Origin of the sequence: Rothia sp. HMSC066H02 (genome assembly GCF_001814995.1) — a bacterium.
GTDB classification, from domain to species: Bacteria; Actinomycetota; Actinomycetes; order Actinomycetales; family Micrococcaceae; genus Rothia; species Rothia mucilaginosa.
The window spans coordinates 8,361-66,031 of the sequence record NZ_KV818673.1 but is presented as its reverse complement, the minus strand read 5'-3'; the positions used below and the strand labels follow the sequence as shown (position 1 = coordinate 66,031).

Annotated in this window: 48 protein-coding genes and 3 tRNA genes (1 of these 51 only partly in view); 17 read left to right on the top strand and 34 right to left on the bottom strand. The window is 59.4% G+C overall.

Going from position 1 to position 57,671, the window contains the following annotated elements; genetic code table 11:
• From gcvT to modA, 14 genes are all read right to left on the bottom strand, one after another.
• Positions 1-1,044: the 5' portion of a glycine cleavage system aminomethyltransferase GcvT gene (gene gcvT, locus HMPREF2999_RS03000; protein ID WP_005508390.1), read on the bottom strand. It extends 75 nt beyond the left edge of the window; only the first 1,044 of its 1,119 coding nucleotides appear in the window; the start codon lies at positions 1,042-1,044; the stop codon falls past the left edge of the window.
• 172 nt (positions 1,045-1,216) lie between these two features.
• The gene (gcvP, locus tag HMPREF2999_RS02995) at positions 1,217-4,057 is read right to left on the bottom strand and encodes an aminomethyl-transferring glycine dehydrogenase (protein ID WP_070675895.1); all 2,841 of its coding nucleotides are present in this window, start codon (positions 4,055-4,057) and stop codon (positions 1,217-1,219) included.
• A gap of 306 nt (positions 4,058-4,363) precedes the next feature.
• The gene (locus HMPREF2999_RS02990) at positions 4,364-5,587 is read right to left on the bottom strand and encodes an MFS transporter (RefSeq protein ID WP_070675896.1); all 1,224 of its coding nucleotides are present in this window, start codon (positions 5,585-5,587) and stop codon (positions 4,364-4,366) included.
• A gap of 30 nt (positions 5,588-5,617) precedes the next feature.
• The gene (gene narI / locus HMPREF2999_RS02985; RefSeq protein ID WP_049341119.1) at positions 5,618-6,451 is read right to left on the bottom strand and encodes a respiratory nitrate reductase subunit gamma; all 834 of its coding nucleotides are present in this window, start codon (positions 6,449-6,451) and stop codon (positions 5,618-5,620) included.
• Between the two features lie 26 nt (positions 6,452-6,477).
• Complete coding sequence (narJ, locus tag HMPREF2999_RS02980; protein WP_070615157.1) at positions 6,478-7,218, bottom strand: nitrate reductase molybdenum cofactor assembly chaperone; 741 nt, start codon at positions 7,216-7,218, stop codon at positions 6,478-6,480.
• Between the two features lie 3 nt (positions 7,219-7,221).
• The gene (gene narH / locus HMPREF2999_RS02975) at positions 7,222-8,835 is read right to left on the bottom strand and encodes a nitrate reductase subunit beta (protein ID WP_005504921.1); all 1,614 of its coding nucleotides are present in this window, start codon (positions 8,833-8,835) and stop codon (positions 7,222-7,224) included.
• On the bottom strand, positions 8,835-12,554 hold the full coding sequence (locus HMPREF2999_RS02970) for a nitrate reductase subunit alpha (protein ID WP_070675898.1): 3,720 nt from the start codon (positions 12,552-12,554) through the stop codon (positions 8,835-8,837). The genes narH and HMPREF2999_RS02970 overlap by 1 nt, the downstream gene beginning before the upstream one ends.
• Positions 12,555-12,632: 78 nt before the next feature.
• Positions 12,633-13,826, bottom strand: coding sequence for a ThiF family adenylyltransferase (locus HMPREF2999_RS02965; RefSeq protein ID WP_070675900.1), 1,194 nt, complete (start codon positions 13,824-13,826; stop codon positions 12,633-12,635).
• Between the two features lie 127 nt (positions 13,827-13,953).
• The gene (locus tag HMPREF2999_RS02960) at positions 13,954-14,460 is read right to left on the bottom strand and encodes a molybdenum cofactor biosynthesis protein MoaE (protein WP_070675902.1); all 507 of its coding nucleotides are present in this window, start codon (positions 14,458-14,460) and stop codon (positions 13,954-13,956) included.
• On the bottom strand, positions 14,450-14,968 hold the full coding sequence (locus tag HMPREF2999_RS02955; RefSeq protein ID WP_070675904.1) for a MogA/MoaB family molybdenum cofactor biosynthesis protein: 519 nt from the start codon (positions 14,966-14,968) through the stop codon (positions 14,450-14,452). The genes HMPREF2999_RS02960 and HMPREF2999_RS02955 overlap by 11 nt, the downstream gene beginning before the upstream one ends.
• Before the next feature lie 56 nt (positions 14,969-15,024).
• Complete coding sequence (gene moaC / locus HMPREF2999_RS02950) at positions 15,025-15,525, bottom strand: cyclic pyranopterin monophosphate synthase MoaC (protein ID WP_070675906.1); 501 nt, start codon at positions 15,523-15,525, stop codon at positions 15,025-15,027.
• Positions 15,526-15,632: 107 nt separating this feature from the next.
• Positions 15,633-17,012 (bottom strand): molybdopterin molybdotransferase MoeA, encoded by a 1,380-nt coding sequence (locus HMPREF2999_RS02945; protein WP_070675908.1) that lies wholly within the window; start codon positions 17,010-17,012, stop codon positions 15,633-15,635.
• Positions 17,013-17,135: 123 nt separating this feature from the next.
• A complete protein-coding gene (locus tag HMPREF2999_RS02940; RefSeq protein WP_246823061.1) occupies positions 17,136-17,936 on the bottom strand; it encodes an ABC transporter permease in 801 nt (266 codons plus the stop codon).
• 115 nt (positions 17,937-18,051) lie between these two features.
• Complete coding sequence (modA, locus tag HMPREF2999_RS02935) at positions 18,052-18,858, bottom strand: molybdate ABC transporter substrate-binding protein (protein ID WP_070675912.1); 807 nt, start codon at positions 18,856-18,858, stop codon at positions 18,052-18,054.
• Positions 18,859-19,090: 232 nt separating this feature from the next.
• On the opposite strand from modA, the gene moaA reads away from it, so the two are divergent.
• From moaA to HMPREF2999_RS02910, 5 genes are all read left to right on the top strand, one after another.
• Entirely contained in the window at positions 19,091-20,302 is a 1,212-nt protein-coding gene (gene moaA, locus HMPREF2999_RS02930; RefSeq protein WP_070675915.1) for a GTP 3',8-cyclase MoaA, read from the top strand.
• A gap of 127 nt (positions 20,303-20,429) precedes the next feature.
• Positions 20,430-20,696 (top strand): MoaD/ThiS family protein, encoded by a 267-nt coding sequence (locus HMPREF2999_RS02925; protein ID WP_070675917.1) that lies wholly within the window; start codon positions 20,430-20,432, stop codon positions 20,694-20,696.
• An 11-nt stretch (positions 20,697-20,707) separates the two neighbouring features.
• Positions 20,708-21,388, top strand: coding sequence for a molybdenum cofactor guanylyltransferase (locus tag HMPREF2999_RS02920; RefSeq protein WP_371325957.1), 681 nt, complete (start codon positions 20,708-20,710; stop codon positions 21,386-21,388).
• Between the two features lie 138 nt (positions 21,389-21,526).
• Positions 21,527-22,840, top strand: coding sequence for a molybdopterin molybdotransferase MoeA (locus HMPREF2999_RS02915; RefSeq protein WP_070675921.1), 1,314 nt, complete (start codon positions 21,527-21,529; stop codon positions 22,838-22,840).
• A gap of 155 nt (positions 22,841-22,995) precedes the next feature.
• Positions 22,996-24,072, top strand: coding sequence for a LacI family DNA-binding transcriptional regulator (locus tag HMPREF2999_RS02910; RefSeq protein ID WP_070675923.1), 1,077 nt, complete (start codon positions 22,996-22,998; stop codon positions 24,070-24,072).
• A 107-nt stretch (positions 24,073-24,179) separates the two neighbouring features.
• On the opposite strand, the gene HMPREF2999_RS02905 is transcribed toward HMPREF2999_RS02910, so the two are convergent.
• The 12 genes from HMPREF2999_RS02905 to HMPREF2999_RS02850 all read right to left on the bottom strand — a co-directional run bounded on the left by HMPREF2999_RS02905 (position 24,180) and on the right by HMPREF2999_RS02850 (position 36,036).
• Complete coding sequence (locus HMPREF2999_RS02905) at positions 24,180-24,833, bottom strand: GNAT family N-acetyltransferase (protein WP_070675925.1); 654 nt, start codon at positions 24,831-24,833, stop codon at positions 24,180-24,182.
• Positions 24,834-25,106: 273 nt separating this feature from the next.
• Entirely contained in the window at positions 25,107-27,113 is a 2,007-nt protein-coding gene (locus HMPREF2999_RS02900; RefSeq protein WP_070675927.1) for a PTS sucrose transporter subunit IIABC, read from the bottom strand.
• 253 nt (positions 27,114-27,366) lie between these two features.
• Entirely contained in the window at positions 27,367-28,908 is a 1,542-nt protein-coding gene (locus HMPREF2999_RS02895; protein WP_070675929.1) for a glycoside hydrolase family 32 protein, read from the bottom strand.
• Between the two features lie 324 nt (positions 28,909-29,232).
• Positions 29,233-29,607, bottom strand: coding sequence for a 50S ribosomal protein L7/L12 (gene rplL / locus HMPREF2999_RS02890; RefSeq protein ID WP_005504884.1), 375 nt, complete (start codon positions 29,605-29,607; stop codon positions 29,233-29,235).
• A 156-nt stretch (positions 29,608-29,763) separates the two neighbouring features.
• Complete coding sequence (gene rplJ, locus HMPREF2999_RS02885; protein WP_049338065.1) at positions 29,764-30,294, bottom strand: 50S ribosomal protein L10; 531 nt, start codon at positions 30,292-30,294, stop codon at positions 29,764-29,766.
• 399 nt (positions 30,295-30,693) lie between these two features.
• The gene (locus HMPREF2999_RS02880; RefSeq protein ID WP_070675931.1) at positions 30,694-31,848 is read right to left on the bottom strand and encodes an ABC transporter ATP-binding protein; all 1,155 of its coding nucleotides are present in this window, start codon (positions 31,846-31,848) and stop codon (positions 30,694-30,696) included.
• A 101-nt stretch (positions 31,849-31,949) separates the two neighbouring features.
• Positions 31,950-32,924: a TDT family transporter gene (locus HMPREF2999_RS02875; RefSeq protein WP_070675934.1), complete on the bottom strand. Its 975-nt coding sequence runs from the start codon at positions 32,922-32,924 to the stop codon at positions 31,950-31,952.
• A gap of 304 nt (positions 32,925-33,228) precedes the next feature.
• Positions 33,229-33,924: a 50S ribosomal protein L1 gene (gene rplA / locus HMPREF2999_RS02870; RefSeq protein WP_005504876.1), complete on the bottom strand. Its 696-nt coding sequence runs from the start codon at positions 33,922-33,924 to the stop codon at positions 33,229-33,231.
• 137 nt (positions 33,925-34,061) lie between these two features.
• Positions 34,062-34,490 (bottom strand): 50S ribosomal protein L11, encoded by a 429-nt coding sequence (rplK, locus tag HMPREF2999_RS02865; RefSeq protein ID WP_005504870.1) that lies wholly within the window; start codon positions 34,488-34,490, stop codon positions 34,062-34,064.
• Positions 34,491-34,756: 266 nt separating this feature from the next.
• Positions 34,757-35,503, bottom strand: a complete 747-nt coding sequence (gene nusG, locus HMPREF2999_RS02860; protein WP_049338063.1) for a transcription termination/antitermination protein NusG — start codon at positions 35,501-35,503, stop codon at positions 34,757-34,759.
• A gap of 104 nt (positions 35,504-35,607) precedes the next feature.
• On the bottom strand, positions 35,608-35,886 hold the full coding sequence (secE, locus tag HMPREF2999_RS02855; RefSeq protein ID WP_005504868.1) for a preprotein translocase subunit SecE: 279 nt from the start codon (positions 35,884-35,886) through the stop codon (positions 35,608-35,610).
• A 77-nt stretch (positions 35,887-35,963) separates the two neighbouring features.
• Positions 35,964-36,036: transfer RNA gene (locus HMPREF2999_RS02850), tRNA-Trp, on the bottom strand.
• Between the two features lie 352 nt (positions 36,037-36,388).
• Between HMPREF2999_RS02850 and HMPREF2999_RS02845 the strand changes: the two genes are divergently transcribed.
• Both HMPREF2999_RS02845 and HMPREF2999_RS02840 read left to right on the top strand, forming a co-directional pair.
• Positions 36,389-37,591, top strand: coding sequence for a pyridoxal phosphate-dependent aminotransferase (locus HMPREF2999_RS02845; protein WP_070675935.1), 1,203 nt, complete (start codon positions 36,389-36,391; stop codon positions 37,589-37,591).
• Between the two features lie 486 nt (positions 37,592-38,077).
• A complete protein-coding gene (locus HMPREF2999_RS02840; protein ID WP_070675937.1) occupies positions 38,078-39,109 on the top strand; it encodes a 6-phosphofructokinase in 1,032 nt (343 codons plus the stop codon).
• A gap of 120 nt (positions 39,110-39,229) precedes the next feature.
• On the opposite strand, the gene HMPREF2999_RS02835 is transcribed toward HMPREF2999_RS02840, so the two are convergent.
• Together HMPREF2999_RS02835 and HMPREF2999_RS02830 are read right to left on the bottom strand one after the other, a co-directional pair.
• Positions 39,230-40,465 carry a CAF17-like 4Fe-4S cluster assembly/insertion protein YgfZ gene (locus HMPREF2999_RS02835; protein ID WP_070675939.1) on the bottom strand — a complete coding sequence of 412 codons (1,236 nt, stop codon included), beginning with the start codon at positions 40,463-40,465 and terminating at the stop codon, positions 39,230-39,232.
• A gap of 65 nt (positions 40,466-40,530) precedes the next feature.
• On the bottom strand, positions 40,531-41,220 hold the full coding sequence (locus HMPREF2999_RS02830; RefSeq protein ID WP_070675941.1) for a heme-binding beta-barrel domain-containing protein: 690 nt from the start codon (positions 41,218-41,220) through the stop codon (positions 40,531-40,533).
• Between the two features lie 639 nt (positions 41,221-41,859).
• Between HMPREF2999_RS02830 and HMPREF2999_RS02825 the strand changes: the two genes are divergently transcribed.
• From HMPREF2999_RS02825 to asd, 7 genes are all read left to right on the top strand, one after another.
• Positions 41,860-42,537, top strand: coding sequence for a winged helix-turn-helix transcriptional regulator (locus HMPREF2999_RS02825; protein WP_083315079.1), 678 nt, complete (start codon positions 41,860-41,862; stop codon positions 42,535-42,537).
• A gap of 179 nt (positions 42,538-42,716) precedes the next feature.
• The gene (gene mshD / locus HMPREF2999_RS02820; protein WP_070675943.1) at positions 42,717-43,781 is read left to right on the top strand and encodes a mycothiol synthase; all 1,065 of its coding nucleotides are present in this window, start codon (positions 42,717-42,719) and stop codon (positions 43,779-43,781) included.
• Between the two features lie 66 nt (positions 43,782-43,847).
• The gene (locus HMPREF2999_RS02815) at positions 43,848-46,121 is read left to right on the top strand and encodes an RNA degradosome polyphosphate kinase (protein WP_083315080.1); all 2,274 of its coding nucleotides are present in this window, start codon (positions 43,848-43,850) and stop codon (positions 46,119-46,121) included.
• A gap of 250 nt (positions 46,122-46,371) precedes the next feature.
• On the top strand, positions 46,372-47,379 hold the full coding sequence (locus HMPREF2999_RS02810; protein ID WP_070675945.1) for an NUDIX hydrolase: 1,008 nt from the start codon (positions 46,372-46,374) through the stop codon (positions 47,377-47,379).
• Positions 47,380-47,532: 153 nt separating this feature from the next.
• Entirely contained in the window at positions 47,533-48,414 is an 882-nt protein-coding gene (locus tag HMPREF2999_RS02805; protein ID WP_070675947.1) for a thymidylate synthase, read from the top strand.
• A 22-nt stretch (positions 48,415-48,436) separates the two neighbouring features.
• Positions 48,437-49,087: a dihydrofolate reductase gene (locus HMPREF2999_RS02800; protein WP_070675948.1), complete on the top strand. Its 651-nt coding sequence runs from the start codon at positions 48,437-48,439 to the stop codon at positions 49,085-49,087.
• 209 nt (positions 49,088-49,296) lie between these two features.
• Positions 49,297-50,436 carry an aspartate-semialdehyde dehydrogenase gene (gene asd, locus HMPREF2999_RS02795; RefSeq protein ID WP_070675950.1) on the top strand — a complete coding sequence of 380 codons (1,140 nt, stop codon included), beginning with the start codon at positions 49,297-49,299 and terminating at the stop codon, positions 50,434-50,436.
• 106 nt (positions 50,437-50,542) lie between these two features.
• Here asd and HMPREF2999_RS02790 read toward each other — a convergent pair whose 3' ends face one another.
• Positions 50,543-50,929: a PGPGW domain-containing protein gene (locus tag HMPREF2999_RS02790; RefSeq protein ID WP_070675952.1), complete on the bottom strand. Its 387-nt coding sequence runs from the start codon at positions 50,927-50,929 to the stop codon at positions 50,543-50,545.
• A gap of 215 nt (positions 50,930-51,144) precedes the next feature.
• Here HMPREF2999_RS02790 and HMPREF2999_RS02785 point away from each other — a divergent pair, with 215 nt between their 5' ends.
• Both HMPREF2999_RS02785 and HMPREF2999_RS02780 read left to right on the top strand, forming a co-directional pair.
• Positions 51,145-52,569, top strand: a complete 1,425-nt coding sequence (locus HMPREF2999_RS02785) for an MFS transporter (RefSeq protein WP_070675954.1) — start codon at positions 51,145-51,147, stop codon at positions 52,567-52,569.
• 132 nt (positions 52,570-52,701) lie between these two features.
• On the top strand, positions 52,702-53,673 hold the full coding sequence (locus HMPREF2999_RS02780) for a histidine kinase (RefSeq protein ID WP_070675956.1): 972 nt from the start codon (positions 52,702-52,704) through the stop codon (positions 53,671-53,673).
• 117 nt (positions 53,674-53,790) lie between these two features.
• Here the strand turns inward: HMPREF2999_RS02780 and HMPREF2999_RS02775 are convergent, their stop codons facing one another.
• The 3 genes from HMPREF2999_RS02775 to HMPREF2999_RS02765 all read right to left on the bottom strand — a co-directional run bounded on the left by HMPREF2999_RS02775 (position 53,791) and on the right by HMPREF2999_RS02765 (position 56,044).
• Entirely contained in the window at positions 53,791-54,897 is a 1,107-nt protein-coding gene (locus tag HMPREF2999_RS02775; RefSeq protein WP_070643068.1) for a UDP-N-acetylmuramate dehydrogenase, read from the bottom strand.
• Between the two features lie 233 nt (positions 54,898-55,130).
• Positions 55,131-55,592, bottom strand: coding sequence for a MaoC family dehydratase (locus HMPREF2999_RS02770; RefSeq protein WP_005508334.1), 462 nt, complete (start codon positions 55,590-55,592; stop codon positions 55,131-55,133).
• The gene (locus HMPREF2999_RS02765) at positions 55,592-56,044 is read right to left on the bottom strand and encodes a MaoC family dehydratase N-terminal domain-containing protein (RefSeq protein ID WP_005504824.1); all 453 of its coding nucleotides are present in this window, start codon (positions 56,042-56,044) and stop codon (positions 55,592-55,594) included. Before HMPREF2999_RS02765 ends, HMPREF2999_RS02770 begins: the two co-directional genes overlap by 1 nt.
• 224 nt (positions 56,045-56,268) lie before the next feature.
• On the opposite strand from HMPREF2999_RS02765, the gene HMPREF2999_RS02760 reads away from it, so the two are divergent.
• Positions 56,269-57,270 carry an LLM class flavin-dependent oxidoreductase gene (locus tag HMPREF2999_RS02760; protein WP_070675958.1) on the top strand — a complete coding sequence of 334 codons (1,002 nt, stop codon included), beginning with the start codon at positions 56,269-56,271 and terminating at the stop codon, positions 57,268-57,270.
• A 183-nt stretch (positions 57,271-57,453) separates the two neighbouring features.
• Here the strand turns inward: HMPREF2999_RS02760 and HMPREF2999_RS02755 are convergent.
• Both HMPREF2999_RS02755 and HMPREF2999_RS02750 read right to left on the bottom strand, forming a co-directional pair.
• Positions 57,454-57,525 (bottom strand) — tRNA-Thr (locus tag HMPREF2999_RS02755).
• Position 57,526: 1 nt separating this feature from the next.
• Positions 57,527-57,600, bottom strand: a tRNA-Met gene (locus tag HMPREF2999_RS02750).
• Between the last annotated feature and the right edge of the window lie 71 nt (positions 57,601-57,671).

Genomic DNA, 57,671 nt, shown 5'->3' with positions numbered 1-57,671 from the left:
AGTAGAACCAACCTCAGAGAATTCACGGTTCACCAGCGCCATAGCAATCGGGAAGCCCAGAGTCGGGGAAGGAATACCGGAGGTAACCTCACCAATCTCATTGCCCTCAGCATCCACCAGCTTAGAACCGGCACGAGCAGGACGCTTCGCCTGAGCCTTCAAACCAACCAGGATGCGCTTCGACTCGCTCTTAGCCAGCTCAGTCAGAGCCTCACGACCAACGAAGTCAGCTGCCTTCTTCTCCAGAGCAATCTCAACCAGACGGCCCAGACCGGACTCAAACGGAGTAATCTCAAGACCCAGCTCATGACCGTACAGCGGCATACCAGCCTCAAGACGCAGGGAGTCACGAGAAGCCAGACCGGCAGGAATCATACCGAAAGGCTCACCAGCAGCAGCCAGCTTATCCCACAGCTCAACAGCGTTCTCATTCGGAACGAACAGCTCGAAGCCGTCCTCACCGGTGTAACCGGTACGAGCCAGCAGAACATCAACACCGGCAACAGTCAGCGGCACCGAAGCGTAGTACTTCAGCTCGCGGACAGCCTCCTCATCAGAAACACCAGCAGCCAGCAGAATCTCCTCAGCACGAGGACCCTGAACAGCCACCAGGGAAGTCTGCTCCGACTCGTTCACGAACTCAACGTTGAAATCGCCCAGGCGCTCGCTCATCGCAGCGAAGTCAGTGTCAATGTTCGAAGCGTTCGGAACGACCATGAACTCCTCATCGCCCAGACGGTAAGTAATCAGGTCGTCAATCACGCCGCCCTTGTCGTTGACCAGGATCGAGTACTTTGCCTTACCGACCTTCAGGATGGACATGTTCGACACCAGAGCGTAATCCAGGAACGCGCCCGCATCCGGACCGGTCACACGGAACTCACCCATGTGGGACAGGTCGAAAATACCGGCACGAGTACGGACCGCCTCATGCTCAGCAACATCATTAGCGTACTTCAGGGGCATATCCCAGCCACCAAAGTCGGTGAAAGAAGCGCCAAGCTTCTCGTGGACAGAGTACAGAGAGGTCTTCTTGGGGGACATTAGATTCTCCTCACGCACAGCCTTGTGCTGTTATCGTTCAATCGTCGTAGATTTAGTTCACCCCCACAGACACGAGATATGCTGCGGAGGCGATCCCCACCCGCCCCCAGGAACCTGAGGACGGGTGAGGCAGGTAGACCGCTACAGCCTACCCAGGAGCGTTACAGGCTCCTTATGCTTCCAGGTCGAAAGCCTCCATCGGGGGGCATTCGCACACGAAGTTACGGTCACCGCCAGCACCATCAATACGACCCACCGAAGTGAAGTACTTGTTAGCGCGCAGGCTCGGGACAGGGAAAGCTGCCTGAGTACGGCTGTAGGGGCGATCCCACTCATCAGCGCTCACCACATCAACGGTGTGCGGTGCGTTGCGCAGAACCGAATCCTCCACAACGACCTTGCCCTCAGCCACCTCGATAATCTCGTCGTAGATGGTTTCCATTGCCTCAATGAAGCGGTCCAGCTCTTCCTTCGACTCAGACTCAGTCGGCTCAACCATCAGGGTGCCCGGAACCGGGAACGCCAGAGTCGGAGCGTGGAAACCGAAGTCCATCAGGCGCTTGCAGACGTCCTCAGCAGTCACGTGAGACTGATCGGTCAGCTGACGCAGGTCCAGGATGCACTCGTGAGCGACCAGACCGCCGGGGCCGGTGTACAGCACCGGGTACTTGTCGTTAAGCTTCTTCGCAATGTAGTTAGCGTTCAGAACCGCGTACTGCGAAGAGTCCTTCAGACCCTGAGCACCAGTCATCGCAATGTACATCCAGCTAATCGGCAGAACACCGGCAGAACCGAAGAACGCCTGCGAAATCGGCAGTGCGGCATCGTTGGGGAGCTTACCCTCAGCATCAGCGCGGTATGCGTCACCGGGCAGGAACTTCGCCAGGTGCTCACGAACAGCCAGCGGGCCAACACCGGGGCCGCCACCACCGTGAGGAATGGAGAAGGTCTTGTGCAGGTTCAGGTGCGAAACGTCGCCGCCGAACTTACCGGGCTGAGCGAAGCCCATCTGAGCGTTCAGGTTCGCGCCATCCAGGTACACCTGGCCGCCAGCCTCGTGAACCAGCTGGCAAACCTCAGCAACCTGCTCCTCAAACACACCGTGAGTGGAAGGGTAGGTAATCATGATGCCGGCAACCTTGGGGCCGTACTTCTCAATCTTTGCCTTCAGGTCGTCAACATCAATCGAACCGTCAGCCGCAGTTGCCACACCGGCAACCTTCAGACCAGCCAGAGCAGCAGATGCCGCGTTGGTGCCGTGAGCAGACAACGGAATCAGGACGGTATCGCGCTCGTGGTCACCGTTAGCCTCATGGAAGGAACGGATAGCGCGCAGACCAGCGTACTCACCGGTCGCACCCGAGTTCGGCTGCAGCGAGATAGCATCGTAACCGGTAATAGCAACCAGCCACTCGCTCAAATCCTTAATCAGCTCGTGCCAGCCCTCAGCCTGATCCTCCGGGACCAGCGGGTGGATGTTCGCGAACTCAGGCCAGGAGATGGGCTCCATCTCAGCGGCCGCGTTCAGCTTCATAGTGCACGAACCCAGCGGAATCATGGTGCGGTCAAGTGCCAGATCCTTGTCAGCGAGGTGACGCAGGTAGCGCATCATCTCGGTTTCGGAACGGTACTTGTGGAAAATCGGGTGCTGCATGTAGTCATCGGTACGCAGCAGCTCAGCGGGCAGATCGTACTGTGCATCTGCCTCACCCAGGGTGCCGCCCAGAGCCTCAACCAGGCCCTTGAGCAGCTCCTCACCGTGAGACTCACCCACGGAAATACCGACGCGGTTCTCGTCGAAGCGGCGGATGTTCACGCCAGCTTCCAGAGCCTTCGCAACCAGCTCGTCGGCACGGCCAGCAGCCTCCACCACGACGGTGTCGAAGAAAGTATCGTGAGCGATACCGTAGCCCGCAGCCTTCAGCGCGGTAGCAACACGAGCGGCATTAGTGTGCAGGCGGTTCGCGATAGCGCGCAGACCCTCAGGACCGTGGTACATCGCGTAAGCACCAGCAACAATCGCCAGCAGAGCCTGAGCAGTACAAATATTGGAAGTAGCCTTCTCACGGCGAATGTGCTGCTCACGAGTCTGCAGAGCCAGACGGTACGCAGGCTTACCAGCCGAATCCTTAGAAACACCCACCAGACGGCCAGGCATGGTACGCTCCATGCCCTTGTGAACAGCCATGTACGCAGCGTGGGGGCCACCGAAGAAGAAGGGCAGACCGAAACGCTGAGTGTTACCCACAGCGATATCAGCGCCCAGCTCACCTGGAGACTTCAGCAGGGTCAGAGCCAGCAGGTCAGCGACCACAGTGACCAGGGCGTTACGCTCCTTAGCGGCCTTAATCAGCGGCTCAATATCGCGAATATCGCCTTCATTGCCGGGGTACGCCAGGACGATACCGTACAGGTCGCCCTCGGGCAGGCCCTCAGAGAAATCAGTAATGACGAAGGGAATGCCGAGCATCTCTGCACGGCCGCGAGTCACCGAAATAACCTGAGGCAGGCAACGGGAGTCAATCGCGAAGAAGCCGTTCTTCACCTTGCGGTTCGCACGGTGCATCATGACAGCTGCTTCAGCCACTGCGGACGCCTCATCCAGCAGGGAGGAGTTTGCAATCTCCAGGCCGGTCAGCTCCATCACGGTGTTCTGGAAGTTCAGCAGAGCCTCCAGACGGCCCTGAGAAATCTCAGCCTGGTACGGGGTGTAAGAAGTGTAGAAACCGGGGTTTTCCAGAATGTTACGGCGCAGAACCGCGGGAGTTACTGCATCGTAGTATCCGGCACCAATCATCTGGGCGAGAACCTTATTCTTCGCAGCATAGCCGGCAATCTTTGCCTGAGCCTCATGCTCCGACAGCGGAGCAGGCAACTGCAATTCGCCGTCAAGGCGAATCTGCGAGGGGACAACAGCGTCCATCAGCGCATCCAGGGAAGAATATCCCAGGGTTTCGAGCATCTGCTCTGCGTCTGCGGAACGGGGGCCGAGATGACGATCAATAAAGGACATAGGGATTCTCCTATTGGTCGGCGCAAACCGTAGAGGGGTCACGTCGCGCTATTGCGACGAGTCGAACGCTTTAAGTGTCCCACATCTCCGCACATTTTTCTCACCATTATCACGATTCGACATGCTCGGAGACGATAACTCTTCTCCTAACCCTCATATTGACGACTCGAAGGATTCTCTCGCCCCTGATACCGAACAGAGCAAGGCCCCGGTTCATTCTCCGTTACCGGAAGAACGAACCGGGGCCCCTATGAAAACAAGCTCAGATATACCTCTTACGAGGAATATCTAAATATCTTCAATGGATTACTTCTTAGCGTGATCCGGCTTGCCACCGTGCGGCACGAGGAATACCGACAGGAAGGCGAGGAACGCGGTCACGGCCAGCAGCATCAGACCGATGAAGTAGTTGTTGTGCTCCTGGTTGTAGGTTGCACCCATCACCAGCGGCGGGAAGAAGCCACCCAGCGCGCCAGTAGCAGCAATCACACCGGACACCGCACCAACGTTCTTCGGGTCAGCAACGCGACCCAACCAGCCGAAGACCGAGCCGTGGCCCAGACCCAGCAGAGCACCCATCAGGATGAAGACAGCACCGTACACGTGCTCAGCATTAGGCTGGAATGCGGTAATAACTGCCAGAATCACCACACCGCCCAGGGAGATGAGGGAGATAATCTTCGGACCGAACTTATCAGCCAGAACACCACCGAAGGGACGAGCCACCACAGCGGCAGCGGTAAAGCCAGCCGCACGCAGACCAGCGTCATTAGCGTCGAAGTGGTAGATGTTGCTCAGGTAAGTGGGCAGGTAGTTCGAGAATGCCACGAAGGCACCGAACACAACTGCGTAGAGGAAGCAGAGCTGCCAAGTGGTCTTCACCTTGAATGCGCGAATAATCTTCGGCATCAGCGGGGTGACCTCACGGCCAATGGTTGCCGGGGAATCCTTCAGGAACACGAAAGAAATCACGGCGGTTACTGCACAAATCACAGCAATCAGGATGTGAGTCGGGAAGTAACCGATACCCTGCACCAGGCGGGGGGTAGCGAATGCGGAAACCGCGGTACCCACCATGCCTGCACCGAACACGCCGGTTGCGAAGCCCTTCTTCGATACGTCATACCATGCCGAGCTGAAGGGAATACCTATAGCGAACACGGTACCCGCAATACCCAGGAAGAAGGAGACAATCAGCAGCATGGGCAGAGAGTTCATCTGACCAGCCACGCCCACCAGCAGAACCAGCGGTGCGCTGACAGCCAGAACAATGGTGAACATAATACGACCACCGTAACGGTCGGTCAGACCGCCGACGGGAATACGGCCGATAGCGCCGATGAAAATCGGCATAGCAACCAGAAGGCTGGTCATACCAGCGTCCAGGTGCATCTGCTTTGCGTACATCTTGGCCAGCGGGCCAACAACGGTCCACGCCCAGAAACCAATGGTCGAGGCGAAGGTTGCAAGCAGAACGTTACGGAGCTGACCATTCTTCAGGTCGTAGCTCGGTGCAGCAGGGGTGCTCATATTTCCTCTTTTGCAATATGGATATGTGTATTAGCGGTCGGCGCGCTCACGCGGGAGAGTACCAACCGGATCCCAACCTCGACGTGCACCAACACGCTGGCCGCCACGAGAGCGGTACACGGTGTAGGGGCGGAAGAGGTAGTGCAGGGGCACAGTCAGTGCATGCACCAGGCGGGTAAACGGCCAAATGATGAACAGAACCATAGCCACCACGATGTGAATCTTGAAAGCCACAGGAATATTCACCATCAGAGCCACCTCAGGGTGGAAGTAGAACAGCGAACGGAACCACACAGAAATGGTCTCACGGTAGTTGAAGTGAACCTCGTGACCATTCACCGGAGGCAAACCGCCCGAGGGGTTCACAGCCGAAATCAGAGTAGCCGCAGTACCGGCGAGAATCACCAGGACCAAAACGACATACATGAAAACGTCATTACGAGTGGTAGCCGAACGCACACGAGAGTTCGAAGCGCGGCGACCAATCAGAACGAACATACCAACAATGGTTGCGACCGCAGCGACAGAACCGCCAACCAGCGCCACAATGTGGTAAGTGTCATCCGAAACGACCAGGTCGGTGAATGCCTTAGGCACCAGCAGACCACCAACGTGGCCAAGGAACACAGCCGCAAGACCGTAATGGAACAGGGGCGAAGCGATGCGCAACAGCTTCGATTCATAGACCTGGGACGAGCGGGTAGTCCATCCGAACTGGTCAGTACGGTAACGCCAAATGGTGCCACCAATCAGAATGACCAGTGCAACATAGGGCAGAACGCCCCACAGCAGGATGTCAACAATACCCGGATCGGCTACAGCCTGTGCAGCATGTCCTGCGTTCTCAGAAGCAAGTACGTACACGTGTTGTCTCCTCACAAGGGATAAAACTAGTTAGAACGAGCCGAAGCCTGCTGGAGCAGCTGATGATCAGCGTAGCCATTCAGGCCAACAGTCTCGACGGGAGGGCCGTAGCCAGCCATCTTCTGGACCTCCTCCTGAGTCTGCGGAGAGACGCCAGGAAGGGTATCGCAGATGCTCTGCAACAACCCGTAGTGGGGCAGATTTCCGTCCTTCATGGACAGACGAAGAAGCTCAAGGGACGGACGGTACGCCTGCAAAGCGGAACGGCCCTTACGGCGATCCACCAACGCACAGAACTCCAGCACCAGCGGCAGGTAGTCCGGAAGCTCACCATTCAAAACGGTCAACATACCGGAGTCGCGGTACATCTGCTTAAAACGCAGAAGAGTCTCACCACGGCGGCGGGTATCGCCATCGGTCCAGTAGGACAGATGCAGAGAATGACGACGCGAAAGGTCGTACTCCTGCACGTACTCGGACTGCACATCCTCAAGGTCCTTAGAAGTCAGCCACTGCTGAACCGCATCAACGGCAGCAATGAAAGCCTCATCCTGGGTGGAAGCGGTAATCTCCACCAGTTCAGGCAGAACCTTCAGAGTTTCCTCATCGGGGTAGCCCAGGAGCATACCGCTCACCTGGTAGATCACCGAGTCTTTATCCTCGCCGGGACCGTAATCGATATCGAACGGGTTCTCCGGCTGAGCCGGTTCCGAGACAGCAGCCTCGGAACCGGCCTTGCCCATGAGCTTGGAAAAGAATCCAGCCACTTATTACTTCTTTCCGGTGGTATTCGGGAAGAGGCCGTCAGGACGGGAAGAACCGTCCCAGCTGAACAAGCTGACCTTGTTGTTAGCCTCGTAGACACCGGTGGACACGGGGGTCGGGCGACCCTCCATGTCGTTGAACGCATCGCCGTACATGCCGGGTCCGCCATCCACGCTCAGGGAGCAGCCCATTTCCTCAAGGTTGTGGGCGTCTTCCATGTGAGCCTTCGGAATGACGTAACGCTCGTTGTACTTAGCGATAGCCATCAGGCGGTACATCTCGTACACCTGCTGACCAGTCATGCCAACTGCCTGAGCAATCTCCTCGTTGCCTTCGCCACCGAGGTTGATGTCACGCATGTACGAACGCATCGCAGCCAGGCGGCGCAGAACGTTAGTAACAACCTCAGTGTCACCAGCGGTGAACAGCTCAGCCAGGTACTCAACCGGAATACGGAGAGACTCAATAGCGCCGAACAGGTTGTTGCTGTTCTCTGCATCGTGGCCCTGCTCCTTGAGCAGGTCAACAATCGGAGACAGCGGCGGCACGTACCAAACCATCGGCATGGTGCGGTACTCGGGGTGCAGGGGCAGGGCCACCTTCCACTCCTTCGCCAGCTTGTACACGGGCGACTTCTGAGCTGCAGTAATCCACGCATCGGGGATGTCGTTCTTACGAGCCTGCTCAATCACAGCCGGATCCGAAGGATCAAGCATCAGCGACAGCTGAGCCTCGTAGAGGTCCTTCTCATCCTCAACCGAAGCAGCCTCAGTCACGCGGTCTGCATCGTAGAGGAAGATACCGATGTAGCGCATACGACCAACACAGGTCTCAGCACACACGGTCGGAATACCAGCCTCAATACGGGGGTAGCAGAAGGTACACTTCTCAGCCTTACCCGTCTTGTGGTTGAAGTACACCTTCTTGTAGGGGCAGCCGGTGATGCACTGACGCCAACCGCGGCAACGGTCCTGGTCAACCAGAACGATACCGTCCTCAGCGCGCTTGTAGATAGCGCCGGAGGGGCAAGAAGCCATGCAGGAGGGGTTCAAGCAGTGCTCACAAATACGAGGCAGGTAGAACATGAAGGTCTGCTCGAACTCGAACTTAATCTTGTCCTCAGCCTTCTTGCGAACCTTCTCAACCAGCGGGTCCAGGTGACCGTACTCGGTCGCACCAGCCAGGTTGTCGTCCCAGTTCATACCCCACTCGACCTTGGTGTCCTCACCGGTGATGAGGGAGACCGGCTTAGCAGCCGGGAAGTCATCACCCAGAGGAGCACTGGTCAGGTTCTGGTAATCGTAGGTCCAGGGCTCGTAGTAGTCGTTCAGCTCGGGCTGAATCGGGGAAGCGAAGATCGTGAAGAGCTTCTGGAAGCGGTTACCGCTCTTGAGCTCCAGACGACCGCGCTTGTTCAGCACCCAGCCGCCCTTCCACTTCTCCTGATCCTCGTAACGGCGGGGGTAACCCTGGCCGGGACGAGTCTCAACGTTGTTGAACCAGACGTACTCGGTACCGGCTCGGTTCGTCCATGCCTGCTTACAGGTCACGGAGCAGGTGTGGCAGCCGATGCACTTATCGAGCGCCATCACCATAGCAACTTGTGCCATAACGCGCATTAGAAAGTTACCTCCTGGGACTTACGGCGACGGATGTACGAGACGATGTCTCGCTGGTTACCGGTCGGTCCAAGATAGTTGAAGGCGAACGCCTGGTGAGCGTAGCCACCAATCATGTGGGTGGGCTTCAGAAGAATACGGGTCACCGAGTTGTGAATACCACCGCGCTTACCGGTGACTTCAGACTTCGGGCTAACCATACGCTCCTGAGCGTGGTAGACGTAGCAAACGCCCTCGGGCATACGGTGCGAAACAACCGCACGGCCGACGAAGACACCATTGGTGTTCACACACTCAATCCACTCGCCATCCTTGACGCCAATCTTCTCGGCGTCCTGCGGGCTCATCCATGCAGTCGGACCGCCACGGAACATGCTCAGCATGTAGTGGTTGTCGAAGTACTGCGAGTGAATTGCCCACTTGTTGTGCGGGGTCAGGTAGCGAACAGCAACCGAAACACCATCGGTAGTACCGAGCTCAGGCTCGTTGTACAGGCCGGTCATATCCAGCGGCGGACGGTAAATCGGCAGAGCCTCGCCCATTTCGTGCATCCAGTCGTGGTCGAGGAAGAAGTGCATACGGCCGGTCAGGGTGTGGAACGGCTTCTTCTTCTCGATGTTGACGGTGAACGGAGCGTAACGGCGACCACCGGTCTCCGAACCGGACCACTCGGGGGAGGTCATCACGGGCTGCGGTGCGGCCTGGGTCATAGGGAAGGTGATACGACGTTCCTCGTTACCTTCTGCCAGGTCCATCAGGTGCAGACCGGTCTGCTTCTCAAGCTCCTTGAAGCCCTTGACAGCGACCTCACCGTTGGAGGTACCGGAAATCATGAGGATTGCTTCAGAAATCTTCACGTCGGTATCCAGTGCCGGACGGCCTGCGCCCTTACCGGAGTCCATCACGCCGAATTCCTTAGCCATCTTCGCGACTTCGTCCTTCAGGTCGTAAGTGATGAACTTGGTGGTTGCACCGAGCTTATCGAACAGCGGGCCAACGGTGGTGTACATGTCGTACAGTGCGCCGTAGTCGCGCTCGACGGTGACGAAGTTCGGCATGTTCTTGCCGGGTACGCCCACCATACCGGGGGTGTTCTTCCAGTCGGGTGCGTGACCGCCGGGCTGAGCAATCTGGCCGGGGGTGTCGTGCAACAGCGGGACCGAAACAATGTCCTTACGGACGCCGAGGTGCTTCTTAGCCAGGCGGCTGAACTCAAACGCCAGTGCCTTGAAGGTCTCGTGGTCGGTCTTTGCCTCCCACGGCGGGTCAATTGCCGGGGAGAACGCATGCAGGAACGGGTGCATATCGGTCGAGGAGATATCGTGCTTCTCGTACCAGGTAGCAGTCGGCAGAACGATGTCAGACAGCAGGGTCGTGGAGGTCATACGGAAGTCCGAGGTGACCAGCAGATCCAGCTTGCCCTGAGGCGCGTCCTTAACCCACTTCACTTCGTTCGGCAGCTTCTCCGAGTCGGAGCCCTGGACGTTGTCCATGCTACCGACCAGGTGCTTCAGGAAGTAGCTCTCACCCTTAGCGGAGGAACCGAACAGGTTCGAACGCCACAGGGTCAGGGTACGAGGCCAGTTGACGGGGTTGTCAACGTCCTCAACGGAGAACTCCAGGTCACCGGAGTTCAGGCGCTGTGCAATGTAGTCCGCGTTCGAGGAAGCCTCGCCGCGTGCCACTGCCTGCTCTGCCTTGTCTGCCAGGTCCAGCGAGTTCTCGGGGAACTGCGGGTAGAACGGCATCCAGCCCATACGGGTAGAACGTGCCACAACGTCAGCAGTGTGAACGTCGCGCAGCTCGCCCTTAGCCAGCGGGGACTGCAGGTAGTCGGTGGAGTATGCATCCTGACGGAACTGGTCAGTGTGCATGTACCAGAAGCCGGTACCGATCATGTGACGCGGCGGGCGGCTCCAGTCCAGAGCGTTCGCAATGTTGGTCAGACCGGTCAGCGGACGCGCCTTCTCCTGGCCCACGTAGTGAGCCCAACCGCCACCGTTACGACCCTGGCAACCGGTCAGGTTCAGCAGGGCGAGGATAGCGCGGTAGGTGGTGTCAGCGTGGTACCACTGGCAGATACCTGCACCGAAGATGACCATGGAGCGGCCACCGGAATCCAGGGCGCTCTTAGCAAACTCGCGGGCAACGCGGATAACAGCCTCGGCGGGGACAGAGGTAATCTGCTCCTGCCATGCCGGGGTGTTCTGAACGTTCCAGTCCTCGTAGTCCTTAGCCCAGGTACCGGGCAGGCCCTCACGGCCCACACCGTACTGTGCCAGCATGATATCGAAGACGGTGGTGACTTCGTGGCCTTCAACGTAGGCTACGGGCACACCGCGGGTAATGACGTCGCCGTGGCCCTTCGGGTTGTCGAAGGTCGGCATCTTGATCTCTGCAGCTGCAGTCTGACCCTGGGGCAGGTCGCGAATCGACAGAATCGGCTTACGACCCTGCAAATCCAGGTTCCACTTGCCCTGGTCTTCCTGAGCGTAACGGTGACCCATGGTGCCGTTGGGCACGAAGACCTCGCCGGTCTCGCGGTCCATCAGGACGGGCTTGAAGTCAGCGTTCGGCTGCTCAGCCTCGCCAGCGAGCTTAGCAGCGGTCAGGAACTTGGAGGGGACCTTAACGCCGTCTTCACGGGTTTCCAGGGTGACCAGGAAGGGAAGGTCGGTGTAGGTCAGGGAGAAGTCCTCGAAGAACTCGACACGCTGGTCGACATAGTTCTCCTTGAGGATGACGTGGCCCATCGCCATAGCCAGTGCCGCGTCGGTACCTGCCTGTGCGGGCAGCCACTCGTCAGCGAACTTGGTGTTGTCGGCGTAGTCGGGGCTCACGGTGACAACCTTGGTACCGCGGTAGCGAACCTCGGAGACCCAGTGAGCGTCCGGGGTACGGGTCAGCGGAACGTTTGCGCCCCACATGATGAGGTACGCAGCGTCCCACCAGTCGCCAGACTCGGGAACGTCGGTCTGGTCGCCGAAGACCTGCGGGGAAGCCACGGGAAGGTCAGCGTACCAGTCGTAGAAGCTGGTCATGACGCCACCGGCCAGCTGGATGTAGCGAACACCCGCGCTGAAGGACGCCATGGACATTGCCGGAATCGGGGTGAAGCCGGTGTTACGGTCGGGACCGTAGTACTTGATGGTGTGCACGTGAGCAGCAGCCATCAGCTCGAGAGCCTCAGCCCAGGTCGAGCGCACCAGACCACCCTTACCACGTGCGTTCACGTAGCGTGCACGCTTGGCGGGGTCGGACACGATGGAGTGGAAGGCGTCCACGGGATCGTTGTGGATTGCCTTCGCTTCGCGGTACATCTCCAGCAGGAGACCGCGAACGTAGGGGTACTTAACGCGAGTGGGAGAGTAGGTGTACCACGAGAATGCTGCACCGCGGGGGCAACCGCGGGGCTCGTACTCGGGGCGGTCGGGACCAACCGAGGGGTAGTCAGTTTCCTGTGCTTCCCAGGTGATAATGCCGTCCTTGACGTACACCTTCCAGGAGCAGGAGCCGGTGCAGTTCACGCCGTGGGTAGAGCGAACTTCCTTATCGTGGCTCCAACGGTCGCGGTAGAAGGCGTCACCTTCGCGGCCGCCTTCACGGAAGACGGCGCGGCCGTCTTCAGTCTCATCCCAGCGGGAGAAGAACTTACCGAACTTGATCAGCTGATCGGTAAGGGGGCCATCCGGGCCCTTAATCTGTGATGCTTGTTCCATACTGCCCAATATATCGGAAATTTGGCATAGAAAATACGAGATAAAAACCTTGCCTAATTCATGCGAAATAAGGGTGTTTTAGACCGTAAGCCAGGCGGAAATTCCACCCTCAAGCATGTACACAGAACGCTCCTCCAGAGGCGCTATTTCACGAGCCGCTTCAACCGTTCGGGTGTATCCGGTGCAGTAAATAACGATTTTCTGGGCATTTGCGGGGATTTTACGCTCAATCAGGGCTTTGAGGGAGTCATTTCGAGCCGCTTCAAGCAATTCAGTGAGGGGCAGATTAATGGCACCGTCAATCGCAAAGGCATTGAACTCCACCTGCTCACGGACATCCAAAAGGGCAATATTTTCACCCGATGACATCTTTTTAAGGTCCTGGGCGCTCATTGAGCGGGGCTTCGAGTTGACAGAAGAGCTTGTAAAGTCCTGAGAAATATTACGAATTGTTACATGGTTTTTGGGCTTATGACTCGTTTCCTGGGGCAAAACAGCACTTTTCTTAGGTACAGCTTGCACGTTACCTACAAGAGGTATATATTCCCACCTTCCACTTAATGCCGAGTATAGGCCAACCTCACCCATGAGTGGCTCGCCCACCCCAGTCAGCAGCTTCACCGCCTCCATGGCCATCGCAGCACCCACCACGCCAGCCATAGCACCCACCACGCCAGCAGTACTACACGACGGCACACTACCGGCAGCAGGAGCATGAGGGTACAAATCCTCATACACCGGACCGCGACCAGCCCAAAACACACTCAGCTGCGCATCAAAACCAAGGATCGCAGCCCATACATGCGCAATCCCAGCACGCGCAGCTGCCGCCGACACCACATAACGCGACTCGAAATTATCGCTACCATCCAGCACCAGGTCAGCACCAGACAGAAGCTCATCAACATTCGCCTCCGTCAAACGCTCACGCACCGGCACAACCTCAATAAAAGGATTCAGCGAGCGCAAAGACTCTGCGGCAGACTCAGCCTTAGAATTACCCACTCTGGCGTGCGTATGAATCACCTGGCGGTGCAGATTCGAGGCATCCACGACGTCATCATCAACCACCACAATCTGACCGACCCCGGCACCCGCCAGGTACAGCAGCGCGGGAGCACCCAAACCGCCAGCACCCAGCACCACCACGCGTGCGCGCTTGAGCGCCAACTGAGCCTCGTAACCCATTTCGGGCAGAATCAGCTGACGAGAATAGAACGCACGCTCAGCGGCAGAGAGCTCGCCCGTGCCGATTGAAGGCTGAGAAGACATAGAGATTCCTCGCGTCTAGTAGTAGAGGTGGCTTGAACTTGAGGGAGCCAAGCTTCAAGGAAAATAAGCCTGCCCGAGAGAAATCCCCCTGACAGGCTTATATAGAGATATCAGAATATTCAGAAGGCTAAGCGGGCGAAGTATCCACGCCAACCCACTCGATGCTCCCATCGAGCAGTTCCTGTTCCTTCCAAATCGGCACACGAGCCTTCACCCGGTCAGCCACCAGCTCACAGGCATCAAACGCGCGGCCACGGTGAGCAGCCGCCGCCATCACGGTCAGAGCCGACTCACCAATAGCAATCGGACCCACACGATGCACAGCCCACAGACGCACACCGTCCAACTCGGCAGCAACCTCGGCGGCAACCTCCGCAATATACTCACGAGCCTGCGGATGCGCGCTATAGGACAGCCCGCGCACCGCGCTACCGTGATCATGGTTGCGCACAATGCCGTCAAAAATTACCAGGGCACCCATAGCGTCAGTCATAACCTCAGCCTTAGCCGCCGCGTACAGCGGCTCCAAGGGAGCCTCCGTAATATCGGTGAACACCACGGTCGAGCCGCTCGGCTCAGCACCGTGCGTACCCGAATGGTCGAGGGAATCTTCGTTCTGCGACTTAGTGGTCATGGTAGTCCTCCATCTGACGGCAAATGTGCTCAACAAGCGGGTCGAGGGTTGCCACGCCGTCCTTCACACCACCGCGCGAACCGGGCAGGGTCATCACGAAGGTGCGGTCAATGACGCCCGCAACGCCGCGTGAAAGCACCGCCGAGGGAACGTTCTTCAGACCGTTCATCCAGAAAGCGTGCATGATGCCGGGTACTTCCTTGTCCAGGTGGGGGCGAACCGCCTCCACGGTCTGGTCGTCAGAGTTCAGACCGGTACCACCACTGGTCAGGATGAAGGTCGGCAGGTTACCGTTCTTCTTACCTTCGGTCACCAGGGTGTTGAAGTACTCGACAATATCGCGGTCTTCAATGACCACGGCATCGGGGGTGTCGAAGCCGCGCGAGCGCAGCCACTCCACAGCGATGGGGCCGGACTTATCCTCGTACACGCCGCGGGCTGCGCGGGTGGAGGCGACAATAACCAGGCCGGTGAGGTTTTCGGGCATGGTGTAGTCTTCGCTACTCATTGGCTTTCCTTTTCTGTATCTATCAGGTGACGGTGGGGGCGGTGCGCCGCCGCAGCTTAGGAGTCCTCGCGGACGGACCAGTCGCCGGACTTGCCGCCGCTCTTCTCCAGAACTCGGATATCGGTGATGACGGCGTACTTATCGACTGCCTTGATCATGTCGAAAACGGTCAGTGCCGCCGAGGAGACGGCGGTGAGCGCCTCCATCTCTACGCCGGTGACGCCGCGGGTCTTCACGGACGCCTCAATACGCACGAAGTCGGTGCCGCGCTCGAAGTCGACCGTGATCTTGCCAAGCGGCAGCGGGTGGCAGAGGGGAATAATTTCCGGGGTGCGCTTAGCGCCCATGATGCCGGCAACACGTGCGACCGGAAGCGCGTCACCCTTGGGCAGATCAGCGTCAAAAATCATGGCGATCACGTCTTCGCGGGTGCGCACGGTCGCCTCAGCCAGAGCGGTGCGGGTGGTGACCGACTTCTCCGTAACATCCACCATGTGTGCCGAGCCGTCGGCGCGCACGTGGGTCAGTTCCTGGTTGGGCTGCGAGGTAGAGATCATCGTTTCTCCTGGCTTCTGCGCGGTATTCTTCTGCCGCGAATCGTTACTTAGTGTGAGTCTCAATTATTCCTTGTCGTTCAAGCAAGGAACAATGCGGGGGGGGTCGCCTAGTTATCGGTGAGGCGAATGCGGTGGTAGTGTACCGCCTCTCCCCCGGTGTAGGTGGTTCCGGGCGCCAGCTCGATGAGCACATCTGCCTGGGCGGCGCGGTGCAGCAGGTGCGAGCCTGAGAGGATGTCCGGGTAGAGCTCCACCCGGTAGGTTCCGGGCTCCACCTCAACCATAGCGAGAGTGCCGCGCAGGAACTGGCGCTTGGTTGCGGGTGCAGTGAGCGGGGTGTCGGTGACGAGCACGCCTCGTGGTGCGTTGTTCAGGGTTGCCTGTTCGGAGGCAACCGCGTGGGGCACGCCGTAGGGGCCACCGGCATGCAGGTAGGGGCGAAGAATCAGCGCGTACGAGATGAGGGTGCTCACCGGGTTGCCGGGGAAGGAAATCATGGGCACGCGGTGACCCTTGAAAGCGAGAACGTTTACGCCCTGGGGGCCGCCGGGCTGCTGGCTGACGTGGCCGAACCAGGAGACGGGCACCAGAATATCGGCTTCGTGTGCCTTGGCGATGGCGTTGCGGACCACCTCGTATTTACCGTGGCTGATACCGCCCGAGGTGATGATGATGTCCGGTTTGAAGCTCTCGTATTCTGCCGTGAGGCGGTGCAGTAGCTCGATAGGATCGTCACCGATAGCGATACGTCGCACCTCCGCTCCGTCTTCTCGGAGCATAGCGGTGAGCATGGGGCCGTTGGCGTCAAAAATCTGGCCTTGAGCGAGTTCCTGAGTGGTGGCGCTTCCGTCTTCTTCAACGCCGGAGAGGATCTCGTCGCCGCCGGTGCACACGAGCACGCGGGGACCCGCCGCGACGGTCAGACGCGCATAGCCCTGGGAGGCGAGCGCACCAAGCAGGGCGGGGGTGATGCGTTCACCGGCGCGTGCAAGAACCTGGCCGGTGACGACGTCTTCGCCGCGGCGGCGGACGAACTGTCCGGGCTTGCCGGGGGCGAGTTTGACCTTTTCGCTGGGGCGGCCGAAGGATTCGGGTAGGTCGGGGTATTCGATGCGTTCGGACTGTTCGACGGGGATGACGGCGTCGTAGCCTTTGGGCATGGGCGCGCCGGTCATGATGGGGTAGGTCAGGTCGTCGGAGGAGCGGGAACGCTGGAGGGGTCGGCCGGCGGGGATTTCTCGTCCGACGGTGAAGATGCGGTCTTCGCGTTCTGCAGCTTCAGCGGTGAGGGCGTAGCCGTCCATTTGGGAGTTGTCGAAGCTGGGTACGTCCATACGAGCGGTGACGTCTTGGGCGAGGATGCGTCCTGCCGCGTGGTAGAGGGAAACCGTTTCTGCTGTGCCGATGAAGACTTCGCGTAGCAGTAGCGCCAGGTAGGCGCGGTATTCCTCGGTGCTGGGGGTTCCGTTGAATTCGGGGGAAATCATGGAGGTTCCAATCGTGCGGCGGCGGTTATGACTAGTGTAGGTGTGTGTTTGTGGGCTGGTAAATGGAGCTTGTCCTAAGGCTCTCTGCATGCCAGGGGTGGGTGGGGTGAGCGGCGGGGTGGCTTATCGGGTGCTTTCGCGTAGTTTTTTGAGGGCGCGGATTAGGCCGAGGACCCCGAAGATTCCTAAGTAGAGGCTGATGAGTATCAGGGCGCTTCCGAGGGCGCTGGGGATGTCGCTGCTGTTGATAGCTAGGTCGATGGCGAGGGGTATGGTTTGGGTTTTGCCTTGCACGTTGCCGGCGAAGGTGACGGTTGCGCCGTATTCGCCGAGGGCGCGGGCGAAGGAGAGCAGGAAGGCGGTGGCGAGGCCGGGCGCGGCGAGGGGCAGGAGCACTTTGAAGGTGATTTCTGTGGGTTTAGCGCCTTCGACAAGGGCAATCTCTTCGTATTCGCGGGGAATAGCCTGCAGGGTGGTGACCGCTGTGGCAACGAAGAAGGGCAGGGCAACGAAGACCTGGGCGATAATCACCGCGTTCGGGGTGAAGGGGATAGAGATTCCTGCCTGGTAGAGGTAGGTGCCGATCATGCCTTTGCGTCCCCAGAAGAAGAGCAGCCCGAGGCCGGAGACTACCGGGGAGAGAATCACCGGGGTGTAGATGATGGCGTAGAGAACTGACCCGAATCGGTGTAGCCGCGAGCGGTTGAGCACTTTGGAGAGCACGAGCGCCAGGGGTGCGCCGAGAAGCCCGCAGATGAGGGTGGAGGCGGCGGCGGTACCAAGAGAGAGGTTTGCCGCCCCGAGCACCTGCGGGGTGAAGATGCTGCCGAGCTGGTTCCAGGGGATGTTGAGGAAGAGCCCGAGGAGCGGTCCGGCAATGAGGAAAATACCCAGCGACGCCGGAACCAGGAAGAGCACGGGCACGGAGGCGAAGAGTCTGCTTCCGGGTGTGCGTGAGGTTCCGGCGTTGCGATGGGTAGCGGTAGTGTCTGTCATGGGTGATGAGACGCGGGTTGTTCCCTACTGTGGCGGTGTTGAATTACTGTGCGGTGTTGAAGCCGTACTCGGTGAGGATCTTCTTCGCCTCGTCGGAGTTCTTCAGCCATTCGTTGAACTTCTTCGCGGTTTCGGAAGAAGAGCCGGTCTTGCTGAGCGCCGCGGGGTATTCGTTGCGTTCCACATCGGTCAGCTCGACGGAGCCGAGGTTGACACCCTTCTTCTTGGCGGCGGCGAGGTCGGTGGTGTAGATGAAGCCCGCATCGGCGTTACCGGTGGTGACCTTGGTGGCTACGTCGGTGACCTTGCTTTCGGTGGTTGCGTTCTTGAGGGTGATGTCGTGCTTCTTCAGTTCCTGGTGGGCGATGGTGCCGCAGGGGACGTCTTCTTTGCAGACTGCGACGACGCCATCGGTGGTCTTGAGGTCGTCGAGGCTGTTGATCTTGCCGGGGTTGCCTTCGGCGGTGACGAGTACGAGCTTGTTGGTGACCAGAACGTTGGTTTCGGAAGCCGAGAACTGGTCGAGCTTCTTTGCTTTGTCCATGTTCTTGGTGTCTGCGGTGATGAGCAGGTCGGGGGTTGCGCCCTGTTCGATCTGGTTGACGAGCTTTGCGGAGCCTTCGTAGACGAAGGTGACGTCCACACCGGGGTTGGCGGCTTCGTATGCCTTTTCGAGGTCTGCACCTGCGTTGTTCAGAGAGGCGGCGGCAAAAACTTCGACCTTGCCGGAGGCAGCCTGGCTACTCGATGCGGAGGCAGTGGACGAAGAGGAGTTCTGGGTGGCGCCGCATCCGGTGAGGGCAAGGGTTGCGGCGGCGAGCGCGCTGAGGGCTGCGAGGGGGCTCTTCATGAGGTATTTCCTTGGTTAGTTCGTACTGCTATTGAAAGTGAGGTGCGTCCATGTGCGGGCTCTGTATGACGTTCCGTGTACGTCCCTAGCTTGTACACGCGGCGTTACTTCGTCGTGGTTGTCTGCCGTGGCGCAGTTGTAACTTACCCTGCACACACTATGTACGGGGCGCCGGAACATGGAATAATCATATTGTCACCTGAAATATGCAAATTTTCCACATAGGTTTTACATGGCGTACACGGCAAATTCGGCCTCTTCTGAGCTCATTGCGGGCCCAACGTTAAGCACCTTATCTTCTGCGGAGGGTAACGGGGCTGCTTTTATTACGCCCGAAAAATCTGAGAGTGGCGTAAAGGTCGAGCGTAAGCTCCCGAATATTACGAACAGCGGTCCGCTCTTGGACCGTTGGGGTCGCGTGGCGACGGATCTGCGTATCTCTCTGACCGATAAATGTAATCTTCGTTGCATTTATTGCATGCCGGCAGATGGTTTGCAGTGGCTCCCGAAGGAGAATCTGCTCTCCGCCGAGGAGATTGCGCGCCTTGCCGATATTGCGATTACTGAGCTGGGCGTTGAGGAGATCCGCTTTACCGGTGGCGAGCCGCTGGTGCGCGCCGATTTGGTGGACATTATTTCCCGTATCCATCAAGCGCATCCGGATGTTCCGCTTGCTATTACGACGAACGGTATTGGTTTGGAGAAGCGTGCCGCCGCCCTGGCGGAGGCTGGTCTGACCCGCATCAATGTTTCTCTGGATACGATTTGCCGTGAAACCTTTGCCGAGTTGACCCGCCGCGACAAGCTCGATGCCGTGCTCAAGGGTATTGACGGTGCTGCGGAGGCTGGTCTGTGGCCCATCAAGATTAATGCTGTGCTGATGCCGGGTCTGAATGATGATCAGGCTCCGGAGCTTCTGCGCTGGGCGTTGGCGGGTGGCTATCAGCTGCGTTTTATTGAGCAGATGCCGCTGGATGCAGATAACCGTTGGACCCGCGAAGGCACGATTACCGCCGCTGAGATTCGTGAGAAGCTATCGGCTGAGTACGTTCTGGGTTCGGTGGCTGAGGCTCGCGGCGACTCCCCCGCTCAGCTGTGGGAGGTGTACCCGCTCGGCACTGCCCTGGATGAGGCGGGCTTCCCGGCTGACGACACCGAGTCGCTGGGCCGTGTGGGCATTATTGCTTCGGTGACGGAGTCGTTCTGCAATGCGTGCACCCGCACCCGTCTGACGGCAGACGGCAAGATTCGCTCGTGTCTGTTCTCTGACACTGAGACTGACCTGATGCAGCTTCTACGTTCCGGCGCTGACAATCTGCAGCTGGCTCTGCGCTGGCGTGAGGGCATGTGGTTTAAGCCGCGCGCTCACGGCAAGGAAGACGCTGATTTCGATATTGAGGAGTTCGCCAAGGCGAGCCGCTCGATGAGCGCTATTGGTGGCTAAGGAAGCTACCCTATTTATTAGCCGGGTATACAGCCAAATATGAGTGGGACAAGGTCTTTTTACTGGCACCTTACCCCCTGGATTTCGGTTGCCCTACTCAGAGTTTGATCAAGGATTGAGGAGCATTATGCAGGTTCATTTTTTCGCTGCCGCGCGTTCTGCGGCGGGTACCGCGCAGCTGTCGGTGCCCCTGGCGCAGCTGCCGTCTGCAACTCTTGGCGCGCTGATTGAGCATCTGGGCCAGAGCTTGGAGGGTACGACCCCTTCGGGTCTGACTCTTGCGCAGGTCATGGAGCAGTGCTCGTTCCTGGTCAATGGTGCCCGTTCTGATGTGCAGGCTCCTCTGCAGGATGCCGATCGTGTGGACGTTCTGCCTCCCTTTGCGGGTGGATAATGCGGGCGGATATGATGCCCGGTTCTGAGCTTCCCGCTGAGGGTGATTTTTCGTGCGCCGCGGTCGTTGTTGCCGGAGGCGCTTCTCGCCGCCTGAACCACGTGCCGAAGGCGTCCCTGTCTGATGGCACGAATACCCTGCTGGGGTGTGCCCTGGAGGCGGTGGCCGCCGCGTCCCCGCGCGTGGTGGTGGGCCCGGAGAGCTTGCCGTTGCCGTCCGGAGTGTTGCGCACTCGTGAGGATCCGCCGTTTTCGGGTCCCGCTGCGGCGATTCATGCCGGGTTGGAGTGTATTGCGGCCGATTGCGAGCGCTCGCAGGTGCCTCTGCCTGAATGGTGTCTGATTTTGGGGGTGGATACTCCGCGTATTGCCCCGGCGGTTCAGCAGTTGATTGCCGCCGCGCGGGCTGCCGAGCAGGCTTCTGTAGGGCAGTCAGCCCCCGCTGGTTCTGAAGCTTCTGCAGGTTTTTGGGGTGTCGCTGAGGGCATCTATCAGCCGCTGGTGGGTATTTACCGTTTTGATGCGATCCGTTCGGTCTTTTCGACCGGTACCACTGACGCTTCTGTTCGTTCTTTTTTGCGCCGTTTGAACCCGATGGCGGTTCAGATGTCTGCCGCTGACACCGCCGATGTTGATACGTGGGAGCAGGCGCAGGCTCTCGGTTATACGACTTCGCTCTGGTCGAGTTATTAGCATCTGAGGCGCCCAGGAGCGCTAGTTGCCAAGCTACTAGTAACCTAGGTAGTAGGTTAGGGCTCTGGGCACCGCATTCGGTGGCATTTTTGAGCTCGCGCGCTGTTGCGCGTCCCGCACACACTTTTACGAGGTACGATGTCTCACCATATTCCTTCTGTTTCGTGGCAGCAGGCCCGCCAGATTCTGCATGAGGAGGGCCAGCAGGTTGCGCCCCATGTTAAGACGGAATCTTTGCCGCTGTTGGCAACGATTGGCCATTATTTGGCGGCCGATATTTATTCGGTGATGCCGGTGCCCCACTACAGCTCTTCCGCGATGGACGGTTACGCTGTGGCGGGTGCGCCTCCGTGGCGTCTGGTGACGCCGGCGTATCCGGAGGATTCTCGCGCGAATATTCACCGTCTGACGGTGCCGATTGTTCCGGGTGAGGCGACCCCGATTCTGACGGGTGGTTTGGTCCCCGAGGGTGCCGAGGCGATTGTGCGTGAGGAGCATTCCCGCCTGTATGAGGGGGCGGAGGGTTCTTCTCGTCCGGGCATGGGTTCCCATTTGGAGACTCAGGCGAGCATTCATTACCTGGATATGGCGGAGGGTTTTGAGCCTCCGGCACCGGGCGCTGATATTCGCCATGCTGGTGCTGAGCTGGAGCGTGGCGAGCTGTTGGCGCGCCACGGTGACCGTGTGTCTGCTCGTATGGCGGCGTTCTTGGGCACGAATGGTTTTGATGAGTTGCCGGTATATGCCCCAATTCCGGTGCGTTGCGCGTTTACGGGTAATGAGGTCATTACCTTTGGTGTGCCTGCGCCGGGTCAGGTGCGTGATGCCTTTGGCGGCTTTATGGAGCATGCGATTATTTCTGCTGGTTGCGAGGCGCGCCCTTCGATTCGCCTTGCGGATGTTGAGTCTGAGTTCCGCACGTTTTTGTCCACGTCGACGGCTCGCGTGTTGGTGTTTACGGGCGGGTCGAGCACCTCGGGTGTTGATTTGGTGCGTAAGGTGCTCAACGATATGGGTGCGACGTACTTGTTTGAGTCGGTGGATGTGCGTCCGGGTCATCCTGCGTTGGCTGCGCGTTTGCCGGTTCCGGAGAAGGGTCCGAATTCGGGTCGTGAGCGTTTTGTGTTGGGTCTGCCGGGTAATCCTTTGGCTGCGTACACGGCTTTGTATTCGTATTTGCCGCCGCTTTTGGCTGGTATGAGGGATATGCCCCTTCCTGAGCTGGATTCAGCGGTTCTGGGTGAGCCTGTTGATACGTTGCGTAAGCCGGCGGGGGCTCGTCTGCTTCCGGTATCGGTGCGTGATGGCGTGGCGTATCCTCTGCCGAAGTCGGCGTCGCATATGTTGTCCTCGTTGGCGGCGGCTACTCACTGCGCGGTGTTGGATGATTCTTCGGTGCGAGGTTCTGCGCATGAGGTGGGGGCTCGCGTTCCGGTTATTCCGGTGCTGTAGACCGGCACGGCAAATCGGTGCGGTTGGCATCACAGGGGAAAAGCGCTTTTTCTGGTTTTTGAGGCCCCGTCTGATTTTCGAGGCTCCGTTAGCTCCTGTGAAGAAGGTATAGTAGAAAGATATGTCAATCGTTTAGCATATCGAAGGGAGCCCCCGTGGCAAAGCCCAAACTCAGCGATGTTGCAGCCCTGGCGGGCGTCTCCCCCACCACGGTCTCCCGCGTACTCAATAACCGCGGCTACCTGAGCGAAAATACCCGCACCAAGGTCCACGACGCGATGCGGGAACTCGGCTATCGACCCAATGCCATCGCCCGCAGCCTGCAGGGTCAGCGCTCGCAGATGGTGGGCCTCATCTTCCCCACGGTTGCGAACCCCTTCTACGGGGAGATGGTGTACCGCCTCGAAAGTTACCTTGCCGAAGAGGGCTACCGGGTCATTCTCTGCAATAGCGACGATCACCCCGAGCAAGAAAAGCGCTACCTGGAGATGCTCTTCTCCAATCAGGTGGACGGCATCATCAGCGGCGCCCACTCAGACGCGCTGGTCAATATTCCGCATGCGCAGGCTCCCCTGGTGACCGTAGACCGTCTCGAAAGCGGTTTCTACCCGAATATTCGCTCCGATAACTACGGAGGTGCCCGCGCCGCCACGGAGCACCTCATCGCCACGGGTGCGCAGAATATTGTGCACGTAACTTCTACCCTGGGTGAGCATAATGAGCGTCAGCGCGGCTACCGTGAGGCAATGCTTGAGGCGGGGCTCATGCCGGAGTTTGTAGAGCTGGGCTTCCGCCCTTCGCTGGGCATTAAGCGCGAGGTGCTCTACCGCTACCTGGATGAGCGTGCCGATAGCCCCGAGCCGGTGGACGCGGTCTTCGCCTCCAACGATAATTACGCCGCACTCACCCTGGGGTGGGCGCGTGCTCGAGGCATTCGTGTTCCTGAGGATTTCCAGGTGATTGGCTATGACGGCACGCAGAGCGTTCAGTTGCTCATGCCGGAACTAGCGACCGTGGTTCAGCCGATTGAGGGTATAGCAAAGCGTACCGCGCAGCGTCTGCTGGAGTTGGTTGAGCTGCAGCAGGGAGAATCCGCGGAGGAAGCTGCTCCCCCGATGAGCCAGCCTGAGGATGTACTCCCCGTTGAGCTTCATCTGGGGGCGACGGTGCGTTCTATCCCAGATCTGGATCAGATTCAGCCTGATATGTCTGCCCCGGACGAGCTGCAATAAGATCATTCAAGAATTGTAGAAACATAAAATCCGCCCCACCGTGCGAGTGCTCACGGTGGGGCGGATTTTGTATATACATTTATCGGTTTTGTGAGCGTCCGGAAGTTTTAGGAGTTGCGCTGCACAATCTCGGTCGGGCCGGTTCCGGGGTAGACCATGCCAACGGCGTGCGCCTTGGAGAAGATGCCGTGGAATGGGCCGAGGGAGAAGAATCCGCGGCGCTCGTAGAGGCGCGCGCTGTCGTAGGTCGAAGCTTCGAGGTAGGCGGGGTAGTCGCCAATGCGTTCGGTACCGTAGTCGAGTAGCTGGGAGCCGATACCGCGGCCACGATACTCTTCGAGAACACCAATGTTGAAGAGGTACCAGTGCTTGTACGCGGGGCGGTACTTGAGCAGATGCAGCTCCATTAGGATCGCCTTCAGCAGAGTCTTGCAGCCGAGCGCCTTGTAGTAGGCGCCAATCTGCTTGAGTTCGTTAGCGAAGGAACCTTCCTGGGATTCGGGGGTGTTCCAGAGGCAGACACCCACGATTTTTCCGGTGGTGTTGTCAATAGCAATGTCGATACGTCCGCGGCCCTGGAAGTTACCGTAGACCTGCAGGGTCATGATTGCGCGGAGCTTGGCAAGTTCCTGTCGGCGGCTACCACCTGCAATGACTGCCATCATGGCGGGGTCTCCGTCGAATGCGGCAATCAGCACCTCGAGCGCATCTGCATATTCATGAGACTCGGCGGTGCGGACGGTATAGGAAGCTGAGGTCATATTCACCCTTTACAAAAGCTTGAAACTATACATAAATATTAGCTGGATTATTCATTCCTGGCTAATAAATTGTTCCTTATCAAGACATTTTTCATGGCCATGCACCAATGTGTGCCAGCTTATATTGCACCAATATGCATAATTTTAGCGAATATTTATTCACGTACTTTTTGCACGCTCTTGCAGGAAAAATTGAACACCCCGCACCAGCTCTAGGAAAAGCGGTACGGGGTGTACATCACATTGAGGTTATCTACTCATCAAGAGTGCAGACTATGCGTTAGCCTTTGCCTTCAGTGCAACCTTCAGGAGCGAATCTGCGCTGGTCACAGATGCACCAGAAACCTGAACATCCTCAACCGAAGCGGCCGCCTTCTTGGAGTTGGTGATCACCATGGGGGTTGCCAGCGGGTAGCCAGCAGCCTTAATTGCGGGAATATCGAACTCAGCGATCACGTCGCCGCGCTTGACGGTGTCACCCTTAGCAACCTTGGGCTCGAAGTGCTTGCCGTCGAGCTCAACGGTGTCCATGCCGATGTGCATCAGCAGATCCAGGCCGTCCTCGGTGCGCAGACCGTAGGCGTGGCCGGTGGGGAATGCGACAGTAATCTTGCCGTCAGCCGGTGCGTAGAGCTTACCTTCGGTGGGCTCCACTGCGGTGCCTGCACCCAGCGCGCCGGAGGAGAAGGTGGGGTCCTTGACGTCAGACAGCAGAACCACGGAACCAACCATGTGGGAGCCGATCTCGACGCTCTCGCCAGCCTCAGCTGCTACAGCAGCAGTAGCCGCGGGAGCCGCAGCGGCTGCGGCTGCGGCGGCAACGGGAGCGGCAGCAGCGGGTGCCTCAGCCTCCTCAGTGTTGCCTGCCTCGACCTTCTTACCCCAGATGAAGGAGGCAACGAAGGCGATGACGGTGGTCAGGACGAGGCAGCCCAAGAAGCCCGGGATACCTGCACCGACGGTTGCTTCAATCGAGGGGAAGCCAAGGTAACCAGCAGCACCCAGCTTACCCGCCTTAATTCCAAGAATAGAGGTAACCATCGAACCAATACCCGCGGAAACGATTGCAATGTAGAAGGGCCAGCGCAGAGCCAGGTTCACACCGAACATTGCGGGCTCGGTAATGCCCAGGAACGCGGAGGGTGCGGCTGCAGAAGCAATACCCTTAATCTTCTTGTTCTTGGTGGTCAGTGCGACACCGGCTGCGGCACCACCCTGAGCCACGTTAGACATGGAGGCAACGACGAAGATGAAGGAACCACCGGTAGCCCACAGGCTCATCTCGATGGGCGGGAATGCCTGGTGCATACCGGTCATCACGATGAATGCGTAGAAGGTACCGAAGAGCAGACCGCCGAGCGGGCCGGCAACGGTGTAGAGCCAGTTGATGCTTTCACCCAGCCAGGTGCCCAGCTGGAACATCGGGGGTCCAACCAACAGGAAGGTCAGGAAGCCGGTGATCAGGATGGTGAGGGTCGGGGTGAAGATGAAGTCGATGGTTCCCTTGAGGACCTTGTGGAAGAACTTCTCGACGTGGGACAGGATAAATGCGACCAGCATGATGGGCAGCACGGTACCCTGGTAGCCCGCCTGCTGAACCTGCAGACCGAAGAGGTTCCAGTACTTCATAGGGTCGGTGCCTTCAGCACCTGCCAGGGATGCTGCGACGTTGTAGCCGTTCATCAGTGCCGGGGAGACCATTGCGGCACCCATGGTCAGACCCAGGTAGGGGTTACCGCCGAAGACCTTGGTGGCGGAGAAGCCGACCAGCACGGGCAGGAAGGCGAAGGGAGCTGCGGAGAGCAGGTTGACGATATCCGCGAAGTCAGCCCATTCAGGGAAAAGTTCAATAACTGCCTGGGGGCCAAAAATACCCTTAGAGGTCAGGAGGCTATTGAGCGCCATCAGCATACCGCCACCGACCAGCACCGGGATGAGCGGGACGAAGATGTCGGCAATGGTCTTGATGAAGCGGGAGACAAGGTTACCCTGCTTCGCGGCGATGCTCTTGAGGTCATCCTTGGATGCCTCGGGTGCGCCAGCGGCAATCAGGTGCTTGTGCACCTCGTTGACGTCGCCGGGGCCGACAATGATCTGGAACTGGCCAGCGTTGAGGAAGCTACCCTTGAGGTCCTCGTCGTTGTCGATTGCTGCCTGGTCGACCTTGTCCTGGTTCTTCAGGACGAGGCGAAGGCGGGTTGCGCAGTGCGCGGCAGCAAGGATGTTGCCGACGCCACCGACGTCCTTCAGCACGCGCTGTGCCACTGACTTGTGGTCCACGCTCGCTCTCCTTTGTTTGGAGCACCACCGTATGATGCTTTGTGAATGAGGTGAGATATGTCTGTGTGTGCATGTCATGCATATGTCATACGTTTGACATATCGGATGTAAAACATGGTATCACGGGAAAGTTCTTAAAAGCGAGGGCCCACCCTCCACACGGAGAGTGAGCCCTCAGACATATTCAGAAATTACCGTAAAACCACCCGTGCGGGCAGCTCCCAGCGCCTAGAACCAGCGCCTAGAAAACGACTTAGAGACGGCCATACTCCAGGGACAGCACCTCGCCACCGGTCAGGCGGACGCGGCGCTTATCACCCTTGAAGAAGGTGCGAGCAGTCATAACCTCAGCACCCATGGACGCGACCAACTTGCCGCCCACGTACAGTTCGGTAGCCGAGCCATCCACAAGCAGATCAAACTCGCGAATCTTCGAACGCTTCAGGGTACGGCGGCGCAGGCTACCGCCCTCGGTGTAGCGGGTACCGCCACGGTCCATCTGCACAAAGTCCTTATCCAGCACAATGCTCAGAGCCACGCCGTGAGTGTCCTTAATCTTCAGCTTCACGCGCTCATCAGAGACGTTCACACGACCGCGCAGGCGGAAGGTCAGGGCGTTCTTCAGCTCCACGAGCTTGCCCTTCTCCTCCTCGCGGTACAGCGGCTTCATCTCCATCGCGTCGTTGAGCTGCGGCACCGGGCGCTGGAACAGCTTGCCGTTACGCAGGTGCAGCTCACGCGGGTAGGTGAACATGTGCACCCAGCGGTGGCTCCACGAGGGCAGGTCGTCCTGGTCTGCGTTGCCCAGCCACGCGATCATCACCGGGGCATCGCCGCTCACGGTGTGCGGTGCCTTCGGGTCAGCGGTCAGGCCGGTACCGGAGATGGTCTGCGGGGCGTAGAACTCGAAACCTGCATCCAGCTCGGTGAAGGGGGTCTCCACGGTGAACTTGAGGGTCTCGTTATCCAGCGAACCGACAATGTAGCCGCTCTGGAAAATGTTGTTGTACTTCTCGCCGAGGGGCTGCATGCCCTGCGGGCTGAAAATCAGCACGTCGCGGATTTCGCCGGTCAGCTCATCGCGCATGCTCAGCAGGGAGGGGCACTCGTACATGTAGGTGCCCTTGAGGGTCTTGTCCTTGATGCCCAGCTCACCGTGGAAGGTCCACTCGCGGCGATCCTTGGAGGTGTACACGACCACGGCGCCGGTCAGATCCTCACGCTGAGCACCGATGACCATCCACCATTCACCGTTACGCTCAAAAACGTGCGGGTCGCGGTAGTGCGCGGTGTAGCCCTTCGCGGGGCCGGAAATCAGCGGGGGCAACTGACGGGTCGGCTTCGCATCCTCACCCGCGGTAGCAAGAATCTGGTAGGTTTCGCGGTTGCCTTCTTCGTCCTTCACGTTACCGGTGTAGAAGAACTCAAAACCGCCGGGAACCTTAATGCCGGAGCCGGAGTAGCAGCCGTGCGAATCGTAGCGGCTATCGGGAACCAGCGCGGTACCCTCATCGGTCCAGTGAGTCAGGTCCTCACTGACGGCGTGGCGCCAGTAGACCATACGCTCCGGGTGCAGGGGCGAGTACTGGTAGAAGGCGTGGTAGCGCTTACCGTCGAAGACCAGGCCGTTCGGGTCGTTCAGACGGCCCACGGGAGGTGCCAGGTGCAGAGCCGGGTAGTCGCGGTCTTCACGAACACCGGCACCGAAAGCGTCCAGAACCTGCTGTGCTTCAGCCGCCAAGTCGCGGGCGGGTCGCTCGGTTGCGCTCTTCTTCTTTTTCTTCTGCTCGCTCATGTCTATCCGCTTTCGTGCAAAGGAATGTCTGGGTTGTCTCATCCCATCATACGGCACCTCTCCCCCATTGCCGGGCTCCAGGAGAGAGGAACCACAGTGCTCTCAGCCTCTCTCATCCGAGGCACAGGGCGGCCACAGCGGCTTATACCGCCACCTGCCGATTATGTGGCGCATGCCCCGTTTGCTACAGGAGAAAAGAGCGGGCACGACGAAGCCCCGAACCTCCCCCAGTCTTCATACCGGAGTAGGTGCGGGGCCGTTAAATGCCGCGAGGCGGCGCATCCGATGGATGCACCGCCCGCGTAAGAATCGAGAAGAAGTCGATTACTTGAGGGTGATGGTTGCGCCAGCAGCCTCGAGCTGCTCCTTAGCCTTCTCAGCGTCTTCCTTGGAAACGCCCTCGAGCAGAGCCTTGGGAGCGCTGTCAACCAGGTCCTTTGCTTCCTTCAGGCCGAGGGAGGTCAGGGCACGAACTTCCTTGATCACTGCGATCTTCTTGTCGCCAGCGGACTCCAGGATAACGTCGAACTCGGACTTCTCTTCAGCAGCCTCGCCTGCTGCGCCGCCTGCTACAACTGCAACGGGAGCAGCTGCGGTGACGTCGAACTCTTCCTCGAATGCCTTGACGAACTCGGAAACCTCAACGAGGGACAGTTCCTTGAATGCTGCAATGAGTTCTTCGATGGACAGCTTAGCCATTGTTTGGCTCCTTCACTATCTGGTGCGGACTGACGCCCGCGGTGTAAATCTTCAGTACCTACCCGGAAAGGGTCGGTCAAATTTAGGGTGCGTTACACGCTATTCGCGTTCACGCTGCTGAGTATCTCAGCGCTGGTGCAGTAGCACGAAAGGGGCTTATGCCTCTTCCGAAGCCTCCTCGGCTGCAGCGGGAGCTGCGCCTTCCTGCTCCTCCAGCTTGACGCGCAGTGCGTCTGCAACCTGTGCGATGCGTGCGATGGCTGCCTTTGCGCCACCTGCAACCTTGGACAGCAGAACCTCGCGGGATTCCAGGTCAGCGTAGCGCTTGACGTCGTCCTCGGTCAGAGCGGCACCTTCGTAGTAACCGTTCTTCACAATCAGCTGGGGGTTAGCCTTGGCAAAGTCACGCAGGCCCTTAGCAGCATCGATCAGGTCGCCCTTGATGAATGCCAGTGCGGAGGGACCCTGGAGGTGGCCTTCGAATGCGTCGATGCCAGCTTCCTTAGCTGCGATAGCAGCCAGCGTGTTCTTCACCACGGCGTATTCGGTCTCTGCACCGAGTGCGCGGCGCAGCTCCTTGAGCTGTGCAACAGTGAGACCGCGGTATTCGGTCAGGATGACTGCGTTCGAAGCTTCGAAGAGTTCCTTCAGCTCGGATACTGCAGCGATCTTTTCCTGAGTCGCCATGGTAGTTCCTTCTTCCGATTCTTGTAAGGTCGCCGGTAGAGCCTCGAAGCATTTATTGCATGCAATAAAAAATGCCCCGACGCGTAGGCGTACGAGGCACGATAGACGGCGCCCTACATGAGGGCAACGGCTATTCACTTCGAGTTACCTACGCGGGCGGCGATTTCTAGTGAAATCTGCTCTTATCAGAACTCTGTTCTTCGTCTCCATCGAGGTGGCAATAAAGGACATAGTTCTAGACCGGCGGTCTTTGGTTCATTCATCATCTCAGGTTAAAGCCCGAGTCGCAAGTTAAAAACGTGATTAAGCGGGATTAATCACTTAAAGACCCCTTTTAGGCCAAATAACCGCTCTTTCTCCAACCTAAAAGGCCCGGCTGAAAGACCCAGAAACCGTGTTCTAGAGGTAAAAACGCTTTCCATCCGAGAATAAGAAGCAACGCTCCGCCGCCACACCCAGGTGCACCCGCTCCCCCGCACTCAGGAAGGTACTGTTCGGGGAGGTTCCGCTCAAGGTGGCGCCCTGCGCATCCGAGATAAAGAACTCAAGCTCCTGACCGGCACGCACTCGGGCACGCATTCGGGCACTCAGCTCAGAATCCGCCGAAGCCCGCCGAGATTCCAGAGGCAGGGACACCGCTTCCAACAGACGCGCACGGTACAGCATGCCACCCACCAGATGGCGGCTGCCAAGCACCTGCACCGGCAGAGCATGAGCAGCGTCTGCTGCCACAGGGCACAGCGCGGTCGCACGAATCGCCAGCTCACACCCGGCAGGAAGCGACTCCGAATCCTCAAGAGCTAAAAGGTTCAGCGCGGGCGCCGCCAAAAGCTTCGCCACCTGCAGAGTATGCGGATGCGCCAGCAACCGCTCCGGAGTGTCCACCTGCACCAGGTAGCCGGCATCCATCACCGCCACCCGCTGCCCCAGTATGAGCGCCTCATTCTGATCATGGGTCACGTACAGGCCCGTAAAACCGTAACGCTCATGCAGGCGCACAATATCGGCGCGGATACTCGCACTCATCTGCTCATCCACACTTGCCAGCGGCTCATCAAAAAGAACCACCGGAGCACGACGAATCAAAGCACGCGCAATACCCACACGCTGAGCCTGACCACCCGACAGTTGCGAAGGCTTACGGGACTCCAGCCCCTCAAGTTTCAAAGCCTCCAGTAGCTCACGGTAGTAGTCCATATCAACCCGACCGGCGAACGCGCCCAGCCGGGTCGGAAACAGAATATTGTCCTTCACGCTCAGGTGCGGGTACAGAATAGGGCGCTGAAAAACCACACCCACCGAGCCGCGCTCCAGAGGCTGACCGGCGTAGGTCACCCGACCGGCGCTCGGCTCCTCCAGACCGGCAATAATACGCAGCAGGGTCGACTTGCCCGTACCCGAAGAACCAACCAGAGAAATCAACTCGCCAGGGTGCACATCCAGGTCAATCTCATTCAGAACCGTCGTATCAGTGCCAAAGGTCTTAGCGACACCTCGAATACGCAGGCCTTCAAAAGGCTCCGCCGCGGCAGAAGAGTAGGCTGCAGAAGTCATTCCCCCATTATCGCCGAAACTTGTGCCCGGCACGGGTGCAGAAGATAAGCACCGTCATAAAACAGCGCGCGAGCCTCGCGCCAGAGTCTCATGTGAGCGCCCTAGCTCGGTCGTACCAGCAGACGCCCCTTCAACGCCAGATGCAGCGTACCCGCCCACAGGAAAATAAGGAAAGCCGTACCCGCCACCGTCAAAGCAGGACCCACCAACCCCAGCGAGCCATCAGCCGTCAAGCGAATACCGCTCGCCGCCATGGAAGCCATACCGAACGAGAAACCCCACATGCTCATCGAGAAACCACCCTCAAGAGTCCACGGGAGCAAACGCATCAAGAAGAACAACTGCAGAATGCCATAACCGGTCAGCACCAAAAAGAACCAGTCCACCGTGCCGCCATTAGCCGCCAGGTACGCGTTACCACCCACAAAAGGCGGCGCCATCTGAATACCAATAATGCCGCGCTCCCCCTGAGGTAGCGGGGCCAGGGTGCGCAGGCGGCTCAGAATCGCGGCCTCGATACTGAACCACGAAATCAGACCCGCACCGAAGAAGAGCATCGCCATATCGCGCCACCCCACAAAACCCATCGCCGTAGCGGTCGCAAAATTTGTCGCCACAGTCGGCAGATACAGCACCGGCGAAGCAGCCTCAGGCACATACCCACCACGCCACGTACCCGCAATGCGGTGAGAGGCAAAGTACAGCTGGCCCACGCCTCCCAGTACCACCAAAGCGAGAGCCGGAGTCTCCGCATAGGGGTAGAGAGCCGCACCCACCTGCGCCGTCGTTGCCGGAATCAGCGAAAAGAAGCAGGTACGCGCCGGATGCTCCCAAAAACTGCACACCCACGCACGATACTTCACCACCGAGTGAACCAGAAAACCCATCAGGAGCAGCCACACCACAGCGTTAAAAGCCAGGATGCTCTCCCCCACCCATCCAGGAGCCATACCTTTCGAGGCTCCGGTACGCCAGGCAGCACCCAACGCACCGGTACCCAGCGCCACCGCAAAATAATTGACCGGCACGCTGAGGCCGCGGCGGGCGCTCTGCTCGCTCTGAAGGGAAGAAGGCATTAGGTTTTACCTCTCATGGTTGTAGGGCAGACTGTGGGCACGCAGCCCCAATATATGTTTCGACGGTGCCGAGGCATGTGCAAAGCCAAAGGAACCAGGGACTAGAAAATCATTCTATGTTTTAAGCCTCTATAAGCTGGAAATCCGTGACCTACTTTGACTGACGCCGGTCACGCAACGTATTGAATCTTCACGCTGTGTCTTGAATCTTCACACAGACAAAATCATGCACAAAAAATCGCCCCCGACGCCTAAACGTCGGGGGCGATCACTAGCTAAATGCTAGAAGCTACAGGTGCATACCTTAGGCAGCAACGGCAGCCGGATCAACGGGGATGCCGGGGCCGAAGGTGGTAGCAACGGTTGCCTTGGAGATGTAACGACCCTTAGCCGAAGAGGGCTTCAGACGGTTAACCTCTTCCAGAGCTGCCTGGAAGTTCTCCTCGAGCTGCTCAGCGGTGAAGGAAGCCTTACCGATGATGAAGTGCAGGTTGGAGTTACGGTCAACGCGGAAGTCGATCTTACCGCCCTTGATGTCTGCAACAGCCTTTGCAACATCCATGGTCACGGTACCGGTCTTGGGGTTCGGCATCAGGTTACGGGGACCCAGGATCTTACCCAGGCGGCCGACCTTGCCCATCATGTCGGGGGTTGCAACCGCTGCATCGAAGTCGGTCCAGCCGCCAGCGATCTTTGCGATCAGCTCGTCGGAACCAACGTAGTCAGCGCCAGCTGCCTCAGCCTCAGCAGCCTTGGGGCCTGCTGCGATAACGACCACGCGAGCGGTCTTACCGGTGCCGTGGGGCAGGTTCACGGTACCGCGAACCATCTGGTCTGCCTTACGGGGGTCAACGGACAGACGCATTGCAACCTCAACGGTTGCGTCGGTCTTGGTGGAAGAGGTTTCCTTCGCCAGGGCAACTGCCTCAGCGGGGGTGTAGAGCTTACCCTCTTCAATCTTGGCTACAGCTGCCTTGTACGCCTTGCTGCGCTTTGCCATCTGCTTTTCTCCTTATGCAGTTGTGGTCTCGTGAGCCGCGCTCGGCTCTGCCACATCCCGTCCATACGACGGGCATTTACAAGTTCTGTGTAGAAAAATCTACGGTGCCGATTACTCGGCTATTCGGCGAACCGAAATTACTCGACGGTAATACCCATGGAACGAGCGGTACCTGCGATGATCTTGGAAGCAGCATCCAGGTCGTTTGCGTTCAGGTCGGGCATCTTGGTCTCAGCGATCTCGCGCACCTGAGCCTCGGTCAGCGAACCAACCTTGGTGGTGTGAGGAACAGCGGAGCCCTTAGCAACGCCAGCAGCCTTCTTAATCAGCTGGGAAGCCGGAGGGGTCTTGGTGATGAAGGTGAAGGAGCGATCCTCGTAGACGGTAATCTCAACGGGGATGATGTTACCGCGCTGCGACTCGGTTGCAGCGTTGTATGCCTTGCAGAACTCCATGATGTTCACACCGTGCGAGCCCAGTGCGGGGCCGACGGGGGGAGCCGGGTTAGCGGCGCCTGCCTGGATCTGCAGCTTAATGAGGCCAGTGACCTTCTTCTTGGGAGCCAATGTAGGGTCCTTTTCTTAGCTGGGAACCGACGCACAGGAGCGTACGCCGGCAAGACGGTGACCGTGGCGCGGTCACCCGTGCATCCACATGAAAGCGTGACATGCGCATACACAAACCAAAATTCTAGCGTTAATCAGCGACTTAATCCAGCGCCAGCTAGCAGAAAGAGTAAACCCCACCCACACAGCCGCCGCTGGCTATACAGCCGACACAAAATATGAGCCCCGCACCGAAGTGCGAGGCTCATATTCACACGCTAAAAACGTTAAATCTTTTCGATCTCGGTGAAGCTCAAGGTCACCGGGGTATCGCGGCCGAAGACGGAAATCATCACGACAATCTGCTGGGACTCGCCCTTGATCTCCGAAACGGTAGCGTCCATGCCCTCGAAAGCACCGGACTTCACGCGGACGTTCTCGCCAACGGTGTAGTCGGACTCGATAACGGGCTTGGAAACGGGCAGGCCCTGGCTCTGCTGCTGCTCTTCAAAGACCGGCAGGAGCATGTCAAAGACCTCGTCCATGCGCAGCGGGACCGGGTTGTACGCATCCTGACCCACGAAGCCAGTCACACCGGGGGTGTGGCGGACAACGCCCCACGAGTGGTCGGTCAGTTCCATGCGAACCAGAACGTAACCGGGAACGCGCACGCGGCGGATGGTCTTCTTCACGGTGTTCTTGAACTCAACCACGGTCTCCATGGGAACCTGAACCTCGAAGATCTCATCTTCAGCTTCCAGGTTCTGGATACGGGTCTCGATACCGGTCTTCACCTTGTTCTCGTAACCGGAGTAGGTGTGCACCACGTACCAGTCACCCATCTGACGGCGCAACTTGGACTTGAATTCTTCCAGAGCGTCGACTTCCTCAGCAGCCTCAGCAGCTGCTTCAGCCACCTCGACAGCCTCGGTAGCTTCCTCAGCCTGCTGCTCAATAGCTGCAGACTCCTCAGTAGCCTCAGCAGCGGCTACCTCGACCTCTTCAATCTCGGATACCAGTTCCTGCTCGGACACGTCGCTCCTACTTTCTATCGTTAATCATCTAGAGGGGACTCCCACTCACCAATGCGCTGAGGGAAATCACTGATGGGGCACCCCAAATAAGGATGCAGCCAGTACTAGTTACGCTGAATCGTTCCGTTACCGAAAATCCAGAATGCTCCCTGGCCGAAAAGATAATCCAGACCAGAAATAAGAAGGAGCATCACCACGACGAAGAACAGAACTCCGAAGAAGTAACCAACCAGTTCACGTCCGGTGGGAGTAGTAACCTTCTTCAACTCCGCAAAAACTTCACGGAGGAATGCAAAAATACGGCCGAAGAAACCGAGCTTCTTATCGCTCTTCGACGATGCGCCGGGCTGAACAGCCTTCTCGGCGGTAGCAGACGATGCCATTTCTTCTGCCCCTTTCTGAGTCTAAAAAAGTACGCCCGGGGTGCGGGCGTACAAATTATTTATTGAGGCAATAAAAGCAGGGCGGACAGGACTCGAACCTGCAACCTGCGGTTTTGGAGACCGCTGCTCTACCAATTGAGCCACCACCCTTTGAAGCGTTAACTTCAGGTGTGAGAGTTGCTTCTCACGTGTCTACTCCTCCACTGCCTCCTAAGCCGTGGCTTTAGAGGGGCAAACAATTACACCCTTGCGGGTGCAGAACTAACTGTAAACCATCTTTCGGGGCCGATGCAACTTCAAAATGTAATATTTTTCGAAAAACCTCTTGAGATACCTTGACGAGGGGTTCCGCATCACTACTAGTGGACCGTATCCTATAACAAGGAACGACGCTCACACCCGCGCCCATCACGCGCGAATGGTCCCACATGCGCATTCCCATCACCTACATCTTTGTCGACTTCACGCCGGCAGCGCACACGAAGAAAGAGAAGAGAGCCCCATGGCGCGTATTTCAAGCCGCATCGGTGCCATTGCACCCTCCGCAACCCTCGCCGTCGACGCAAAGGCAAAAGCACTCAAGGCTCAGGGACGCCCCGTCATCGGTTTCGGCGCAGGCGAACCGGACTTCCCCACCCCTGCGCACATTGTGGACGCAGCACGCGAAGCGCTCAACGACCCCAAGAACTTCCGCTACTCCCCCGCCTCCGGCCTTCCCGAACTGAAGAAGGCCATCGCCGAAAAGACCCTGCGTGACTCCGGTGTAGAGGTTGACCCCGCACAGGTCATCGTCACCAACGGCGGCAAGCAGGCGGTCTACCAGGCATTCGCAACCGTCATTGACGAAGGCGACGACGTCCTGTTGCCCGCACCCTACTGGACCACCTACCCCGAGTGCATCCGCCTGGCAGGCGGCAACCCCATCGAGGTGTTCGCCGGTAGCGACCAGCACTACAAGGTCACCGTCGAGCAGCTCGAAGCAGCCTACACCCCCGCCACCAAGGCGCTCATCTTCGTCTCCCCTTCCAACCCGACCGGTGCCGTCTACACCGAAGAGGAAACCCGCGCCATCGGCGAATGGGCTCTGTCCAAGGGCATTTTCGTTCTGACCGACGAAATCTACGAGCACCTCACCTATGACGGTGTTCAGGCAGTCTCCATCCTGAAGGCAGTACCCGAGCTCGCTGACCTGTGCGTCATCCTCAACGGCGTGGCAAAGACCTACGCCATGACCGGTTGGCGTGTAGGCTGGATGATTGGCCCGCGCGACGTCATCGCCGCAGCCTCCAACCTGCAGTCCCACATGACCTCCAACGTCAACAACATCGCCCAGCGCGCAGCCCTTGCCGCTCTGACCGGTCCGCAGGAGGACGTGGAAATCATGCACGCCGCCTTCGACCGCCGCCGCCGCACCATCGTAGATGGCCTGAACGCTATTGAAGGCGTGCACTGCCCCGTACCCACCGGTGCGTTCTACGCATACCCGGACGTACGCGAACTGCTCGGCAAGGAAATTGAAGGCGTACGCCCGCAGACCACCGCAGAGCTCGCCGAGCTCATCCTCGAAAAGGCCGAGGTCGCAGTGGTTCCCGGCGAGGCATTCGGCCCCAGCGGTTACCTGCGCCTCTCCTACGCCCTGAGCGATGAGGATTTGGCAGAGGGCCTGGCGCGTCTGCAGAAGTTCCTCGGTCAGGCACGCGACTAGACCCTCTGACCGCGCCCGCTGAACCGTGCAACTCACCTCGATGGAGACTGCGGTTCGGTAGGGACGGCGGTTCAGACGTGGGATGGACCGGCGCAAAACGATCAATCACAGGGCTATTGACCGTTTCCTGTCCTAAAAACCGAGAATCCCACAAATATTTAAAAATATTTTTAAAACGAATGAGGCTTCCCGCATCTTTACAGATGTGAGGAAGCCTCATTCGCCTCTTCGGTGCCATAGGTGGGAAAGGGCGGCTATTTGTACTTCAAACCCAAACATACAGGTTTCAAAAACCTGAACTTTTATGCCGCAATCTGGGCATTCCCACGCCATTCCACCACTACCAACACAACCCAAACATCGCTAAAATAGAGACCAAGAGAACGACCTCCCGACCGGCGCACATTCATGCGCCGAAATCGCGGAGGTCATAGTTATATACACGCGCGCACAACACCTAAAACGCGCAGACATTAGGAGCCAACCATGAAGATCGGTCTGCTTACTTCCGGCGGCGACTGCCCCGGCCTGAACGCTGTCATCCGCGGCGCTGTCCTCAACGGCGTCAAGAAGTACGGCTACGAGTTCGTCGGCTTCCGCGATGGCTGGCGCGGCGTCGTTGAAGGCGACTACATGGACCTGCCCCGCCAGAAGGTCCGCGGCTTGGCATCCCAGGGCGGCACCATCATCGGTACCTCCCGCACCAACCCCTTCGACGGCCCCAACGGTGGCCCCGAGAACATCGAAATCATGATGGAACGCCACGGCATCGACGCAATCGTCGCTATCGGTGGTGAAGGCACCCTCGCAGGCGCAAAGCGTCTGGCAGACGCAGGCCTGCCCGTCATCGGTGTTCCCAAGACCATCGACAACGATTTGCGCGCAACCGACTACACCTTCGGCTTCGACACCGCAGTGTCCATCGCAACCGAGGCAATGGACCGCATCCGCACCACCGGTGAATCGCACCACCGCTGCATGGTCGCAGAGGTCATGGGCCGCCACGTCGGTTGGATCGCCCTGCACTCCGGTATGGCTGCAGGTGCACACGCAATCCTGATCCCCGAGGTCAAGGTCTCCATGGAGCAGGTTGCAGAGTGGGTCAAGGAAGTACACGACCGCGGCCGCTCTCCCCTGGTTGTCGTTGCTGAAGGCTTCATCCCCGAAGGCTTCGACGACGTCATGGCAAACAAGGGTACCGAAAAGGACGGTCGTCCCCGCCTCGGTGGCATCGGTGAGTACATCACCCACGAAATCGAGAAGATGACCGGCGTCGAGACCCGTAACACCATCCTGGGCCACATCCAGCGCGGTGGTGCCCCCACCGGCTACGACCGCGTGCTCGCAACCCGCCTGGGCATGGGCGCAGTCGACATGGTCGCTCAGAAGCAGTGGGGCAAGATGGTCTCCGTGCAGGGCACCGAGATCAAGTACGTACCCCTCGAAGAGGCACTGGACGGTCTGAAGTCCGTACCTCAGGAACGCTGGGACGAAGCAGCCGTACTCTTCGGCCGCTAAACCCCGCAGCCTCAGCAAGCTCGCTGAGCACTCATACTAAAACCGCGGAGGCGGGCACTCGTAACGGGTGCCCGCCTCCGCGGTTTTATGTAGGTCATCAGATGTTAGCCGCCAGATGCTCTAGCGCTTCAAGAAATCCTGACCCGCCAAAGAACGACGCGCCACCTCACCGGACTCCGGCGAAACCACCGTCGTCTGAGCCACCGCGTACTCGGTCGCCGGCGCCGGCGAACCATCGGGCAGGAAGTCTCCGCCATCAACCGCACGCAAAGGCGCCTGCGGATCAACGCCGCGCTTGATCACAGCCAACGCAATCGGGCCCGCCTCATAATGTAGCGCCACCGAGGTAATACGACCGACCGGGCGGGACTTACCCTCCACGAACAGCTCACTACCTGCCGCCGGAAGGGTGTGCTCCGAACCGTCAATATCCAAGAACACCAGACGGCGCGGCGGGCGGCCCAGGTTATGCACACGAGCCACCGTCTCCTGACCCTTGTAGCAGCCCTTATCGAAATGCACCGCGGTACGGGTGTAATCCAACTCCTGCGGGATGGTCTTATCGTCAGCTTCAGTGCCGTAGCGCGGGCGCCACGCCTCAATACGCAGAGCCTCCGCAGCCCACAGACCCGCAAAACGCGCGTCCGAAGACTCAGCCAGGGCGGGCAGAACAGAGCGCGGCACGATGCTCAAGAAACGCACATAGTCCGCGCCCGGGTGATTATCGCCCGCCTCGTCGTAACGGTAGCTACCCGGTGCCGGAGTGTGCCAGGGATCCTCCCACACCAGCGGCTTACCCTCAGCGAGTGCAGGATGTACCGAGCCGTCCTGCAGGATCGGGTTGCGGGCACTCTCCAGCACGGCGTATTCGTTGCTGAGGTTCTGCACCTCAACGCGCATCATGAACTTCATGCGGTTTAGGTAATCGGCCAGCGGCTGAGCCTGGTAGCCCTCAACGATCAGCCAGAGCGCCTCGCCGTCTTCAATTGCGGAGGGTGCGTACTCCACGCGGCCCTGAGGGGAAAGCAGCAGGAACTCGTGGCTCTCCCCGGCGGTCATGCCGGTCAGAATCTGCGAGGCGATGGACGTCAGCCAGGTCTGGCGGTCCGGCCCCTCAACACGCACTACGCCCAGGGAGGAGCGGTCCACTAGCACCAGCGGTTCGCTTGCCTCGGCGGAGCGGTCGAAGCTGAGGGCGCGCTGCTCCAGCATGGGGTTGCCGTAGTGTGCGGCGACACCCGCATCCAGCCCGGAGGCGGCAAAAGCGCCGTGCAGGCTCAGCAGGGGGCTCACCGGGCGGACGGCATCGGGCTGGGGTACCTCAGCCTGAGGCGCTTCAAGCGAAGATTCAGTCACGGAAGGTGCACCTTTCACGCAAAGAGTCTGCCCCGCCAATCAGCGGGGCAGACACAAGTTAGTTATTAGGCGGTGGGCTCGGAGCCGGGCTCGCCGGTGGGCTCTTCACCATCCAGGGAACCGAACATCGAAGTGCCCAGGGAATCGCCGGTCATCGAGGAGGTCTTGCGCAGTTCAGCGGAGGCGTGCTTGTGCAGCTTACCCTCAGCGTCTGCGACCTCCCAGTCCCACATGAGGTTGCCGTTGACCAGACCCCACAGGCGCACGGAGCCGGCGTAGTCGTGGGAAATATCATCGCGCAGCAGGTTGCCGGTCTGCATGCGAATAACCGGGCCCTTGACCATGCCCACGTAGTTTTCGCTAATACCGCCGGGGTGCGCAATGGTTGCCAGGAGAGAGAAGCCGTCGTCCGCGTTGCGCAGGGTCTCAACGCTCTCGGCGCTGGGGAAGGCGGGTACAACGTCCTTGGGGACAATGCCGAAGCCGCCGTCAGCGTCGGTCAGGGGGCGGTCAATCTGCCAGAAACCGGTTTCAACGGTGATGGGGCGCAGCTTCTGACCCTCGTCATCGAGCAGGAAAGACTCAGCGCGGTATTCGATGAAGGGCAGACCATCCTGCTCAAAAGTAATAATCTGGCCGAAGGGGGTGTTTTCCTGGCCTTCGTACCACATGGTTCCGGTGCCTTCCCAGGTGCCAAGCAGCCATGCGAAGGGAACAAGTTCAGGGGTTAGGTTGGTAGGGATTTCAATAGCCATACCTTCTATTTTAGTACCCGTGCGTACAACGGTAGCCTGTTCGTTCGCTCACGGCACGGGGGTAGCGCTGCCGTCTGTAGAGTAAACGGTACGGCGGGCAACATAAAGAAAACCCCCAACCGGAGGGGACCGGGTGGGGGTTCACGCCGTCATTGGCGAGGCGGTACGAACCGTACGACCGCCTAAAGCCCTGTGTGGGCGATGCTTCTGCTCTGTGCGGGAAGACTACTTCTGGCCGCTGAAGAGGCCACGCAACACTGCGAATGCACCGATACCGATGCACACGGAGATAATAGCCATCAGCGACATGAAGAGAGCTTCAAGAGCCATAAGATTGTTTTCCATGCCTTAAACCTACCACAGACCCACCCCGAAAGGGCGCAGAATCAACGGCTGAAACATAGTGGACACCCAAGCCGCTTCCCGGATGCAAAATCCGCCTAGCGCCGGGCAAGACCCCGGTTTCGCACCAGCATGCCAGAACCCCCGCAGTCATCGATTGAAAAGGCTGTATGAACAGTCCGGAATACGATATTTGCGCCCCGCCTGCGCCGGCTCCCACAGCTGCATCACAGCCGGGCGAGTACACTAGAAAGAGCCAAAAGTTTTACACGGGAAATATGCAGGAAAGGAGAGAGTGTGTACCGTATTGCGCTCATGAGCGATACCGCCGCGCAGGATATGATCCCCTCGCTGAGCCTCCTCAGCCACAAGGTACACGTCTTCCCCCTCGACACTGCCCACACCACCCTCGAATCTGAGACTTTCGACCTGCTCATGGTCGACGCCCGCACCGCACTCGTCAAAGCACGCCAATGCGCCCAGCTATTGCGCGCCACCGGCGTACAGTTGCCGCTCATCGCGCTCCTGAATGAAGGCGGTATGGCGGCGGTTGCAGCCTCCTGGCAGGTTGACGATATTGTTTCTGACCAGGCGTCCCCCTCCGAAATGGATGCGCGCCTGCGCCTCGCCATCAAGAGCGACGCAGCCGCAGAAGAAGAGAACTCCGAAGAGCGCATCGTGCGCGCGGGCAACCTCATCATTGACACCCAGGCGTACTCGGCGCACCTCTCCGGCACCGCTCTGAACCTGACCTTCAAAGAGTTTGAACTGCTCAAGTTCATGGCTCAGCACCCCGGACGCGTCTTCTCCCGCGCCCAGCTGCTCTCCGAGGTGTGGGGTTACGACTCCTACTACGGTGGCACCCGCACCGTGGACGTGCACGTGCGTCGTCTGCGTTCCAAGCTCGGCACCGAATACGAGCAGATGATTTCGACCGTGCGTAACGTGGGCTATTCCTTCAACAGCACCCGCTAAATTTTGGGGTTCCAACCCCTGTTTTGGTGTACCCGTTATGAAGTAGCCTCGCCGCTGAGCCGAGTACCAGAATGTGTAAATGTTCCGGTTCTTGTCATATTCGCCCAGGACGAAGAACAAACTCTTCAAAGAGCAACTATCCCCGGTAGAGTTGAATCAGAAGGCTACGAAAGAAGGCGATGATGGTACACAGTCAGACACCCAATCCCTCCACCCTGCCCGCTGAAAGCTCCCTTGTTTACGCGGAACCGCAGCTCACCGAAGAGCTGCTGGAACGATTCGATTCCTTTGCGCAGAAGGTTGCCCGCCATGACGGCGTCTCGGCGTTCTCTGAGCAGACCCGCGTTGAGCTGAGCAAGGCGTTGCGCGAAAGCACCCTCACCCCTCCGCGTTTCTTTGTCGCCGAGGACGACGGCACCCTCGCCGCCGTCTTTGTGGCGCTCACCCCGGCAAACGACGAAGATACCGGCGTGATTGAGGCAGCCGTCGCCCCCGAATACCGCGGACGAGGCGCCGGCAGCGCGTTCTTCGACCACGCCGTCCGTCAGCTGGGTGAAGACGCCGTACGATACCGACTTTGGGTTCACGGCAGCGCTACCGACACCGGCATTGAAAGCCCCGCCCACGCGTTCGCTACCCTGCACGGCTTCGAGCCGGTGCGCGTGCTGTACAAGATGGTTCTGCCCCTGGACGCTCAGACCCGCGAAGAGCTCGTGGAACGCTCCGACGCGCGCACTCTGCCGGAGAACCTGCGGATGCGCACCTTCACCGGCGCGGACGAATTCCCCTGGTTGCGCGTGAATGCCGCAGCGTTTGCGCATCACCCGGAGCAGGGCAAGCTCACCCTCGCCGATTTGCGCGAGCGCACCGGCTCCCCCTGGTTCCGTCCTGAGGGTTTCTTCATCGCCTCCGAGGTGGATGACGACTCCGCCATTGCGGCATTCACCTGGACGAAGATTCCGACCGGTCAGGAGCAGAGCGAGCTGTCCCCCTCCGGCGAAATCTATGTGGTGGGTGTGAACCCGCAGGCTCAGGGAGGCGGCCTGGGCCGAACCCTCACCCTGCGCGCGCTGGCGTACCTGGCATGCGCTGAGGACGAGAACGGCGAGCCGCTGCGCGCCATCGACCTGTACGTGGACTCCGATAACACCACCGCATATTCCCTCTACACTTCGTTGGGTTTCGGCGTGGCGACGGTTGACCGCATGTACGCCCCCGCCCAGCAGGACGCGCCTGCCGCCTAGTTTTTGGTGCGCCACAGTTGGCGTGCTTCTTCACGACTTATCCCCGATCAGAAAGGCAAGTACAGTATGGTACCCGCCCCCAATGGCCTGAATAAGGCGCCTAAGCCTAAGCCGTCTGAGCCGGCACCCATGACCGGCGTCATTCATATCGGCCACGATATTTCGAAGATTGAGCGTGCCGAGTCTCGCGGCGACCGCATCGAGAAGGGCGAGAAGCGCTCCTACTTCAGTCTGGAAGAGGAGTTCGGCCCGGAGCGTTTCTTCGACCGTGAGAGCAGCTGGCTGGACTTCAACACCCGCGTACTGGAGCTGGCGGAGGACCCGAACCTGTTCCTGTTGGAGCGTCTGAACTTCCTGTCGATTGTGGCGTCTAACCTGGATGAGTTCTTCATGGTGCGTGTGGCGGGTCTGAAGCGCCGCATTGCGACCGGTCTGGCGGTGCCTTCGGCGGCAGGTCTGAGCCCCGAGGAGCAGATGGAAGAGATTGCTGAGCGCGCTCACCAGTTGCAGACTCGCCACGCTGATGTGTTCCACAACCAGGTTCTTCCGGCTCTGGAGGAGCAGAACATCCGCATTGTGGGTTGGAACGACCTGGATACGGACGCTAAGCAGCGCCTGCGCCAGGAGTTCATGCAGGACATCTTCCCGATTCTGACTCCTCTGGCTGTTGACCCGGCGCACCCCTTCCCGTACATTTCGGGTCTGTCGCTGAACCTTGCGGTGCTGGTGCGTAACCCGCAGACCGGCAAGGAGCTGTTCGCTCGCGTGAAGGTGCCCGATCAGCTGGACCGTATGGTCTCTGTGGACGGTTCCCGTGCTGCCAACACTGCGGGCCGCGAGAGCCGCTACATTGCGCTCGAAGACATCATTGCTGAGCACCTGGACACCCTCTTCCCGGGCATGGATGTTGTGGAGCACCATGTCTTCCGCGTGACCCGTAACGAGGATCTTGAGGTGGAAGAGGACGACGCAGAGAACCTGCTGAAGGCTCTGGAGAAGGAGCTTCTGCGCCGTCGTTTCGGTCCTCCGGTCCGTCTGGAGGTTGAGGACACCATCAACCCGACCATCCTGGATCTGCTGATTTCTGAGCTGAACATCAACGAGTCCGAGGTGTACCGTCTGCCGGCTCCGCTGGATCTGCGCGGTATGAGTGCGATTGTTCGTGCGAACCGTCCGGCGCTGCACTACCCCAAGCACATTGCGCACACTTCCCGTTGGCTCAACGCCACCGAGACCGCGAAGGCTGCGGATGTGTTCGCTGCCGCCCGCGACCACGACGTGCTGCTGCACCACCCGTACGACTCCTTCGCAACCAGTGTGCAGGCGTTCCTGGCTCAGGCTGCCGCCGACCCGCGCGTTCAGGCGATTAAGCAGACCCTGTACCGCACCAGTGGCGACTCCCCCATCGTGGATGCGCTGATTGAGGCGGCTGAGGCGGGCAAGCAGGTTGTGGCGCTGGTCGAGATTAAGGCTCGCTTTGATGAGGAAGCCAACATCTCGTGGGCTCGTAAGCTGGAGCGCGCTGGCGTGCACGTGGTGTACGGCATCGTGGGTTTGAAGACTCACTGCAAGCTGTCGTTGGTGGTGCGCCGCGAGGGTAACCATCTGCGCCGTTACGCGCACATTGGTACCGGTAACTACCACCCGTCGACGGCTCGTTTCTACGAGGATTTGGGTATCATCACCTGCGATGAGCAGATTTGTGAGGACGTCTCCCGCCTGTTCAACCAGCTGTCCGGTTACGCGCCGAAGACCAACTACCAGTCGCTGCTGGTGGCGCCGCGTACTCTGCGTAGCGGTCTGATTGAGTGCATCGACCAGGAGATTGAGAACCACAAGGCTGGCCGTCCGGCGAAGATTCAGATTAAGTGCAACTCCATGGTGGATGAGGCCGTCATCGATTCGCTGTACCGCGCTTCGCAGGCTGGTGTGCCGGTGGATGTGGTGGTTCGCGGTATTTGCGCTCTGCGCCCGGGCGTTAAGGGTCTGAGCGAGAATATTCGCGTCCGTTCGGTGCTGGGCCGCTTCTTGGAGCATTCGCGTGTGTTTGCGTTTGAGAATGGTGGCGATCCGATTGTCTACATCGGCTCTGCCGATATGATGCACCGCAACCTGGACCGCCGCATTGAGGCTCTGGTTCCGGTGAAGGATCCGCGCCATGTGAAGTACCTGCGTGATATGTTCACCACTTATATGAGTGATTCTTCGCGTACCTGGCACCTGGATTCTGAGGGCAACTGGACCCGTCACGACACCGACGATCAGGGCAACCCGCTGCAGGACGTGCAGTCGTACTACCTGAGCTCGCGTTCCCGTAAGAACGTGGTCGATAAGGTCTAAGGATGTGCCGCTGACCTACCGGTGATTTCTGGTTGTGAACCCCGTCTGTTCTCGCGCTTTATGGCGTGAGGCAGGCGGGGTTTTCCGCGTGTCGTGCAAAAACGTGCGGTGGACTAGTGCACTTAGCACAAAAGTGAACAACAGGTTACGTTGAGATTACAACTTGACCGTTCTCTCACCTACAATTAGACGCGGAGCATGGTGCCCGTTGGCATTGTGCACAGCCTAGCGAAGAGGTTCAGAGAGAGATATGGCACCGCTGGATTCCCCCTCCATCTACTACTCGGCACGACGTTTTGACGCGGTCAACAGCATTGACCGCGCCCCCGCGAACACCGCGGATATTGTTGCTTCTGGCGCACTGATTTGGCGTATGCGCGACGGTGCGCTTGAGGTCCTCATCATTCACCGCCCCCGCTACGATGACTGGTCCTGGCCTAAGGGCAAGCAGGATCCGGGAGAGTCCCTGGCTGAGACCGCTATTCGTGAGATTCGCGAAGAGGTCAGTCTGCAGGTTGTTCTGGGTGTACCCCTGGCGGTGACTTCCTACCCGGTGGGTGGCCGTCCGAAGGATGTTTTCTACTGGTCTGCTGAGCTTCCCGAGGGCGCCCGCGCCCTGGCGGATGAGGGTGAAGTAGATGAGCTGCGCTGGGTAAGCACCGATGTGGCTCGCGCGCTACTGACGAACCATGATGATTTGGCACCCCTGGAATCCCTGGAGGCTCTGGCTGAGGCGGATGCGTTGCGTACCCGCCCGATTCTCATTGCCCGCCATGCGAAGGCTAAGCCGCGTTCGAACTGGGCTGCCGCTGAGGATGACCGTCCGCTTGCGGCAACCGGCAAGCGTCAGGCGCTGGCTTCGAGCCGTCTCTTTGCTGCGTGGGCTCCGAGCCGTATTATTTCTTCCCCGTGGCTGCGTTGCGTTCAGACCGTGACCCCGTACTCGGTGGATTACGGTGTTTCTGTGAAGGAGAAGAAATCTCTGTCGGAGGCTGGCGCTCAGCGTCACCCGGCACGTACTGCCCGCGTGGTGGCGTCACTGTTCGATAAGGATTCTTCCTCGTTGCTGTGCACTCACCGCCCGGTGCTGCCCCAGGTGATGGATGTTCTGCGTGAGTACCTGTTTGAGGGTTCCGCGGAGGTTCTTCCGACCGAGGACCCGTACCTGGAGCCTGGCGATGCCCTGGTCCTTCAGGTGACCGAGGGCGATAACCCGCGTATTGTCTCGGTGGAGCGAGTACGCGCGGCTCTGGACTAACATCCATATACTTTGATCTTCTAACGGCGAGCGCGCTGGGCTTTATGCTCAGCGCGTTTGCTCTACCTGCGCCCGTTCGAGGGTTATACAATAGAGGGGCGGTTGATTTGTGGCCGTCTCTCACGTCTACTGACAGGATTCAAGGTTTTTCTTATGACTCACGCAATCCCCACTCCCTATGAAGATCTTCTACGCGAAATCCTCGAGGAGAACAAGGACGCCATCGCCGCCGACGCTCAGCGTTCCGACCGCACCGGCACCGGCACCTTCGGCGTGTTTGGCCGCCAGATGCGCTTCGACCTGCGGGATTCCTTCCCGCTGATTACCACCAAGCGCGTGCACTTTAAGTCGGTGGCAATTGAACTGCTGTGGTTCCTGCGCGGTTCCTCGAACGTCCGCTGGTTGCAGGAGCGCGGCGTGACCATTTGGGATGAATGGGCCGACGAGAACGGTGACTTGGGTCCGGTGTACGGCGTGCAGTGGCGTTCGTGGCCGACCCCCGACGGAGGCACGATTGACCAGATTGCGAAGGTTATCGATTCGTTGAAGAATAACCCGAGCTCGCGCCGCCATATTGTTTCGGCGTGGAACCCGGTCGAGGTGGACAACATGGCGCTTCCGCCCTGTCACGCACTCTTCCAGTTCTACGTGCACGAGCGCCCGGACGGCGTGAAGGAGCTCTCCTGCCAGCTGTACCAGCGTAGCGCGGACATGTTCCTGGGCGTGCCCTTTAACATCGCCTCCTACGCCCTGCTGACCTACCTGATTGCCGAAGAGGTGGGCATGGTTCCGGGCGAGTTCGTGTGGACTGGCGGCGACTGCCACATCTACTCGAACCACCTGGAGCAGGTGAAGAAGCAGCTGGGTTACGGCACCGACCCGGAGGGTAACCCCTACCCGCCGCGCGAACCGTACCCCTACCCGAAGCTGGTTATTAAGACCAAGAAGCCTTCGATTTTCGACTACGAGTATGAAGACTTTGAGCTGGTGGATTACAAGCACCACCCCGGTATTGCCGCCCCGATCGCGGTCTAACTGCAGGTAACGAGGAGGAATGATGTTTCGTCTGGGCGCTATTTGGACTCAAACTGATGCCGGCATCATTGGTCGTGACGGGGATATGCCCTGGTACGCGCCGGAGGATTTGGCGCACTTCAAGAAGGTGACGCTGGGCGCTCCGGTGATTATGGGTCGCCGCACCTGGGAGTCGCTCCCGCCGCGTTTTCGTCCTCTGCCGGGCCGTACGAATATTGTGATTAGTCGGTCGGTGACCGAGGCGGAAGAACGCGATGGCGCCCTGTGGGTTCCTTCGCTGGATGCGGCGCTGTACGCGGCTCGTGACGCTGCGGGTGCGCCGGTCGAAGCTACCCCGGCAGATACCGCCGCAGTTGATGCTTGGATTATTGGTGGCGGCTCCGTCTACGCGGAGGCGCTCTCCCGCACCGACCTGCCCGCCTTCGGTCGGGTAGAGACGGTGGAGCGGACCCTCTTCTACTGCCAGGAAGGTAACGAGATTACCGGCGATACGCGAGCGCCCGACCTGCAGCTTGCAAATTCTGCGGGTAACTGCGAGGGCAGCTCCCCGAACGGGTGCTGGCGGGTCACCTCCGAGAGTGCCTGGGAAAATAGCGAGAAGGGCTACCTGATCGATGAGTCGGGCACGAAGAACCCCATGTACTTCTCGTTCCAGCGGCTCGAACGTATCTAGTTCAAGCTTCCCTCATTCACTCGCTGATATAGACATGCATTTCAAGTCTGCGGTTGCTCCACCCGGAGTACCGCGGGCTTGAGTGTTTAATGCGCCTCCCGGTGCCCCGGTAATAAACCCCGCCTCTTCACACGGTATCCCGTTCCGAATATCAAATTTTTTGTACGGTGTTAGTCCGCACCCGCCAGCCTGAGAGTACACTGGGAACCATGAACTTTAATCCCGGTGACTCTGTAGGTTTTGTTGGCTGGCGCGGCATGGTGGGCTCCGTCCTCATGAAGCGCATGGTTGAGGAAGGCGACTTCGAGGGCATTACCCCCGTCTTCTTCACTACCTCTAATGTTGGTGGCGCTGCGCCCACCTTCGACGGCGTAATTGAGCCGTCCGAGCTGAAGGACGCATACGACATTGATGAGCTGCGTAAGCACTCGATTATTGTGACCGCTCAGGGCGGTGGCTACACCGAGGCTGTGCACCCGAAGCTGCGTGCAGCAGGCTGGGACGGCCTGTGGATTGATGCCGCTTCCACCCTGCGCATGAACGATGACTCCATCATCGTGCTGGACCCCATTAACCGCGACGTCATCGACCGTGGCCTGGCATCCGGCGTGAAGGACTTCGTCGGCGGTAACTGCACCGTCTCCTGCCTGCTGATGGGCCTGGGCGGCCTCTTCAAGAACGACCTGGTCGAGTGGGCTACCTCCATGACCTACCAGGCAGCGTCCGGCGGCGGTGCCCGCCACATGCGCGAGGTGCTCGCACAGTTCCGCGACCTGGGCAACGAGGTCTCCGAGGAGCTGAACGACCCCGCATCCGCAATTCTGGACATCGACCGCAAGGTCCTCGCTAAGCAGCGCTCCGGCGAGCTGGATTCCACCCAGTTCGGTGTGCCGCTCTCCGGCTCCCTGATTCCCTGGATTGACTCCGACCTGGGCAACGGTCAGTCCCGCGAAGAGTGGAAGGCTGAGGTTGAGACCAACAAGATCCTGGGCCGCTCCGAAGATGACAAGATCACCATGGACGGTCTGTGTGTCCGCATCGCTGCGATGCGCTCGCACTCTCAGGCGCTAACCATCAAGCTCAAGAAGGACCTGCCGATCGAGGAGATCGAGCGCATCATCGCTGAGGACAACCCCTGGGTTCGCTTCGTGCCGAACCAGCGTGAGGAGTCCATGGAGCAGCTGACCCCCGTGGCTGCTTCCGGTTCTCTGGAAATTCCGGTTGGTCGCGTGCGTAAGCTCGCGATGGGCCCCGAGTACATTAGCGCGTTCACCGTGGGCGACCAGCTGCTCTGGGGTGCTGCTGAGCCGATTCGCCGCATGCTTCAGATTGCTGTTGGCAAGCTCTAAAGCTCACTGACAAGCTATAAGAAAGCCCTCGCTACCGTTCTTTTCGGATGGGAGCGAGGGCTTTTTGTGCCTGCGTATAGCGCGTGTGGGCTTAGCGCGAGCTGGGTTAGCGCTGGTTTGCGGCGACTTTGCGTTCTGCCTTGCGTGCAGCTTTGCGTTCCTTGCGCTGCTGTCGCCAGGCGCGGTAGCGGTACCAGGCGGTGAGCACCACGTGCTTCATGAAAATATTGGCGCGGCGTGCCCAGGTGAATTCGGTGCCCCAAATGCCCAGGCCTATGAAGATGAACAGCCAGCCGGGGCCGGGGGTGACGAGCATAATCAGTCCGGCGATAAAGCAGAAGGCGCCCACGCCGATGACGAGGGGCTTGTAGAGATGACGCATGACCGGATGCGCGTGCATACGCTCCTTACGGGCTTCGAGCCAGCGGTGAAAGCGGCTGGTTTCGCTTTCTTTGACTTCATCTTCAATGGTTTTCAGGGGTGGTCCTTCCAAACGTGCCGTAGGTGAGTTTCACCGGGCGGCGGTGGTTAGAGAATAGCACCTACCGCTGGGCGGCGGCTGTGAAAGATTTCTTTATGTTGAGATTTTTCCGTCATCTTCAAAATTTTTTCGTTTCAATAGTGTTCAAGTCGAAAGCACCTTTATACACTGTAAGGGAACAATTCGCCCGGCACTACGCCTAAACACTAAGGAAGCGACCCACTACCGTGTCCTCCCCTCGTCCCGTATCAACGGACTCATCCCGCACCAATGCTGTTGCACCCGCTGGTACCTCTGCATCCGCTGCTGCACGCAACGCCGCACCGACCCTCAACGAACGCCTCGAAAACCTGCCCTTCACCCGCGCCCACGGCAAGCTCCTGGGTATCTCGGGTCTCGGCTGGGCACTCGACGCCATGGACGTCGGCCTCATCTCCTTCGTCATGGCGGCCCTCATCAAGGAATGGCATCTGAGCCCCACCGAAGCCTCCTGGCTCGGATCCATCGGATTCGTCGGCATGGCGCTCGGCGCAACCTTCGGCGGTCTACTCGCCGATAAGCTCGGCCGCCGCTACATCTTCGCCCTCACCCTGCTGATTTACGGTCTGGCGACCGGCGCTTCCGCCCTGGCAACCTCCCTGGGTGTGTTGCTCGTCTTCCGTTTCCTGGTCGGTCTGGGTCTGGGCGCGGAACTTCCCGTGGCATCCACCCTGATTTCTGAGTTCTCGCCTCGCGCTATTCGCGGCCGCGTCGTGGTCGCGCTGGAGGCTTTCTGGGCTCTGGGCTGGATCCTCGCCGCTCTCATCGGTACCTTCATCGTTCCGCAGGCGAACGGCTGGCGTTGGGCACTTGCCATCGGTCTGATTCCCGCCATCTACTCGCTCGTAATCCGCATGGGAACCCCCGAGTCGGTGCGCTTCCTCGAGTCGGTCGGCAAGCACGATCAGGCACGCCAGGTGGTCGAACGTTTCGAGGCCTCCCCCGCGCTCTTCTCCCGAACCAAGAAGCAGACGGAAGACGCTTCCGCACACGGTGCCGCAGAAAGTGCCGACAACGCAGAATCCGCAAAGATCCACTCCATCTGGGCTGCCGGCCAGCGCCGCAAGACCATCGCCCTGTGCGTCATCTGGTTCTGCATCAACCTCTCCTACTACGGCGCATTCATCTGGATTCCGGCGCTACTGAACGCCCAAGGCTTCAGCCTCGTGAAGTCCTTCGCGTTCACGCTCATCATGACTCTCGCCCAGCTGCCCGGCTACGCGGTCGCCGCCTACCTCATCGAGAAGTGGGGCCGACGCACAACCCTGGCGACCTTCCTGCTCGGCTCCGCCCTCGCGGCTGCTGGCTACGGCATGGCGCACGCCGAGGTATTCATTATCCTCGCCGGTTGTATGCTCTCCTTCTTCAACCTTGGCGCGTGGGGTGCCCTCTACGCCCTGAGCCCGGAGATCTTCCCGACCCACCTGCGCGGAACCGGAACCGGTGCCGCCGCCGGTATCGGCCGTATCGCCTCCATCGCGGCGCCGCTCATTGTGCCGCCGCTGGTCGCATTCGGTGGAACCCCGCTGCTCTTTACGCTCTTCTCCACCGCGTTCTTGGTAGCGGCAACCACCGTGTTCCTGCTGCCTGAACGCCGCGGCGAATCCCTCTAACGAGCCGCCTAGCCTACATGATGGGCTGTCCCTCCTGAACACTCTTTCCGAGCAGTCAGAAGGGACAGCTCATTTGTCATTTAAGCCCCCTATCCATGCACCACAACCTCAAACTATGAGAGGATACGTTCTATGCTCGATTCCTTCCTCTCCAGCCCCTACCGCACAGAGTTCAACCCCTGGCCCGTGAGCGAACACTACGCCACCGAACGTGCCGGCGGCGTGCCCGAAGCCATGCTGCTGCCTGGCGAACTAACCGTGCACCGTGGCGACGGGGCAAAAATGAGCTACTACCTGGACTGGCCCGAGGATTTCAACGAATACACCCGCGCAATCACCCTGCGCCCGCGCACCAAAAACGGCTACCCGCAGGACTTTACGCTCAGCGTCGCCGTACGCGACGCCCAGGCTGTCTTCACCGCAACCGCCCTCAGCTTCTGGGAGCAGCGCGACGGCCGCCCCTACGACCGCGAGCCCATCGCCCGTGGCTACGTGGACGTCGCCTCCTACGAATCTTGCGAGGACTACGCTGGCAATTCCGCCGCGCCCGCCCTAATCGGCTGGGATATCGCAGACCTCTACCCTGCACGCATGGCGCTCATCCGTGCCTTCTGCGAAGGAATCGCCAGCAGCGTCACAATGGGCGCCCAAATCCTCGCGGACGGGCAGGTACAGGTCGACCACAAGGACGGGGATCTGTTCGCCCTACACGTAAACGCGATCAGCACCGTAGGCGGCATGGTCCGCGCCCTCATCATTGAGCAGGACCGCGTACCCAGCGGCGTATCTACCGGCGCCACTACCGGCGCCTCCGAGCGTGCCGACCTGCAGACGCGCGCCTACTACGCCAACGTGCTCTCCCCTGTTCCCGGCGAGTTCGGCAACCTTGTCTGGTCGCACGGCGAGGATGCGGAATACTACCCGTACCGACCCACGCGCCATAAGCCGATTTTCCACGCCCCCAGCCCGCCGCAGAAGCTTCCTCTTGCGGTCCAGGTGTTGATGGAGCACCTGCCCGCCGCTCCCCTTGCGGCAACGCGCACAGCGCCCAAGCGCAGGCCCTACCTGCCGGGCCAGGTGCGTATCTCCTCACCTCGCCACTAGCTCAGTGAGTCAATACAACGCTTCGGGCGGCCTCTGATACAGAGACCGCCCGAAGCGTTTATTCTGAAGCGTTTATTCTATGCGTCCTCGCGCTACGAGAGACGAGAAGTTAAGCGTTTAGATTTCGCCGTTGACCACGACAGGCTCAGGAACCAGGGTCACGCCAAAACGTTCACGCACGCCGTCGCGCACAGCGCGGGCGATAGCGAAGATGTCCTCAGCGGATGCGCCGCCGCGGTTCGTAATCGCCAGGGTGTGCTTGGTCGACAGGCTCGCACGGCCCTGAGCAATCTCGCGAGACTCACCCTCCAGGCCAAAGCCCTTCTCGAAACCGGCGTGCTGAATCAGCCATGCCGCCGAGAGCTTCACGTGATCCGGGTCCTCAACACCCGCGGTGAACGGGGAAGTCTTCACGACCACCGGGAAGTTCGGGGCGCCCTCGGGCAGGGAATCCAGGGTCGAGCGCGGAACGATCGGATTGGTGAAGAAGGAACCGGTGGAGAAGGTGTCACGATCCTCGGGGTTGAGCACCATACCCTTGGAGCCACGTAGCTCCAGCACCTTTTCGCGCACCAGGGCGGATTCGGCGCGCTGACCGGGCTCAACGCCCAGGCTCTTCGCCAGCTCGGCGTAACGAATCGGGGAGGACAGACTGCCCAGGGTGAACTGGAAATCAACGGTCAGCACCACGTAGCGGGGCGAGCCGTTGACGGTTGCGCGCTTGAGCACCGAGTCGCGGTAGCCGAAGCGCAGGTCTGCGCTCGCGAAGGTCTTCCGAGTGTTCTTTTCACGGTCCCAAGTGCGTACGGAGGCGATGAACTCGCCCACCTCAACGCCGTATGCGCCGACGTTCTGCACGGGGGTTGCACCCACGGTGCCGGGAATGCCGGAGAGAGCCGCGGGGCCAACCCATTCATTCTCGATGCTGAGCTTCACGAAGTCGTCCCAGATGGTGCCCGCCTGCACGCGCACGTTCGCGCCGCCGCATGCGGGGATGGGCAGAACCTCTACGCCTTCGGAGGCGATGTGCACGACGGTTCCGTTGAAGCCTTCGTCAGAAACCAGCAGGTTGGAGCCGCCGCCCACAATGAGGACGGGTTCACCTGCGGCGTCTGCAGCGGAGACTGCTTCGATAATTTCTGCTTCGGAAGTGGCGCGGACGTAGGTCTTAGCGGGGCCGCCTACCTGGGCGGTGGTCAGTTCGCTCAACAGCTTTTCAGTCATAGGTTAAGAATACCGGTCGTTGTGCGGGGTCAACACCCGCCACGCGTTAAAGTCACGAAAACCTTATGGTGATTTTGCCTTCATTTTCCGGCGCACTTGCCTCAGAAAAACGCCACCACCCCGCCGATAAGCACACAAAAGCCCCGACACCACCGCATCGGGTAGCGCCAGGGCTTTTACACGGTTGCTTTCACATGGTTGCTTACACGCAACTATCTGCATGCGCAGAAACTCTATGCCGAGAGACGAACCACAGCCTGGCTCTTCATCAGAACCTTCTGCTCCTTGCCTTCCTCGTCACGAGCGGTGACGGTCAGGTCAATGCGGGCGGTGCGCTCCTCCTCATTCAGAGCACCCACCTTACCGCTGATGGTCAGGGCATTCGTGGGGGTGTCGGGGTTTTCGCCGCCGGGTGCATCCGCCACGGGAACGGGCTTGGTGAATCGAGTCTGGTAGTCCACAATCGCGCCGGGGTCGCCCACCCAGTCGCTTACGAGCTGCACGGCGGTACCCATGGTCAGCATACCGTGAGCAATCACGCCGGACAGGCCCACAGACTGAGCAAAACGCTCGTTCCAGTGAATCGGGTTGAAGTCACCGGATGCACCAGCGTAACGCACCAACGAAGCGCGGGAGAGCTCCACGGTACGCGAACCGATGTCCTGGCCCTTTTCAAGATCTTCAAAACGCACCATTAGTTCTCCTCCTCAGCACGAACCAGCAGGGAAGAAATGCAGGTGGTGACCGGCTCGCCCTGCGCGTCAACGATTTCTTCACGGGTGGTCAGCATTGCGCCAGCACCCATTACGCGCACGGAGTCCACGTGAACTTCGGTGCGCAGCTCATCACCGGCAACGATGGGGCGGTGGTGGGTGAAGCGCTGGTCGGCGTGCACCACGCGGGAGAAATCAATACCGGCGGAATCGTCGTTGATGAGTGCCGCGTCAGCTGCCTGCGCCAGGATAATGGCGAAGGTCGGCGGGGCAATCACATCTGCGTACCCTGCCGCGCGGGCTGCCTCAACGTCGTGGTGGAGGGGGTTTTCTGCGTGAACTGCTCGGGCAAATTCGCGGATCTTTTCGCGACCGACAACGTAGGTGTTCTCGGACGGGTAGACCCTGCCCACAATCTCAGGGTTAATGCTCATGGTTTCAGTCTACCGTTCTTGTGCACAGTGTTCAGCTCGAACGCACAGAGTGGACAGACCACTGTACAGGTAACCGGCGTGCAGGTAACCGGCATGCAGGCAACCACTATGCAGGCGTGCAGTATTTCGTCGCATTTTTTACCTGCTAGCGAAGGCCCCTACCCATCCAGCCCAAGCAGGCGTAGGCTGGACGGGTACCCGCAATCAATCAAGAAGGAAAAATTGTGTCTTCCAACGTAAAAATTTCGGTGCTTGACCTGATGCCGCACCGCCCCAACCAGAGCCAGCACCAGACCATGCTCAACACCATCGATGCCGCCCGCGCGGCTGAATCTTACGGCTACGAGCGTTTCTGGGTCGCCGAGCACCACAATGCCGGCTCCCTGCTGTCCTCGGCGACCGTCGTGGTCATGGCGGAGATCGCCGCCGCAACTGAGCGTATTCGCGTGGGTTCGGGCGGCATTATGCTCCCCAACCACGCACCCTACGTGGTGGCGGAGCAGTTCGGTACCCTCAACGCATTCCACCCCGGCCGCATTGACCTGGGTGTGGGCCGTGCGCCCGGCACCGACCCGATGACCGCCGCCGCTCTGCGCCGCGACGATTCTGCCGCCATGAGCTTCCCCGCCGAGGTGCAGCAGCTGCAGCGCTTCCTGGGCGAGCCCTCCCCCATGCACCGCGTGCACGCCATTCCCGGCCAGGGCTCGAAGGTGCCCCTGTACATTCTGGGTTCTTCCCTGTTCGGTGCGCAGCTTGCCGCGCAGCTGGGTCTGCCCTACGCGTTCGCTTCGCATTTTGCGCCCGCAATGCTGCAGGAGGCGGTAGACACCTACCGCGCAAACTTCAAGCCCTCGGAGCACCTGGAACAGCCCTACGTCATGGTGGGTGCAACCGCAATGCTCGCCGATACCGATGAGCGGGCACGCTACCTGTACACGAGCCAGCAGCAGCATTTCCTGGGCGTAGTGCGCGGCAATCTGTCTTTCGCACCTCCCGTGGAGGATATGGATGCCGTCTGGACCGGCACGGAGAAAATGCACATTGAACGCATGACCGCCGAGGCGATTGTGGGCTCCCCCGCTACCGCGCAGGCTCGCATTGAGGACCTGGTGGCGCGCACGGGCGCTGATGAGCTCATCGTTATGACCGAGGCGTGGGAACATGAGGACCGCCTGCGCTCCTACGAGCTGCTGTCCCAGCTGCCGGTGGTGCGCCGCGCCTCCTAACGCTTTGATCAGAGCATAAAGACGAAGCCCCCGAGTATTTTTCTCGGGGGCTTCGCTATGCCCGGTATCGAGCCGCAGGGCTGAGTACTATTGAGCGCCTGCAGACCGGGCTTCAGGCAAAGAAAATAGGCAGACAAAATTGGCAAACAAAAAAGCCTGCCTCCGAAGAGACAGGCTTATCTGAGCCCCGACCGGGAATCGATCCCGGGACCTCCATCTTACCAAGATGGCGCTCTACCACTGAGCTATCGGGGCGTAGCGGTGGACGGGCTCGATCCGTCGACCTCACGATTATGAGTCGTGCGCTCTAACCAGCTGAGCTACACCGCCACATCATTAATACGTGCTCTCGCATGAATTAATGAGAGAGCCCCGACCGGGAATCGATCCCGGGACCTCCA

Bases quoted from the DNA above. Each gene is read 5' to 3' on its own strand.
- gcvP (WP_070675895.1), bottom strand. From the start codon at position 4,057: ATGTCCTTTATTGATCGTCATCTCGGCCCCCGTTCCGCAGACGCAGAG.
- HMPREF2999_RS02990 (WP_070675896.1), bottom strand. From the start codon at position 5,587: ATGAGCACCCCTGCTGCACCGAGCTACGACCTGAAGAATGGTCAGCTC.
- narH (WP_005504921.1), bottom strand. From the start codon at position 8,835: ATGCGCGTTATGGCACAAGTTGCTATGGTGATGGCGCTCGATAAGTGC.
- HMPREF2999_RS02970 (WP_070675898.1), bottom strand. From the start codon at position 12,554: ATGGAACAAGCATCACAGATTAAGGGCCCGGATGGCCCCCTTACCGAT.
- HMPREF2999_RS02965 (WP_070675900.1), bottom strand. From the start codon at position 13,826: ATGTCTTCTCAGCCTTCAATCGGCACGGGCGAGCTCTCTGCCGCTGAG.
- HMPREF2999_RS02960 (WP_070675902.1), bottom strand. From the start codon at position 14,460: ATGACCACTAAGTCGCAGAACGAAGATTCCCTCGACCATTCGGGTACG.
- HMPREF2999_RS02955 (WP_070675904.1), bottom strand. From the start codon at position 14,968: ATGAGTAGCGAAGACTACACCATGCCCGAAAACCTCACCGGCCTGGTT.
- moaC (WP_070675906.1), bottom strand. From the start codon at position 15,525: ATGATCTCTACCTCGCAGCCCAACCAGGAACTGACCCACGTGCGCGCC.
- HMPREF2999_RS02945 (WP_070675908.1), bottom strand. From the start codon at position 17,012: ATGATTTCCCCCGAATTCAACGGAACCCCCAGCACCGAGGAATACCGC.
- modA (WP_070675912.1), bottom strand. From the start codon at position 18,858: ATGAAGAGCCCCCTCGCAGCCCTCAGCGCGCTCGCCGCCGCAACCCTT.
- moaA (WP_070675915.1), top strand. From the start codon at position 19,091: ATGGCGTACACGGCAAATTCGGCCTCTTCTGAGCTCATTGCGGGCCCA.
- HMPREF2999_RS02925 (WP_070675917.1), top strand. From the start codon at position 20,430: ATGCAGGTTCATTTTTTCGCTGCCGCGCGTTCTGCGGCGGGTACCGCG.
- HMPREF2999_RS02920 (WP_371325957.1), top strand. From the start codon at position 20,708: ATGATGCCCGGTTCTGAGCTTCCCGCTGAGGGTGATTTTTCGTGCGCC.
- HMPREF2999_RS02915 (WP_070675921.1), top strand. From the start codon at position 21,527: ATGTCTCACCATATTCCTTCTGTTTCGTGGCAGCAGGCCCGCCAGATT.
- HMPREF2999_RS02905 (WP_070675925.1), bottom strand. From the start codon at position 24,833: ATGACCTCAGCTTCCTATACCGTCCGCACCGCCGAGTCTCATGAATAT.
- HMPREF2999_RS02895 (WP_070675929.1), bottom strand. From the start codon at position 28,908: ATGAGCGAGCAGAAGAAAAAGAAGAAGAGCGCAACCGAGCGACCCGCC.
- rplL (WP_005504884.1), bottom strand. From the start codon at position 29,607: ATGGCTAAGCTGTCCATCGAAGAACTCATTGCAGCATTCAAGGAACTG.
- rplJ (WP_049338065.1), bottom strand. From the start codon at position 30,294: ATGGCGACTCAGGAAAAGATCGCTGCAGTATCCGAGCTGAAGGAACTC.
- HMPREF2999_RS02880 (WP_070675931.1), bottom strand. From the start codon at position 31,848: ATGACTTCTGCAGCCTACTCTTCTGCCGCGGCGGAGCCTTTTGAAGGC.
- HMPREF2999_RS02875 (WP_070675934.1), bottom strand. From the start codon at position 32,924: ATGCCTTCTTCCCTTCAGAGCGAGCAGAGCGCCCGCCGCGGCCTCAGC.
- rplA (WP_005504876.1), bottom strand. From the start codon at position 33,924: ATGGCAAAGCGCAGCAAGGCGTACAAGGCAGCTGTAGCCAAGATTGAA.
- secE (WP_005504868.1), bottom strand. From the start codon at position 35,886: ATGGCATCGTCTGCTACCGCCGAGAAGGCTGTTCAGCCCGGCGCATCG.
- HMPREF2999_RS02845 (WP_070675935.1), top strand. From the start codon at position 36,389: ATGGCGCGTATTTCAAGCCGCATCGGTGCCATTGCACCCTCCGCAACC.
- HMPREF2999_RS02840 (WP_070675937.1), top strand. From the start codon at position 38,078: ATGAAGATCGGTCTGCTTACTTCCGGCGGCGACTGCCCCGGCCTGAAC.
- HMPREF2999_RS02830 (WP_070675941.1), bottom strand. From the start codon at position 41,220: ATGGCTATTGAAATCCCTACCAACCTAACCCCTGAACTTGTTCCCTTC.
- mshD (WP_070675943.1), top strand. From the start codon at position 42,717: ATGATGGTACACAGTCAGACACCCAATCCCTCCACCCTGCCCGCTGAA.
- HMPREF2999_RS02815 (WP_083315080.1), top strand. From the start codon at position 43,848: ATGGTACCCGCCCCCAATGGCCTGAATAAGGCGCCTAAGCCTAAGCCG.
- HMPREF2999_RS02810 (WP_070675945.1), top strand. From the start codon at position 46,372: ATGGCACCGCTGGATTCCCCCTCCATCTACTACTCGGCACGACGTTTT.
- HMPREF2999_RS02805 (WP_070675947.1), top strand. From the start codon at position 47,533: ATGACTCACGCAATCCCCACTCCCTATGAAGATCTTCTACGCGAAATC.
- HMPREF2999_RS02800 (WP_070675948.1), top strand. From the start codon at position 48,437: ATGTTTCGTCTGGGCGCTATTTGGACTCAAACTGATGCCGGCATCATT.
- asd (WP_070675950.1), top strand. From the start codon at position 49,297: ATGAACTTTAATCCCGGTGACTCTGTAGGTTTTGTTGGCTGGCGCGGC.
- HMPREF2999_RS02780 (WP_070675956.1), top strand. From the start codon at position 52,702: ATGCTCGATTCCTTCCTCTCCAGCCCCTACCGCACAGAGTTCAACCCC.
- HMPREF2999_RS02775 (WP_070643068.1), bottom strand. From the start codon at position 54,897: ATGACTGAAAAGCTGTTGAGCGAACTGACCACCGCCCAGGTAGGCGGC.
- HMPREF2999_RS02770 (WP_005508334.1), bottom strand. From the start codon at position 55,592: ATGGTGCGTTTTGAAGATCTTGAAAAGGGCCAGGACATCGGTTCGCGT.
- HMPREF2999_RS02765 (WP_005504824.1), bottom strand. From the start codon at position 56,044: ATGAGCATTAACCCTGAGATTGTGGGCAGGGTCTACCCGTCCGAGAAC.